We start from the raw sequence: 57671 nt of genomic DNA on the forward strand, positions 1-57671 counted from the left end.
CGGCGCGGCCAGCTTCACGCAAAACGACACCACGGCCGGCGCCGGACAAGACATTACCCTGAGCGGCAACAACGATTTCGGCAGCAGCGTCACCTTCGCCGCCGGCTCGGGTGCGCAAATCAACAATCTGTCGCTGACCAATACCGACGCCACCCCCGGCACGCTGACTTTGCCCAGCAGCATCACCGGCAACCTCACCCTCAATTACGTCAACGCCGCGCTGACGGTGCCGACGATCGGCATTGGCGGTGCATTGAATGCGACAGGTGGCAGCGGCATTTTCATCAACGGCAACGTCACCACCGGCGGCGGGCAGACCTATAACGATGCGGTGACCCTGAACGCCAATGCCACGCTGCAAAGCACGGGCAGCGGTGCGATCGATCTGGTTTCCACCATCGATGGCAGCTACGCGCTTGGCATCCAAACCGGTGGCACGGCGACGCTGGGCGGCACCGCCACGCTCACCGGCCTCACCAGTAACAGCAGCACCTTTACCGCCGGCACGCTGGACATCGGCAGCGGCGGCCTGTCGGTTACCACCACGGGCGGCGCGATCACGCAGACCGGCGCCTTTACCGTCACCGGCAGCAGCAGCTTCAACGCGGGCAGCAATGCCATCACATTGACCCATGGGGGCAACGACTTCAGCGGCGCGGTGGCGTTGACCGGCGGCACCACCCAGATCAGCCAGGGCAGTGCATTGGTGCTGGGCGCGCTGCATACCGGCGCGCTGACGGTCGATAGCACCGGTACGTTGAATCTGGGCAGTGGTTCGGTGGGCGGCAACTTGGTCGCCGACAGCCATGACGGTGCCATCAGCCAGAGTGGCGCGTTATCGGTAAGCGGCACCAGCAATATCGATGCGGGCACCAGCGCCATTACGCTGACGTCAAGTAACGCCTTCGGCGGCGCGGTGTCATTGACCGGCACCACGGCGCAGATCACCAACGGCACGGCGCTTACGCTGGGCTCGGTCGACACTGGCAGCCTCACCGCCATCAGTACCGGCAACCTCAACCTGGGCAGCGGTACCGTGGCGGGCAATCTCGCGGCGACCAGCAACGGCGGCACGGTCAGTCAAAGCGGTGCCTTGTCGGTCTCCGGTACCGGCAATCTCAACAGCGGCAGCGGTGCGATCGCGCTGACCAACGGCGGCAATGCGTTTACCGGCGCGATCACGGCGACCGGTACGGGTGTCGGCATCACCAACGCGGGCAACCTGAGCATCGCCTCGCTGACCGACAACAACAACGGCAGCGTTGCGCTGACCGCGGGCGGCACGCTGACGGTGCTCGGCATCAGCGCTGGCAGTGGCAGCGTCGCGCTGGCTTCGAACGGCGGCACACTCACCACGGGCGGCGCGATCAGCGGCGGCGATGTCTCGCTGACCGGCCTGGACGGCATCACCGCCAACAACAGCATCAGCGCGAGCGGCACGCTTTCGCTGGTGACCGCGCATGGCGCGATCAGCGAAGGCAGCGGCGGCAGCATGGCCGCGGGGACACTGACCGGTTCGTCGTCCGGCGCGACCACGCTCAACGGCGCCAACGCGATCGGCACGCTCGGCAGTTTCAGCGCAGACGGCTTCAGCTTGAACGATAGCCAGGCCTTGACCGTATCGGGCACGATCAACGGTCAGGGCAACGTCGCACTGACCACGGCCAATGGCAACCTCACCATCAATAGCAGCGTGCAAGGCACCAGCACGACGCTGAACGCCGCCGGCGCGATGAATGAAGGCAGTGCCGGCGGCATCGTCGCCAGCACGCTCACCGGCAGCGCGGGCGGTGCGGCCACTTTGAATGGTTCGGGCAACCAGATCGGCACGTTGGGCAACTTCAACGCCGGCAATTTCAGCCTGATCAACGGCCAGGCGCTGGTGGTGAACGGTACGGTCAATGGCGGCGCCAGCGCCGCCCTGACTACCAGCAGCGGCAATCTCACCCTTAATGGCGCGGTGATCGGCACATCGACCTCGCTCAATTCGGCCGGCACCATCAGCGAAGGATCGGGCAGCATCGCTGCCAGCACGCTCTCGGGCAATTCGGCCGGCGCCACTACGCTCAACGGCAGCAACCAGGTCGCCACATTGAGCAACTTCAGCGCGAACGGTTTCAGTTTCACCGACGGCCAGTCGCTGAATGTGTCGGGCACGGTCAACGGCAATGGCAATACGACGCTCCTCACCCATGCCGGCAACATCAACATCGCCGGTGCCGTCATCGGCACCACGGTAGCGTTGCAGTCGGCCGGTTCAATCAGTGAAGGTGCCGATGGCGTGACCGCCGGTACGCTGACGGGCAGTTCCAGCGGCGCGACCACGCTTACCGGCTTCAATCAGGTCGACACGCTGGGCAGCTTCAGCGCCAACGGTTTCAGCCTGAACGATGCGCAGGCCCTGACCGTCGCCGGCCCGGTGAAGGGCGGCAGCCTTCTCGCGCTGACCACCAGCAGTGGCGGCATCAGCATCAATGGCAGCACCAGCGGCACCGCTACCACGCTCAACGCGGCGGGCATGTTGAGCGAAGGCACGGGCGGCTCGCTCAATGCCTCGACGCTGACCGGCAGTGCCGGCGGGGGCACCACGCTGGATGGCACCAACCAGGTCGGCACGCTAGGCGATTTCCGCTCGACTGCCGGCTTCAGCTTCGCCGACAACCAAACGCTGACCTTGAGTTCGCTCAACGGCAGCAGCTACACGGTAAATGCCGGTACCTCGCCGGTCTCGTTCACGATCACCAATGGCAGCCTGCTGCAGTCGGACAAGACCTGGCTGTATGACGGCACGGGCACGTGGTCCTCCACCGGAGCGATCGGCACCGAGGCCAACCCCATCTACGTAACCGGCACCACCACGCAGTACGTGCCGTTGGTGGGCGATCCGCCGGCCTACTTCTACGCGGTAGATGCGTCGGGCAACATCCTGTCGATCGTGGGCGATAGCGTGAACGTACCGACCTCGGTGTTCTCCAGCCGCGCGCAGAACGCGAACAACCATCTGGATTCATACATCGATGCGAGCGTGATTTCGGCGAACTATCGTTCGTTCGGCATCGTGCCGTCCGGTATCCTGTTGCCGCCCGATCAGCAAAGCTGCCAGTCGGGGCAGGGCAACGATTGCCCGGACGATTGAGCGCGAAGGCTCCTTCCCCTCCCCTGCACGCAGGGGAGGGGCTGCATGAATGAACGGGACGGTTTCGATGCGTGGTGCCAAATACAGCAGGGGTGTGTTGTGCGGGTTGCTGGTCGCGGTGGCGGCGTATCACGCGCACGCGCAGATCGCGCCGCGGCTTACCGGCGATGCGGTCATGGCCAGGCTTGAAACGGCCAAGCAGGATCTGGCGGCGCGAGCCGCCAGCGTGCACGACGATCGTCTTGCCTCGGCGAGCGAGCGCTTGGGACAGATGGAGGCGGCGCTGCGCAAATCGCTCGGCAACAAGAGCAGCCAGCCGGTGGAAATCATCGACGACAGCTCGCGTGTAGCGGTCCTGCGCGCGGATGCGGCGATACAACGAACGCGTGCCTACCTCGACACCGTCAAGGGTTGTCCCGGCGACGATGCGAAAGCCATGGCGGCGGGACTGGCCGCCACCATCGACCGCCTCGCTGCCGCATTCGGTTCATCCAAGGCCACGCCGGTCGTCAGCGGCGTAGAAACCATCGATCATCGCCCGTTGTTTGCGCTGCATCCGGGCTCGGCGCCGGTGGCGCTGGCGCTGGTCGGCACGGATCTTTCGGATGCGCAATGCGCCGATCCACAGGTCACCGCCACGGATGCACAGGGCCACCCGATCGATCCCCAGCCGATCGTGACGGGCGTATTGCCCACGCGTATCGAACTGAAGCTGCCCGCTGGCACGGGGACTGCCAGCGGTGCGTACGTGCTGCACGTAGTGCCCAAGCACAAGGTTTTCTTGCGCGGGTGCACAGAGCAGCCGCAGGCGCAGGCGGTGGTGCAGGTGGCGCCACCGCTGCGCGTGTCGGTGAGCTATACCCTGATAGCGACGTGCAACGGCCAGAGCGTGCCGGCCGGCTCCGGCACCCTGCCGGACATCACGGCCTACGGCGGCACGGCGTCGCGCCAGGTGGAGGCGGGCGCCTGCGCCAATCCCTCCCGTTATGCGATCAGCGCCAAGGTCGCCTTCGGCGGCGGCAACAGCGTATCGGTGGGGCCGTTCGAGCAGAGTGCGGACGCGGACATCACGGTAGGGCTGCCGGCCGGCCTGGCAATGAGCTGGAGCCCATCCACGCGCACGGTGTTCGTGCGCTCCACGGCGAACATCTGCAAGGGCGTTTATTGACGCCGGTGCGTGGGGGGTCTTCGACCGATGCGGCTTATTCGTCGGTCGAGCCGGAAATGACCTGCAGCTCGCTCACGCCGCCCGGGGCGAGATCTTTCATCAGGTCGACAAAGCTCAAGCCGACCAGGCGCTGTGCGCGACGCAGCAACAGCGGAATCGGACTCGACGGTTCGCAGCGCGCGTAGTACTCGCAGATGTCGTCGATGCGGCGGATGACGTCCTGCGGTCCCTCGATGCGGCCGGTGTGATTGGCCTTGCCGCCGCTCGAGGAGGCTTCACCGGCTTCGCCGGCGCCTTCGGCATCGGTATCGCCACCTGCAGCCTGCGGCGAACGCCTGGCCAGTTGCGGCTCCAGAAATTTCTTCACTTCGAAGATATCGCTGAGCAGGGGCTTGAGGTCCGGGCCGGCCGTGCCGATGTGCTCGCTGAAAATCGCGTCGATGGCCTTGAGGTCGTCCAGCGCAGCGCCGATCGCGGCGACCGTATCGGTCAGTTGCTCTTCGGGGCAGTCCATGCAGCAGGCTTCGATCTGGCTCATGCTGGCCTGCTCGGGCACCTCTTCCTGTTCGCTGCCGGCGACCTTCAACGTGCCGTTGGCGATGCGCAGGTCGCGCAGGCTGAAGCGGCCGAGCCGAGGCGACTGCACGAATGGCGTGTTACGGAAAAAGCCCAGCATGCCTTGCAAGTCGGTGACCGCCGATATCGCATTTACGCGGGCGGTGGGATCGTTGTCGTCCTCGGCATCCAGTTGCGGGTGCACGCCGTCCCAGAAGTTTTCCAACAACCCCTTGAGCAGCCGCAAGCCGGCCGCGAAACCGGGCATGCCGGTAGTGCGCATCCAGGCCTTGATCAAATGGACGGCTATTCGCAAATCCTTGGAGCGGCCCAGCAGCGATTCGGCCTGGCTGGATACCCTGTCCCAATCGGGTTCTTCGGCGGCTTTCACGCTGTCGCCCATGGCGCGCTCGGACTTGGGTGAGGCCAAGCGCTCCAGCGCCAGGAACTCAGCGTCGTATTCGAGGTTTTGCCCGGTGGGCGATTCCCCATCGAGGGGGGACAACAACGACTCCAGTGCGTAGCTGGTCATAGCGTCTGCCGTAGTCCTGAGCTGACCGGGATCATAGCGCAGGGCGCCGGCCGTGCGTAACGTGGGCACTGGCGCAATCACGGCGCGGACCGCGCCGGAGGGCGCTCAGTGCGCGGCGATCAACCTTCGAAACGCGGCAGGGGCAGGGCCTCAAGCTCCGGCTTGCCGAACAGGTAGCCCTGTTGCAGATGGATGCCCAGGTCGCGCAAGGTCAGTGAATCGTCCGCCGTCTCGACCCCCTCGGCAATCACTTGGATGTTGAGCTCTTCGCACATGCGCACGGTGTGGCGGATGATCGCGCGGCGTGCCCGGTCCAGCGAAATGCCCTTGATCAGCGCCAAATCCAGCTTCAGCAGGTCCGGCTGAAAATCGGCCAGCAGGTTCAGGCCCGAATAGGCCGCACCGAAGTCGTCGATGGCGGTAAGAATGCCTTGCGCGCGATAGGCCCTGAGCGCGCTCACCAGCCGCTCGAAATCGGCGACGGCCTCCTGTTCGTTCACTTCGAAGATGATGCGCGCCAGGGGCATGCCGACGCGTTTGGCGGTGGCCACCGTCGCCATCAGGCCGTGATAGGCGTCGTAGATGGCGTTGGGCATGAAATTGATCGACAGCAGTGCAGGGGGTTTGAGCCGGCCCGCCCATTCGAGCGCGGTCGTCCGGCAGAGCTGGTCGAAGGCGAGTCGATGGTCCAGCTCGACACCGGAAAGCACGTCGCTGGCGGACGCGCCATCTTGGCCGCGCACCAGCGCTTCATGTGCGAAGGTGGTCTGGCAGCTCAAGTCCACGATCGGCTGGAAAGCCATGGTAATGGCTCGCTCGAAGGATTTTTCTTCGTCGCGCAGGTCACAGGTTTCCATGTTTCTCACCGACAAATAGCTGTTTGGCAACCAACCGGTACGTATTGCGTCCGGCTTCCTTGGCGAGGTACAGGGCCTCGTCGGCGAGCTTCATCAATACATCCTGCGACGCAGGTCCATGGAAGAACACCGCGCCCATGCTCATATGCACATCGATGCAATGGCGTCCCATCATCACCGCCATATGCAGGGCTTTCCACAATTCGTGCACAAAGGCTTCGGCCGCGGCATGGTCGTGCAGGTGATCGCACAACACCACGAATTCGTCGCCGCCAATACGCGCGACCACGGCTCCCTTGAGCACGATTTCTTGCAGGCAGCGTCCGACTTCGGCCAGCACCAGATCGCCGGCGGCGTGGCCGTGGGTGTCGTTGATGGACTTGAAGTTGTCCACGTCCAGCAACACCAGCAGCACCGGCGCACGGTTCTGGCAGGCATTGCGCAGCAGCGGCTGCGCCTGTTCATTGAAGTAGCGGCGATTGGCTAGGCCCGTCAGCGCATCCTGGTGCGCCAGGCGCAGCAGTTCGCGCTCCACGTTCTTGATGTGGGTGATTTCCGTGGTCAGCGCATACAGACCGCGAACCTTGCCCTTGGCGTCGGTATCGGGGACATAGTGCGTCTGAAAGTGCAGCAGTTTTCCGCGATAGGTCGCTTCATATTCGAACCATACCGACTCGCCTGCGTAGGCGCGGTCCAGATATTCCTTGAGCTGCTCGTAGAGCGCCGCGCCGCGAACTTCCTTCACCGTTTTGCCCAGCATGGTGGAGGGCAGTTCGCCCGATATCTGTTCGACGAAGCGGTTGATATAGGTATAGCGCTCGGACATGTCCACGCGCGCGATCACGGCCGGCACGTTGTCGGTGATCGTCTTCAGCTGGGCCTGGCTTTCGATCAGCGCCTGCTGGATCTGCACGCGCTGGGTGACGTCGCGGCCGGTGTAGATGATTTCGGTGCTGCCGTCGCCATCGGGGCTGTCGACGATGCGCGCGAACGCCTCGATCCAAAGATAGTGGCCCGCGCGATGCTGCAGCCGGTAAGTGGCCGTGGTGGCGCCGCCGACGCGGCGCAACGCGGTCACTACCTCGGCGATCCGCTCGCGGTCGTCGGGATGGATCAGGTCCGGGCGTGGCGTCATGAAATCCTCGACCTCCCAGCCCAGCAGCTCTTTCACCGAGGGCGACACGTAGCGGCGATCGCCGTTGGGCCGGATACGCATCACAAGATCGCCGCTGTTATCGGCCAGCATGCGATAGCGCAGTTCGCTCTCGCGCAGGCGCACCTGCAGGCGATCCTGTTCGACCAGCGCCAGCGCTACCGGCAGGGCGACCAGGCAGTAGCCGGCAATGAACACCTGCGCCATGGTGACCTTCAGTATCGGCGTCACGCCATGCACCAGATCGAACGGTCCCAGATCCAGCGCCGCGCTGCCGGTGGTGATCAGGGCGACGATGGCGATACCGAAAATCATGCCGGCAAAGCGATGGCGGAAAATCAGCAGCAGCAGCGGCGGATAGACCAAAAACAGCAGCGGGTAGCGACGCACCATGAATACCGCGGCACAGACCGCCGTAAGCAGCAGCAGATGCCACAGCAACGAGGCGCGCTTGCCATGGAACAGCGGCTCGCTGTCCTGCTTGATCGCCACCACGATCGACGCGCAGCCGGCGATGATCATGCCCAGCAGATGCGCCCTGAACACCATGCTCCAGTCGATCCATAAGCTCAGTTCCGGCCGGAGATGCCAGACCAGGGTGACGGCAAGCGAGGCGAGGGCGCAGGCCACGACGGCCGCGGCCAGCGCGGTGCGGGCCAGTTTCGGGAACGAGGTCTCGGCATGAATGACCGGAAACTGACGCCTAATGGCCAAAGTGACCATTAGCGTCTCCATCGCGTTGCCCAGGCCCCGCCCCACGATGGTGGGCAGCGGGTCGCCCAATAGCCCCTTGGCGGCCGCATAGCCGAGGAATCCGGCGATGAACAGGGGCCAGGTCTGCGCCAGCGGCCTGCGGATCAGCCAGCCGAGCAGGGCGCCGTTGGCAAGCCACAGGGACGGTGGCGAATGCGTCAGCCGGGCCAGCGCCGTTGAATACAGCGCAAGCGCGCCGCTCAAGGCGAACAGGCCCGCGAACTGCCAGGCCATGCTTGGCATACGCCTCAGTAGCATTGCTGATCCCGGGTCCCCGTTGGTGGCGGCCCGCCATGGGTCGCATCACACATCCGGAAGGCAAGCAAGACTTCTGCCATCTGTCGGGGCCGGCACGAGGCTTTGCCCGCGCGGCCTTAAGGGAGGTTTGCGCCGGTGCCGCCAGACCCTCGCCAAGCGTGCAAGCAGAGCGCACCGGGGACGTGCCGTTTTGTTCCGGATGACGACCTGGCGCGGACGGCACCGACCCCGTTTCAGGCACTTGGCCCCCCTGCGCACACCGGCCAGGCGGTGGCCGCAGGCACGCGATTCCTCATCAATTCATCGACATTTCACCTGTTATCGTCAATGTTCCGGTAGGCAGCTACCACCAATTAAAGGGGAAGCCCATGTCTTGTCTTCACGGAAGTTGGCGTCTGGCCGTGTTGGCCGGTTTGGTCGCTTTAGGCTTTGCGGGCGCAAGCGCGGCGCAAACCGCCGCGCCGGCGTCGGGGCTGGGCCAGTCCTGGCCGAACGCCGTCGATGTGAGCGCGAATCCGAACTGGCACGTCTATGTGTTCATGCTCAACGGCATCAAGTACGTGCAGGTCAACGATCTCAACGGCACCGTGCACGCGGCCATTGGCACGGCAGGCGGTACGACCATCGTGCTGCCGGTCGGCGTGGATGCGCAACACGTCAGCACGACGCCGAGTACCAATACCTCGGCATCCAGCAGCAGCACCGTGACGGTCTACAGCGATGCGACGACCACCGTGACGGCCACCCCGCAAAGCGATGGCACCACGCAGTTCACGGCGGTTCCCGCTTCGACGGCGTCGTCCGATACCTGCGATACCTACAACTGTGGAGGCGGCCGGGGCAGTTGAAATGCTTCGAGCCAGGCCTGTTCACACTAGAGCCTGTTTGCACCATTGGCGTGGCTCGCGCCGGGAGCTGTTTGCTCGCCAGCCAAGGAAGCGTGAAGGGCGTGTACGTCCGTACACGACTGAGCGATGACGCCGGATGGCGGGCAAACAGACCCGGCCCTGCGGGTTGCGGCCGACAGCGTGAACAAGCCTCGGTGGTGCGACGTGAACCAAGCCCCAGGAACGCGCGATGAACTCAGCGCACCCACAATTGCGCGGCGCGCGGTTGCATCTGCTTGCCTAGCGTGAGGTGTTGGGCGTCGTAGAGCATCACCGAAAGGGTCATGCCATGCTTGCCGCGCCTGGCATGCATCAGTCCGTCGAACAATTCGGCCTGCGCCGCAATTGAAGATGGGGTGCTGGTTCCTGCCCCTAGCCTGGCGGCCACATCGGCGCCTGATTGCCCGCGCGGCGACTGTCGCGCCGCTTGTCCGCCGCCCGTTCCGGTTACGCGGATTGCCGCCCAGCGGCGTCCCTGCGTTTCGCCGCCGCGCAGGGTTAGCGTGATACGGTCGCTTGCCGCTTGCGTGCAAACCTGCGCAACGCTTTCGCAGACGATGCGATAAATGGCCTGATGCACGGGCGGCGCAAGTTGCGACAGCCCGCGTCCCTGGATGATGCATTCGTAGGCGATGCCGCCTTCGTCGAGGATGCGGCCGATGCTTTCGCGCAGCGCCGCGGGCAGCCCGCGTTCGCGCCACGCCACCGGGTGCATCGATTCGGCCAGGCCGTAGATGCGATGTTTGGTGGTGCTTGCCTCCCTGTTCAACGCAGCCCTCTCATCCGGGCTCAGGAAGCGCTGCACTTTTTGCAAGACACGTCCTTGCGACAGCGACACATTGCCGCCCACCATTTCCAGTGCCGCCGAGGTTTGGCGCAGGCGCACTTCGCCCTGGTGCAAGACCTGTTGCACCACGCTGAGCGCCTTGTCCACGGTAAGGCGTTCCTGTTCCTGGGCGTGGATCTGCGAGGCAATGCGCGCGCCCATGAGAAACAGGAAAGTGACCGCGAAGGCGACGAAAAACTGCGCTTGGATAACGATCGGATCAGGCACCGAGAGGGTCAGCACGCAGACGCAGCCGACCGCGATCGGCCCCGTCACGGCGGCGCCGCGCCAACCGTATTTCAACGTCAGCCATGCGACAGGCAGGAACAGCGACATCTGCAGGATCGCGCCGCTTTCGGCGCCCATCCAGGCGCTGGCAACGGCGATGGCCAGCAGGGCGGGTAGTGCATATAGCAGCGCGTCCCAGGCAAGCGTGCTGTGCACCGCTTCGAGGGCCATCTCGCGCAGGCTTCGTCCGTTGCGCGCAATCCGAAAGAACAGCGGCCAGGTAACCATGGTAAGAATCGCCACATAGCTGCCGACGAACACGCCGGCAAGCATGATGGGACTGGCGTGCATGTGCGGATCGGTGGCGGTCACGAAGCCCGCATAAGTCACCACGGCCCATAGCAGGGAGCTGCCCAGCGCGCAGATCAGCAGCGCCTTCATGTCGATCACGCGCTGCGCGGGAAACAGGCCCAGACGCTGGCGGCAGAACCACACCACCGGCATGGCGACGGCGATCGGCGGGATCGACCAGATCGAGGCGGTTACCACGCCGTACAGTCCCACACACTTGAACACCGAGTAGGCAAGCGGCGCGGCTTCGCCCACGGCGAGGGCCAGCCAGAAGCGATAGGGAATCAGCAACAGGCATGCCAGCCGAAGGCCGGAGGTCAGCGACCAGTGCGCATCCGAGAACGGGCGTATGGCGCAGTAGGCCAGCGCATAGGCCAGTGCCACGACGACCTGCCACAGCCATTCGCGTCTACGAGCCCCCCAAGCTTTCCCCATGCTCCGTGCCCCTTTGGCGACCGAGATTTTCAAGCTTTTTCGTTCCCTACGCTGACCGTTTGTATATCGACTATTCCTACGATTTTTGAATGAAAGCCGTGAATTCGTTGTGTAGTGGCAGATGTATTGCCCACTGTCCTCGATTATACGACCCGGATTCTTTCGGCGGATCGTGGAGTACGGCGGGGGCTGCCCCTAAAATCATGCGTGCGTCACACCGCGCACGGCCGGCCGGCGCAGGGGGGCTTGCAGCGCGTGATGCCGTGACTTTCAGGCCTGGAGCAGGTTGCCGCTCTCGCTGTCGGCGATGACTCGGTTGCGGCCTGTGCGCTTGGCGCGGTAGAGCGCGGCGTCTGCTTCCTTGCACAGCAAGTGCAGGTTGTAGCCGCAGCGGTTGCTGGAAGCCAGGCCCACGCTGACGGAGAACGATACGGCGTAGCCATCGCCATCGACCGAAGCGGCTTCGATGGTCTCACGGATGCGATCGGCGATGCCGGCGCCCTGGTGGCTGGAGCAATCGAGCAACAGGATGCCGAACTCTTCGCCGCCCAGCCGGCCGAAGAGATCGGTGGGACGCAAGTGCTGCCGGCAGATCGCCACAGTGCGCCTTAGCACCGCATCGCCCACTGCATGGCCATGCGTATCGTTCACCTGCTTGAAGTAGTCCAGGTCCACATAGACCAGGCAGGCCGAACCCTGCTTTTTTTCCAGCCCGCGCAGAGTTCGATCCGCTTCGCTCATGAAGTTTTGATGGTTGAGGATGCCGGTAAGCCCGTCCAGGCTGGACAGCTGTTTAAAGCGCAGTTGCGAGCGCTTGATACGCAACAGCCAGTAGATGATCGATACCAGCGCAAGCAGCAGCAGCACGATATAAAGCCGGCTCGCTTCGACCGCCTTTTTGTCCAGCGCCTGCTGCAGGCGCAGGATGTTGTTTTGCTTGCTTAGCGTTTCAGTTTCGAGCTTTTCCTGCAGGACATCTTGCTTGGCCACTTCATAGGCCATGGTCCTGGCGCTGACGTCGTCAAGGTTATCCTTGTCCTGCGTGACGTACTGTTCGTAGTACGCCAGCGCGGCGGCGTGGTGACCTTCTTTTTTCTCGATGTCGTAAAGCACCCGATAGGCCACCATCAGCCATTCGCTGATCTGTCCCGGATGGCTCAGGGCAATGGCTGCCAGCGCCGCATTCTTGGCGGCGCTGTCGTTGCCGAGCTTGGCGTAGGCTTCCGCGCGTTCGGCCTGCGATGACAGCATGTGAAAGAAAAAATGACTGGCGCGGATGCTCGGGTCGATCCGATCGAGCAGGCTTATTGCCTTGGCAGGCTGGTTTTCATCCAGGTACAGGCTGCTCAAAACCAGCCATACGCTGTCCACGGCGACGAATTGATGAGAGGCTGTGCAGGCGTCGATGGCCTCCTGTATCTGGGGGTCCGACGAGACCAGCCGCTTGCCGTTGGAACGCGCGGCAACCTGCAGGTTGAGGGTCAGGCAGCGATTTTCTCCTCGCGGCATGGCACCCTCCATCATCTGCGCATACTTGACGGCGAGGTCGGTCTGGCCGGCGAAATCCAACATCTGCGACAGGTACGTCAGCGCCACATAGCGCGTCATCGGGTCCTTGATTTGCGGCAGTTGCGCGGTCAATCGATTGGCCAGCGCAAAGGCTTCCTCGTAGTGCCGGGTAAGCCAGAGATTCATCAACAGCAGCGACGATGCCCTGAATGCCAGCGTGGCGTCGCCGCTGTGGTCGACCACTTGGCGCAGTTGCACTTCGGATTTGGCGTAGTTGCCTTCGAACATGGTTTCCCATGCATCGAGATAACGTAAATGCCATTGGTCGGACGACGTCATGGCCGGCGCTGCCTGGTGGATTTGCGCCAGCATCTGGACGAAGCGGGGATGATCCTTTCTTTCCAGGCTCTCGGCCTGGTCGAGGAATGCCGTCGGGTTGGCGATGGCCGGGACGGGGTCGGTCGCTGCGCAATGTCCTGGCCGCCACGCCGCCATCATGACCATGCCGGTCAGCATGAGACACAAACAGCGGCGATTGAGTGACCAGGACATGCGTACTTGGTCCATCGGCCTGAGGATTACTTGTCCTTATGCGGCGCGGGAGGCGCTTCGTCGTCTTCGTCGTGCTCCGGCTCCTCCTCATGACCCGGGATCTGCGTGAACTGCGGCGGATCCATGTGCTTGTGTCCCAGTTCCTTGGATAGCTGCATGGTGTCGCCGGACGCTACCGCCGCGGTAAGGGCCTCCGATGCGTGAGCCTGGGCAAGTACCTTGGTCAGTTCCTCCGCCGATGCGTGTCGCAGCGAGGCATCGCGACCGATGGCTTCCAGCAACTCAATCGTATCTGTCATGTGTCTTCCCCTGGTTCTGTGGTCGTGGTCAAACAGTTGGGCTCTGCAAGGATGATGCCATGCGCAGGCCAGCTTCATGGAGGTCCGATGAGAGCCGTCATCGCCATTGCGGTGATGGTCGGCATGTCGCCACAGTCGCCTATGCCTCAGGCGTGCACCGCACGAAAGATGTTTCCCCTATATGACTGTCATTGCACCTTGCGCCTCATGCCGAGGCGTTTGCCTTATCCAGCGCCTCCAGCCGCTCGCGCATGGCGACATTCAGCTTCAAGGGTTCGGCAGGAGGCAGTACTACGGTTTCTTCGGGTGTCAGCGGAACATGAGGCAAGTCGCTCAGGGCCACGCGACGAATGCGCGGCCGCTCGATCGGAAGCGTTGCTGCGCGGTAGATTATCACCTCGTGATCTAGCCGATAGTGGCGGCTGAGCAAGTCCACGAGCAACTGCCGGTATGCCGGTGCCGTTCCCTGACGCGCCAAGGTGCGGTCGCCGACGACGCCGACTTGCCACAGCACCAGGTGTCCGGCGGGATCGATGCGCCGCTCGTAAAAAAGCAGCTGGCTGGCCTCGAAGTGCTGGCAGCCGAAACGTCCGGGGTCGATGCCGAGGTCGGCGTAAAGACAGTCCTCGGCCGAAACGCCCGGCTCCATATGCGCCTGGAAGCCTTCGGCGCGGGCCACTTCGATGACTTTGTGCGGCGACCAGGCAAAGATGCCCGGATGCCCGTAGAACACGCCGCAGACGCGCTTGCCGGCACGTACCTCGGTCATCATCAGCTCGACCCACTGCCGGTAGGTCTTCATGCGCGACTTGCCCTCTTTGTAGTAGGGCTGAAGGCTGCGCACGTCCGGGTGCATGCGTTCGAGCCACATTTCCACGAAACAGTCGGAGAGTCCTGCGAAGATCACGTCGGCCTGCTCGATATAGCTGCGCGCCAGGGGCGTGAGGTGGGAGCCCAGGGTCATGCCAATGCCCACGCAGGCGACGCTGCCACGGCGGATGTCGTTCGGTGATGCGGAATCGGGTGTATGCATGGCGCGATAGTAGGGCAATTTCCGTGTGCGGCGTACGTGCGCGAGGTTGATGCAGGCTGTTTGAAATGTTCAGCGCGCGAGCAGTGGAACATCCATCCGCGCGGATTGGTCGATTGGATCGATTGGCGCGAACCGATCTTCAGGATCGCCGCGCAACGAGATCGGCACGCCTCTGCTGACCAGGGCATCGCCTGCCCGAAAAGGCGGCTTTGACTCACCCCCAATCCCGTGCCGCGCCCCGGTGCAGGCGCGGCTCGGCGCGCTGCATCCGACCCCTCGGCCGATTAGCCCCCCACCCCCGGGTTCCGCGCTGATAAGCCTGTGCAGATCACATTGCAATCCATTGATTTACTGCAAGATCGGCGTGGGCAATGCCGCCCGATCTTGAAAATAGGTGAATCTTATGAAGCGCGTAACCGTCTACGTCGTGGCCGTCATCTTCTGCGCCCTGTTCGCTTCCGCTGCGTCCGCGCAGACGACCACAGCAGGTACCACCAGCAGCACCTCGGGCACGCAAAGCACCAGCCTACTTGAGCTGCTGACCAGCTCCGGCTGCACCAACGTCCTGCAGTGCTCGGGAGGACATTGATCCCCAGCGTGGGCTAGCTAGCCCATAGCCGCATCGGAGTGGGGGCGGGCACGTTCTGCTCCCACTCTTGTTCGGCCACATCTTGCAGCAAGAAGGTCAGCTGCAGGGTCTTGTCGCTCGGGCGAACATGGAATTGGCCGTTGAACAGGCGCACGTGGTCGCGCAGTTCGACCAGGTCCAGTCCGGTCACCCCAAGCTTGTGCGCAAGACGATCGCGCTGGCCTTGCCTGAAGAAGGTGCTGTCTTCCGTGGCGCCGTCCAGGTGCCCCGCGATGCGCAGCACCACCAGGCGGTTGCCATCGATATCGACGCCGCGCAGTGTCAGTTGGACGTCCGAACAGCGCACGTTGGCGCAGATGTACACCACCGATTCGCAGGCCAGGCGATAGATCATGGTGTGCAGGTTCGCCGCATGCGCGCCGAAGCCGCGTCCCTTGACCTGATAGTTGTAGGCGATGCCTGCTTCATCCAGGGCGCGTCCCAGGTTTTCGCGCAGCGCCGCGCGCAGGCCGCGCCGGCGCCAGGCGATCGGATGCATGGCATCGGCGATCTGGTACATTTTTTCCTGTGCGGTGGCCGCCTGCTTGGAATACATCTGGCTTTCGTTCGCCGGCAGCATCATGCGGAAGCGGTTGAGCAGCCGGTTTTGCGTGACTTGCATTTCACCGCACACGTATTCCAGCGTTTCCGACGCCTGGCGCAGGCGCATTTCGCCCACCTGCAGGCTTTGCCGGGCCAGCCGCATCGCCTGCTCGACGTCCACGCGTTCCTGCGCCTCGCGCTGATGCAGCGCGGAGATGCGCGCACCCATGGCGATCAGGCAGGTGATGGCGAAGGCAATCATCGACTGCACCTGCAGCACCATGGGGTCGGGCGTGTCGTAGTTCATCAGCACGTTGATGCAGGCCACCACGATCGTTCCGCCCATCACGGCGGCGCGCCAGCCGTGCTTGAGGGTCAGCCACGCCACCGGCAGGAACATGAACAAGCAATACACCTGCTTGTCTTCCTTGCCGTGCAGGGTCAGCCACGACAGGATCAATTGCGAGGGGATCAGGATGCCGGCCGCGTCGAGCGCCATCGAACTCTTGACGAACCCGCGCAGGCGCTTGAGCAGCATGCCGGAGCGATATTCCAACTTGGCGATGATGACCCAGGGGATGGTCGTCAGCAGCGCCACATAGGAACCGACGAACAGATACACCACCAGGATGGGCGTAATGGCCACGCCCGGGTTTTTCGCCAGCGACATGGCCGCGTAGTTGGCCAGCGCCCACACCATGGGAACGGCCAGCGTGCACAGCAGCAGGGTCTGAAAGTTCACCAGCTGCCTGGACGGAAACAGCGCGAGCTTTTCCCTGCAAAACCATACCACCGGCATGGCGAGGGCAATGAAGGGCACCGCGTTCGCCAGGCCCCAGCCAAGCCCGAACTGCGCCACGGAAAGGCTGCTCTGGTAGGCGCTGGTGATCGTGTCACCCACCGCCAGCGCTGCCCAATAGCGGTAGGGTATCAGCAACAGCAGGGCCAGCCGCAGGCCCGAGAGCAGCTCCCAATGGGCATCGGAGACAGGGCGGATCAAGGCGTAGACGGCTACATAGCCCAGCGCCACGGCGGCCTGGCGGAGCATGGATAAACCCGGTGCATTCCTCATTGCCCTATCCCCTGATTTGAGATTGCGCCGCAATTCAAGTGCTTATGACACATCCTTGATATGGCACCCGGGTTCGGCACAAGCCCCGATAACGAGCGTGCGGTGCCACCATACGATGCACCCATGCCCCTGCGAAGCTCCCTTGCCAATGATATCGGCCAGACCCCCGGTTTGTGTGAATTGGGCGAGCGTTGCATGGGCAAATGGACGTCCTGAAGTGACGCACAAGGCAAAGCACGAACCGTTCCAGCGTGCGCCAGTGGGGTCGGCGGCGCTTCACGGGCCTGCTTCTTAGGCATACTGTCCGCCGCGGTCCGCTCCGTTGGATGAAGGGACCTTTGTGCGGTAACCCAGGCGTGAGGGATCGATCGTGTCTTGCGTTGTTGCGCAGCCCGTTGTCGCCAAGCTCACCAAAGCCGCCATCTTCCTGGTGGCTACCTTGCAACCCGGGCCTCGGCACGATCAGACGGTAAGAGGGCTCTGCGCCGACCTGCCGTCGCTGCTGCGCGCGGTGGGTTTTCGCGACCCCGACGGCCGGCTGTCCTGCGTCATGGCGTTTGGCTCCGCGGCCTGGGACCGGCTGTTTGGACAGCCCCGGCCGGCCGAGCTGCATCCCTTTCGCGAAATTCGCGGCGTACACCATGCGGTCTCCACGCCCGGTGATCTGATGTTCCACATCCGCGCCGCGCGCATGGACCTGTGCTTTGAGCTGGCCAACGAGATCATGTCGCGGCTCGGCGAGGCCATCGCCACGGCCGACGAGGTCCACGGCTTCAAGTATTTCGACGAGCGCGACTTGCTCGGCTTCGTCGATGGTACCGAGAACCCGATCGATCAGGAGGCTATCGACGCGGCGATCATCGGGGACGAAGACCCCGCTTTTGCCGGCGGAAGCTACGTGATCACGCAGAAATACCTGCACGACCTCAAGGCGTGGAACATGCTGCCGGTGGAGCAGCAGGAGCGCATCGTGGGGCGCAAGAAGCTTTCGGACATTGAACTGGACGACGCGGAAAAACCCGCCTACGCGCACAACGCGCTGACCAACATCGAGGAGAACGGCGAACAACTGCAGATCGTGCGCGACAACATGCCGTTCGGCAACGTGAGCCGCGGCGAGTTTGGCACTTATTTCATCGGCTACGCGCGTTCGCCGCGGCGGATCGAGCAGATGCTGGACAACATGTTCATCGGCAATCCGCCGGGCAATTACGATCGCCTGCTGGACGTCAGCAAGGCGGCGACCGGCGCCTTGTTCTTCGTACCCTCCGCTACGTTCCTGGCTGATGTGACCGTGTCGGGCGCATCGGCCAAGGCCCAGGCAACAGACAGCGCCACGCCAGCCGCGCAGCAGGCCGTGGATGGTTCGCTCGGCGTCGGCTCGCTCAAAGGAGAACCCTCCCATGAATAATCTTCACCGCGAACTGGCGCCGGTATCCGAAAGCGCATGGACGCAGATCGAGCAAGAGGCCGCCAGGACGCTCAAGCGCCATCTGGCCGCGCGGCGGGTGGTGGATGTGATCGGGCCCAAAGGCCCTGCGTTTTCGGCACTGGGCACCGGCCACCAACACCCCATCAAGCCGCCGGCCGATGGCGTGCAGGCCGCGCTGCGCGAGGTGAAGGCGGTGGTGGAGCTGCGTGTTCCGTTCGAGCTGTCGCGCGAGGCGATCGATTCGGTCGAGCGCGGCGCCAACGATCCGGACCTGCAACCGCTCAAGGACGCCGCGCGCAAGATCGCCTTCGCCGAGGACGGCGCGATCTTCGAAGGTTATGAAGCGGCAGGCCTGACCGGCCTTCGCCGCGGCAGCAGCAACACCTCGATCGCGCTGCCGGCCACGATGAGCGACTATCCCGCCGCCGTCGCGCAGGGGCTCGGTCGTCTGCGCGACGCGGGCGTCAACGGTCCGTACGCACTACTGCTGGGTGAGCAGCCATACACCAACGTAAGCGGAGCGACGAACGAAGGCTATCCGATGGCCCGTGACATCGAGCATCTGCTGGAGGGTGGCATCATCTGGGCGCCGGCGCTTGAAGGTGGCGTGCTGATGAGCACGCGTGGCGGTGATTTCGAACTGCATCTGGGCCAGGACTTTTCCGTCGGGTACTTAAGCCACAACGATCGCGTCGTGCAACTGTACTTGCAGGAAAGCTTCACCTTCCTGCAGCTGACTGCCGAAGCCGCGGTCATGTTGACCGCCAGCGGCACGTAAGGTCGCACCGGATCACTGGCCTGCCATGGTGCGGGCTTCGTAAGTCATGCGACGTTGGAGCACCGCGCGCCGAAGTCGGGCAGGGCGAACGCTGCGGTAGAAACCAGCGTACTGAGCCTGCTCATCATGGCGAGAATCTGCGCGCCGGTCGCCCGGGGATGCACCAGCAGAAAGCGATTGCCGCAGGCACCAATGTGGCGGCATGCGGCTGCCGTGCATACGTTGCCGTCGCCTGAGGCCAGCGCGGGCGGGGCCTGATAGTGCGGATCCCATAGTTGCCTGCGCAACACGCCATGGTGGGGGCCACCGGCTATGAGACATTCGACGATCTGTTCCATTTTCTTATCCGTTCCGACTGCGAGGACGTTTGAACCATGTCGGCCAGCAAGCACGCGCCGAGCCACCGTCCGCGCTGGAATGTGCGCCGCATCACGGATTTGAAGGAAGCCCGATCATGGCAGCCGCAAGCACTTTCATGCCGGTGCAAGAGGGCGGCAAGCGCAACGGCGAAACCGCCTGTTTTGCGCCAAATCTTCGTCAGCGTGTGAAAGCGCCGCCCTGCGCATGTTGGCTATTTGACGCGCCAGCCGAACGCGGCGGAGATCGGTCGACGCAAGCGTGATGCGCAATACAGTCAGATCGCGCCGCGCAGGGGCAGCTTCGCTTTGGCAGCGGCACGTTGTGCGATTTTCGATGGCCGGGGCGGCGCCGTAGACAGTGGAAACTGGATACGGCGCCGCGCATGTGGCCTGTCAGGCCACGGCCTAAAGCCTGCCAAGAGCCTTCCATGCCATGCCCATCATGAAGCCATCGCGTGGCGTTTCAGCTTCATGATGGGTGTCGTTCAAGATGGCTTACTGCGCGGTGTAGCCGCCATCGACGACAATCGACTGGCCGGTGAGATAGCGGGCCTTGTCGCTGGCGAGAAACACGATGGTCTGCGCAATTTCGTCGGCCGTCGCGGCGCGCTTGGCTGGCATGGAATTGAGGAAATTGGCCTTCGCCTGCTCGTCGCGGCCGGAGAAGCGGTTCAACATCTCCGTTTCCACCGGGCCCGGGGCAACCGCATTGACGCGCACTCCCACGGCGGCGCCTTCCAGCGCCACGCTCTTGGTCAGACCTTCGACCGCATGCTTGCTGGCCACGTAGATCGATGCACCGGGAATGCCGACCTGGCCGGCGATGGACGACAGGTTGACGATCGAGCCCGAACCCTGCGCCAGCATCACGCGCATTTCGTGCTTGAGCGACAGCAAGGTGCCAAGCACGTTGGTGGAGAAGGTGTTTTCGTAGGCTTCGGGGCTTTGTTCGGCCACCGGCCCCAGATCGCCTTCGGTGCCGGCGTTGTTCACGGCGACATCGAGGCGGCCGAAGCGTTCGACCGTGCGATCGACGAGCTTGCGCACTTCTCCTTCGAAGCGCACATCGGCGCGGACAAATTCCACTAGCGCGCCCAGGCCGCGCAGTTCATCGGCGAGTGCATAGCCGGCTTCTTCGCGTCGGCCGCTTACCACCAGGCGGGCACCTTCTTTGGCGAACGCGATGGCGGTGGCGCGGCCGATGCCGGTCAGAGCGCCGGTGATCAAAACGACTTGCGTTTGGGTATTCATGGTGGGACTCCGTCATGGTGGGAAAGGTTTGACGGAACGCACTTTGGACGAGTCTGTGCGCGTTAAGTAGAAAGCTGCGGGGAATACGCATTATTCGCCGACGGAATAGGGCATCGGCGAGGGAGGGCATAGGCGCTTGCCATGGCGTGCCTGAACACCTGCCGCGCCGAGTGATGCATGGTGAAACTTTAAAGCATGTATAAAAGTACTTTTAGCATTAAAAGATTCAATTGAGCGACCTATAGTGACTCCACCTCAACGCAACAGGAGTCACCCATGTCTCGCATTTCTACTCCAGCCGTCGAATCGGCCACTGGTGCCACTGCGGAAATTTTCCAGCAGATTCGCAAAGCCGCAGGCGGCGTACCCAATACCTTTGCCGCGATCGGCTCGCTCCATCCCGCCGCGCTGAAAGCGGTGCTGGAGGCCGATGGCGTGCTCGCCGCCGGCTCGCTGAGCAAGCAGGACCAGGAAACGATCAAGTTGATCGTCAGCGTGGTCGCCGGTTGCGACTATTGCGTGGCCGCGCACTCGCTGCTTGGCAAGATGACGGGCATCAAGCCCGACGTGCTGGCCAAGATCCGTGCCGGCGAGTCGACCGGCGATGCCAGGCGCGACGCACTGGCCCGCTTCGTGCGCACCTTGACGACCACCTCCGGCACGATTTCCGAACAGGATTTCAACGCGATCAAGGCGGCCGGCTACACCGATGCGCAATTGGTAGACATCAGCCTGGCTATCACATTGACCGTCTTCACCAACGTGTTCAATCGCATCAACGATACCGCCATCGATTTTCCGGCGGTAAAGTAAGTGCGTCATCAAGGGAGCGCCAGGACGATGGCGCTCCCTCCCGTTCGTTCGGTTACCAATCTATACCTCGTCATCCTGCCGCTGCGAGGCACGGCGCCACTGCGCCGGCGTGATACCCATGTGCAACTTGAATGCACGCTGGAACGCCGCCTCGGACTGATATCCCACGCTTTCGGCTACCGCGCCGGTGGATGCGGACGACGTGCGCAGCGCGTTGGCGGCCAGCGTCATGCGGATATCGGTAAGCAGGTCGCTGGCCGAACAACCGAGCTTTTCCTGGAACAAGCGCACGAAGGTGGCGCGCGACATGCTGCATTTGCGTGCCAGCAGCGGTAGCGTCCAAGGCTGGCCCGGATCGTGGAACAGCGCTTCGAGCGCGGGAGCCAGCCTCGGATACCCCGCCAAGGCCAGCAGGCCCGCCGGCGCCTCGCGCGATTGGCTGGCAAAGCGCAAGGTCAGTGCGAACAACGCCGTGGACAGCGCATTGAGCATGGCGCGTCCGCCCAGGGAATCGACGCCGCTTTCCGTGCGCATCAGCGCCATCAGCGTCGCCAATTGCGTGCCCGTCTCGCGGGCTTCTTTCGCCGCCTCGGCGGTTCCGCGTGCCACCAGGTGTGTGGGCAGGTAGCGGCGCAACAGGCGCGCATGCGGGGCAGACAGCACGAAGCGGCCGCACAGCATGTCCAGGCGCGCGCCGTGGCCGCTGTTTTCGCTGAAGACCACGTTTGCGGCCGCGCGTTGCACCGGCCGCCTGGCGCGCTTGCCGCTACCGTCATGCAGTGTGTGCGCCTGGCCGTTGGCAAGCAGCAGGATGTCGCCGGCGCCTATCTGCACTGGCGGTCCCCCGTCTGGATCTTCCAGCAAAGCGGCGCCTTGGAGTACTACGTGATAAGCCATTTCGCCAGCGGCCGATGCGTCCTGGTCGATACGCCATGGCGCACCGTACTGGCAGCGCAGATCGAGCTGCCCGCGCACCGGCGTGATGTCCAGCAAACGGCTCAACCAATCCTGGGGCACCGACATGGCGAACCTCCTCTGACACGAACAAGCATATATGTGAATTAATATGACATTAACATGCTCAAATCGCTTCGCAAAATGCGTCTGCTTTCCAGCCGCTTCGCACGGGTGGCCGAGGCAAACATCGCGGAACGCTACACCGATTCCTTGCGGGAATGAGAGCTATGCGCATGCGGCGGGTTCTCCACGCCACGCTGCGTACCGACCATGGTGACACCTCAACGCAAGGAATTTACCGCCATGTCTCTGCAAGCCACATTAGACGCCTTCAAGGCCGACTTCCGCGCCGGCAAGCCGCCGTACAACGCACCGACCGACATTCACCCCATCATGGAACGCGCGACCGCCGACCTGATTGCCTCGGGCCAGGCCGGCCGTGCCGCCAAGGCCGGCGATGTCGCACCTTCGTTCGTTCTGCGCGACGCGCACGGACACGCGGTTTCGTCGCAGGAGCTGCTGTCCAGCGGCCCGTTGGTGGTGAGTTTTTATCGCGGCGTGTGGTGCCCGTACTGCAATTTCGAGCTGCAGGCACTGCAAAACACGCTGCCGCTGATTCGCGAAGCGGGTGCCAACCTGGTGGCGATCTCGCCGCAGCTGGCGGTCAACAGCCAGAAATCCGAGCGCGTCAATCAGCTGGATTTCCCCATTCTCAGCGACCCGAACAATCAGACCGCCGCCGACTTCGGCCTGCGTTACGCGCTGCCCGATTATCTGGTGGAACTGTATCAACGGTTGAAGAACAACCTGCCGGCTTTCAACGGCGACGATAGCTGGACGCTGCCCATTCCAGCACGCTATGTCATCGCGCCAGACCGCACCATCGTGTACGCGGAAGTGAATCCCGACTACACGCATCGCCCCGAGCCGGAAGACCTGCTGCCGCTGCTCAAGCAGTACGCCATGGCCTGACCTGCGCAGGTTGCCGCGCTTACGCCGTGGAGGCGATCTCCTTCAGGGTCGCCTCCACGAAGTCGGCAAACGCGCGCGCCTTGGCGCTCACCATGCGCCCGGTGGGAAACAGCGCCCACAGGTCGATGGGCGGCAACGTCCAGTCGCCGAGCACGATAGCAACATCGCCGTTGCGGATTTCCGCGGCGAACATCCACTCCGAGGCGATCGCGATACCCATGTCCGCCAGCACGGCCGCGCGCAAGCCTTCGGCGGCCGATACCTGGACACGGCCGGCGACCACCACGGACGCGGCCGTGTCGCCGCGCTGGAAATTCCACGCGGTATGGCCGCCGCTGGGGTTGTATCCCACGATCTGGTGCTGCGCCAGTTCCGCTGGCGTGACCGGAGTGCCGTGCGCCTGAAGATAGGCGGGTGTCGCCAGGGCGTAGCGTCGCGACTGGGCGAGATGCCGTGCGGTCATGTTCGAGTCGGGCAGGGAGCCCATGCGCAGGGCCACGTCGATGCCTTGCTCGACCAGATCGATGTTGCGGTCGTCGAGCCTGACGTCGATCTGCAAATCCGGATGCGCGCTAAGAAACGTATTCAAACTTGGAATGATGTGCAGTCTGGCGAAGGTGACCGCCGCGCTTACGCGCAGCTTGCCCGACAGCCCCTTGCCGGTGCCGCGCGCCAGCAGTTCGGCTTCGTTGGCTTCCTCGATCGAGCGCTTGGCGCGCTCGTAATACTGCTGGCCTGCATCGGTGGGCGTAAGGCCGCGGGTGGAACGCAGGATCAGCCGCACGCCAAGCCGGTCTTCCAACTGCGCGATGGACTTGGACACTGCCGGCTGGCCGACATTCAAACGCCTCGCCGCAGCGGAAAACGAGCCCGTTTCCACCACGCAGATAAACGTTTGCATGACAGTGAATCGGTCCATGGCTCTTGGTTCCGAAAACCTAAGGATAGCTGCGCGCGGCCATTGGTATGGGCAGCGTCACCGCGCATTTCGATGTCGGCCCGGAATGGCCCGATCAGGACCGATGCAAGCGCAGATCGGAGATAGGGGCGGGAGGATGCTACGCGCGGGGACGGTCCAGGTGACTGGCCAGGGCGCTGGAGCACCGGCGTAAAGACCGATCGGCGACGTCTTCCCTTGACCTTCGTGCAGTGACGCAACAGCAATTAAAATTAAAATAATCAAATAATTAAATAAGTAACCTTATATTTTAATTTAAGTTAAAAATACCCCGGACTGCACAACGACCCGTGCCGCAGCCGGAGCGACGCGCGGTCCCGGGCTGGCAACATGGGCAAGGCTCCGAATAGGCCGACTTCAGGCCGTCGTAAAACCGCCGATATCCAGTGGTATGAACCATGTCACCCGCACGGCCGTTCCCGCTCATTTCCTTGGTGCACTGGCCGCCGCGGTGGCGCATGCGCACGCGTTGGAGGCGCTGGCGCGGCCGCTGCTGGAACTGCTGCAAACGGCTACGGGCATGGAGTCGACCTACCTGACGCGTCTGGATGAGGCGAGCGGGATCCTGCAGGTGTTGTATGCGCGCAATACCCAGCACCTGACCGTGCCGGAAGGCTTGTCGGCACCGTGGGCGGACACTTTGAGCAAGCGCGCGCTGGACGAAGGGCGCTCGTATACGGACGATGTCGCGGGGCGCTGGGGTGATTGCACCGTGGCGCGGACGCTTGGGCTGGCCACCTATCTGGCCGCGCCGATCCGCACCAAGGGCGGCGGCCTGTTCGGCACCTTGTGCGCGGCCAGCGACGAACGCAAGCCGCTCACCGATACCGCCACGCACGTGCTGACGCTGTTTGCGCAATTGATCGGCCAGCAGGTTGAGCGGGAACGGCTGGCGATGGCCGTGCAGCAGGCCAACAGCACTCTGGCCAGGACGGCATTGATCGACAGCATGACCGAACTGCCCAACCGGCGCGCCCTGCTCGATGACATGCAGCGGCGCCTCGCTGCCCAGCAGGACGATCAGGCGCTGATCGTGGCGTTTATCGACCTGGACGACTTCAAGCCGATCAACGGCCGCTTCGGGCACGACATCGGCGACCAGTTCCTGCAGGCCGTGGCCAAGCGGCTGCGGCGCATGCTGCGTGACAGCGACCTGGCCGCGCGCGTGGGCGGCGATGAATTCGTGGTGCTGGCGGTCGAGGCGCGGACCAAGGCCGAAGAGGCCGGCGCGGCGCTGTCCCGGCGTTTGGAACATGCCACGCGCGGACGTTTTCGCTTCGACTCGGTATTCATCGACTATGACGGTGCCAGCGTCGGCGTCGCCGTGGCCGAACCGGGATGCCGCAACGCCGAGGACCTGTTGAACCGCGCCGACGCCGCCATGAGCACCATCAAGCGCCTGCGCAAGCACAATCTGGTCGCGCAGATGGCAGCGGCCAAGGTCATCGCGCGCTACGAGTGGCCGGTGATCGATTGAACAATTGCTTGCGCCTGCCGGCGCATTGCATCCGGCCATGGCCGGGCCGGACTTTGCAAGAAATGTACGTAGCGTCCCTTATAGTCGCCCTTCACCGGTTGCTGGGGCGGACAGGATGGGCGAACGCTACGATGCGGTAGTCATTGGCGCGGGGCAGGCGGGCCCTTCATTGGCCGCGCGCCTTGGCGAATCGGGTCGCAAGGTGGCCGTGATCGAGCGCAAGCTCGCGGGCGGCACCTGCGTCAACACCGGCTGCATTCCCACCAAAGCCATGGTGGCGAGCGCCTACGTCGCGCACATGGCCCGGCGCGCATCCGATTACGGCGTAACAGGCGGCGATATCAACGTCGACATGGATCGCGTCTGGCAACGCACGCGCGGTATTTCCGAGCGTTCGCGCACGGGTGTGGAGAAATGGCTCGAAGGCATGCGCAACGTCACGTTGATCCGCGGGCACGCCACGTTCGAATCGCCCAGGGCGTTGCGCGTGGGCGACATGCGTATCGAAGCGGAGCAGTTTTTCCTCGACGTCGGCGGCCGCGCCGCCATCCCCGACTTTCCGGGCATCGACAGCGTGCCATACCTTACCAACGTGGGCATGATGGATCTGCGCGAGATGCCGCGTCATCTGTTGATCGTCGGCGGCAGCTACATCGGCCTGGAATTTGGCCAGATGTTCCGCCGCTTCGGTGCGCAGGTGAGCATTGTCGAGCGCAGCGAGAGGCTGCTGCCGCGCGAGGATCCGGAAGTATCCGCCGCCGTGCTCGACCTGCTGCAGGCCGAGGGTATTGAGGTGCATCTTGCGGCCGAATGCATTGAACTGGGCGGCAGCGCCGGCGATGTGAGCGTAGTGGCGCGTTGCGCGCAACCGCGCCTGGAGGTGCGCGGCACGCATGTGCTGATGGCGACCGGTCGCCGCCCCAATACCGACATGCTGGGCCTGGACAAGGCCGGCGTTGCCACCGACGAGCGTGGCTACATCATGGTCGACGACCAATGCCGCACAAATGTTGAAGGCATCTGGGCCATGGGCGATTGCAACGGCAAGGGCGCCTTCACCCATACCTCGTATAACGATTACGAGATCGTCGCCGCCAATCTGCTGGACAACGAGCCGCGACGCATCAGCGACCGCATTGAGGCGTACGCACTGTTTACCGATCCACCCCTGGCACGCGTGGGCCTCACCGAACGCGGCGCGCTACAGAAAGGCCACAAGATCCGTGTCGGCGTGCGCCCGATGGCGCGCGTCGGGCGCGCAGTCGAGCGCGGTGAAACACGCGGCTTCATGAAAGTGGTGGTCGATGAGGACACTCAACGCCTGCTCGGCGCGACCATCCTTGGCATCAATGGCGACGAGGCCATTCACTGCCTGCTCGACGTGATGTACGCCAAGGCACCCTACAGCACCGTAACGCACGCGGTGCATATCCATCCGACCGTAGCCGAACTGCTGCCGACCGCCTTGCAGGATCTGAAAGCGCCTTAGCAACGCGCCAGTGGATGGCTCATTGCTCCCATAGCAACGGCGAGGGCAGGGTACGGTCCGGGTGCAGGCGATTGAGGCCGTACACCGCGCCTGGCCGTTCATCGGACCCGGCGTGAACGCGGCGCGCGCGACCGCTGACAATAGCCACGAAGAAAGAACTCCGGGAGCCGTTGCCCAATCCGTAAGGCATCGGCAAGCATCCCGAAGGCTAGCGAACGACATGTACGCGACGCGCTATACCTCGAAGGCACCGCAGCGGTACGATGAGTCCGACGTGTGCAGGTGACGTATATCCTTCGGCCGCCCCGCGGGATGTAACGATGGACCGATCCAGCTGGCGTAGCCTTTTGGGGGGCTAAACGGCCAGATGCCTTTGACAGCGGACGCATGTGGCCAGGGCCGGCCGGGCAGGGGATTCACATGGTTATCGCAAGGGGCCAAAGATATGAATCGTCCGGCCGAAGATGCCGCCAAGCGGATCGTTCTCGCTTGCGATGGGACGTGGAACACGCCCGATCAACGTGACAAGGGCGAACGTAAAAGCTTATGGGCCCGTCTTTTGCGACAGGCGTGCCCTGATTCATCGGAAGAAGCGCCCGAAGGCGACCGCCTTGGCAAACGCAAGCCGACCAATGTCGTCAAATTGATCCGTGCAGTACTGCCGCGCGATGCGACGGGAAAAGTGCAAGTGTCGTTTTACGACAAAGGCGTCGGTACCCACTGGGGCATCTCCAAGTGGGTCGAGGGCGCGACCGGTTATGGCATTTCCCGCAACATCATCCAGGCGTATCAGTTCCTGTGCCTCAACTACGAGCCCGGGGACGAGATCTTCATCTTCGGTTTCAGCCGCGGTGCGTTCACCGCGCGCAGCCTGGTCGGCTTGCTGACGAAAGTGGGCGTATTGCCGAAGGAGCATCTGTTTTTCAGCCCGGAAGCGTATGAGCTTTATCGCAAGCAGGCCGACGCGGCGGCATTTCGGGAAAAGCACGGTTGCCGGGACATCAGCATCCGCTTTCTGGGTGTCTTCGATACCGTCGGCGCGCTTGGCATTCCCGTCGGCATTCTCAACGTCCTCACCCGCCATCTGCATCGGTTCCATGATGTCAGCCTGTCGCCGATCGTCGAGCACGCTTTCCATGCATTGGCCCTGGACGAGCGACGCAAGCAGTTTGCGCCCACCTTGTGGCGCCCAGATCAATCGGTGTCGCGCGAACGCATGGAGCAGGTCTGGTACGCGGGCGTCCATTCCAACATCGGCGGCGGCTATCACCCCGATGGCCTTGCCAACATTGCGCTTCATTCGATGAAAAATCGCGCCAAGAAGCTGGGGCTCGCGTTTGACGAAGCATTTCTCGCCAAGTACCTGGCCAACCCCGAAGGAACCATGCGCGATTCCCGCAGCGGCATTTATCGGCTGACAAGGGCGCTGAAGCGCCAGGTATTCCAGACGCAGTTTGGCAATGAGCGTATCCATCGCACGGTCCATCAGCGCGAAGAGCGCATGGGCGCCGCGTACAAACCTGACAACCCGGGGGTTGCGTCATGAACACGAACCTCGCTGATGAGACCTCCGGCTACGCACGCGTGCGCGGCCTGTATTACGCGTTCGTCGAATCGACCGACGCGCTGGACGGCAAAAGGCTGGACGATCGCGCCGGGCTTCCGGAATATTGGCCCGGCATTTTGACGAGGCGCCGCGAAGCGTCCTTGTATGAGCCCACGCATCGCGTCTGGCTCGATTGCGTGCGCCGCGATTATTTTCTTGATCTGGACTGGCGCACGGAACCCTGCGAACGGAACAACATCGAGCATGCAAACAAGCGACGCAGACAACTGCTTGGCATGGACCCCCATCAATTGGCAACGGTATTGCTGCTCACGCACCGTGAGGACGAAGACGGAGCCATGGAGCCGTTGCAAGAGGGATCCTGGCATCGTATCGAATTGGGCTCATTCCACGGATTGCCCGTGGTCGTGGCACCGGATTTTGATTTGATCGCGGCGCAGGAGCATTACCTGCGATGGTACGGCGAGGTTACCCAGCTGGAGCGCGATTGGCTTGCGAACGTATTCAATGTGGATTTCGTGCCCGATGCGCAATGGGGCGACCGGGGAGGACCGACGCCGCCGCCTTACCCCCAGGCACCGTCGAAAGACGCCGGGTTCACGTACCCCATCCATCAGCCGCTCAGGAGTTGACACATGGCCACGAATACCGCGCCACCTTCCGATGTGGCAACCATCATTCCCACGACGGCAAACACCGCCACACTGAAACTGATCGACGCGAGCGTCACGGGTATCAACGGCGTGCGCGTGTTCGACGTCGGGCAGGGCGACTGCGTCGGCCTGCGCGATCAAAACGACGACGTTTTCTGTTACGTCGATTATGGCGGCAATGAATACCATCCGGACAACGGCACTCCCAGTCGCACGGCGACGCGGCTTCCCGTAAAACCGGGCGCAAGCTATCTGCCCATCATCCTCACGCATTGGGACAAGGATCATTATTGGTCGGCCAACAAGAAAAACCCTTCCGCGCAGCAATGCGAATGGCTGGTGCCGCGCCAGTGGGTTTCGCCGCAGGCGGCCCGCTTCGCGGCCAAGCTCCCCAACGCCAAATGCTGGCCGGAGTCGATCGGTGATCAGGCCAAGTCGTTCGCCGTCGGGGCCGATTTCGCCATCGACATTCGCAAGTGCGCAGCCTTTCCGGCACATACGAACCGGGAAGATCGAAATCATTCCGGCCTGGCGATCGTCTTGATCCGCCATCCATCGAGCGATGCAACCCACATGCTTTTACCCGGCGACTGCGCCTTCGACCGCATTCCCAACCTACCTGCGAATCTTTCGTTGTGTGCCATCACCGCCTACCACCATGGCGCATCCACGGACTGGCGCACCGCCACCGAGACCACGCTGACGAACGCCGTGGCTTCGACCCACATGGTGTATTCGTATGGAACGCATCCGCCGGGAACGACAAACCACTACGGGCACCCCAACCGTGCGAACTACCAGATACCAAAGCACAACTGGGACACCCAGGCGACAACCACCGACGAGGTCAGATCAGCTGGAAATCAGTCCACGGATGTGAATTGGTGACCGATGGGCGCATCGGCGTATCCTTGCCCACGCCATGAGCCAGATCGGAAAACCTCCCTGCGAAGACGGCGTCATTCTGTACGGGGCCATCGCCGCGCCTTGTGCGCGGTCGTCTCGGCGCTGGACGTTGTTGGCGGCCATTCTTGGCTCCAGCCTCGCTTTCATCGACGGCACCGTGGTCAATGTCGCGCTGCCTGCGATGCCTTTGCTAGCGGCGGCCGGCGACGCAGCGAGGTGGCCGCCGCGGATCTGCGCGACCTGCGGCGACTGGAGGAGCGCGTGTACGTTTACCACCTGTCGCACAGCAAAACGCAGCAGGCGGGCTCCAGCACCCAGTCGACGCCAGACAAGCCGATCGCGGGTGCGGCAGCCGATGCGCTGACCGCTTGGCTCGTCGCATCCGGACTGACCGAGGGGCCGATTTTTCGCCGCTTATGGAAGACACGCATCGGTGAAGGTCTCCCCCTGTGGCGGTCGGTGCGATCGTGCAACGGCGTGCGGCAAAAGCGAAGCTGGAGGGTGACTTCGCTGGGCAAAGCTTGCGTTCAGGCTTCATCACCGAAGGCGGTCGCCGCAGTGTGGCGCTGATGACGATGACCGAGCCCCACGTCGTAGCCGGCGTGATCGGCTATTTCCATGCCGGCGGGGTCACCGACAATCCCGCTGCGCGGTTACGGGACGACGGCGCCTGATGATGAATTCTATCGATGTCAAGAATGCTCTTGCTGGGTGACAAAAGGGCATCGGGCAATGGGTTGCCCGATCGGGCAACCCATTGCCCGGTCCGATTTCAATAAAATCAGCATCTTGAAAACAAACGGGCAATCCATTGCCCGATTTCCCCCGAAAAATGCGGCGTTTCTTGTAGCAAGTGCGCATGTCACTGCGACAACATGTCGCCCCATCCTGTTTTAATCCTTTTATATTCAATATCTTGGATGATGTTGTGCCGCGTTGGCACGGCAGTTGCCCATAGCCCCATGGTCATCCCCCCACGGATGGCACGGCCGGCCATCCGGTCCGCCGCGACAACAAAGGACCTCTGTTATGCCAACGCCCGCCTATATCAGCATCACCGGTAAGACCCAGGGCAATATCACCGAGGGGGCCTTCACCGCCGACTCCGTCGGCAACGTCTACGTGGAAGGTCACGAAGACCAGATCCTGGTGCAGGAAATCGAGCACCGCGTCACCACACCGACCGATCCGCAGAGCGGCCAGCCGTCGGGCCAGCGCGTGCACAAGCCGCCGATGTATCAGTCGCTCGCCTCCAGTGAAATGCTGCCGAAGGTGGAAGTGCAGTGGTTCCGCACCTCGGTCGATGGCAAGCAGGAGCACTTCTTCACCACCCAGCTCGAAGACGCCACCATCGTCGACATCACCACCGTATTGCCGCACGCGCAAGATGCGTCGAAGTCGGACTACACCCAGCCGATCAAGGTGGCGCTGGCCTACCGCAAGATCTCTTGGACGCACGCCATCGCTGGCACCGAGGCATCGGACGACTGGCGCAAGCCGATGGAAGCCTAAGCACGTGAAGGGACAGCGCGATCCGTCTGGCCACCGGCCGCGCTGTCGTTGGATTTCAGGACCATCGAATGCCGTATCACGGCTCGCCAGGAGGCTCCATGCCGCGTCAATCCGATCTGCGTTTCACCTTCGCCGCCACGTCCGGCGGCAGGACCAAGCTCCCTGCCTTTGATGTCGTGAGTTTTGAGTTGTGCGAGGCCCTGTCCGAACCGTTCGCGCTGACATTGGAATTATCCAGCACCGATTCCGCCATCGATTTCGGTGCGGTCCTCGACCAGCCCTACCTGTTCACCCTGTGGCTCGGCGAACAGGTCGTGCGTTATGTCCACGGTCTGGTATCGCGTTTTGAACAGGGGACCACCGGCCATCGTCGCACCCGCTACTGCGCCGTGATGGAGCCGCAGCTTGCGCGTGCCGGCCTACGCAGCGACTGGCGCATCTTCCAGCAACAGACCGTGCCGCAGATTCTGCAAACGGTGCTCAAGCGCTCCGGCATCACCGACACCGAGCAGCGCCTCTTCAAAGATCACCTGCCGCGCGAATATTGCGTGCAGCCAGGTGAGACCGATCTGGACTTCCTGGCGCGCCTCAGCGCCGAGGAAGGTCTGTACTTCGCATTCACCCATAGCGAGCATGGCCATCGCCTGATTCAGGGCGACATGCTGTATACGCACGGCGTCATCCCGGGCGGTCCGGTGACCTGCAACGCCACGCCCGGTGGCGATCAGGACGAACCGTGCCTGTGGTCCTTCCGTTACTCCGAGCAGGTGCGGACCGCCGCGCAAACCCAGAAGGACTACACCTTCAAACACCCCAGGTACGGTCAAAGCCATACCAGCAGTGGCGTCAACCTCGATCATCAAGGCCGCGACTACGAGCGCTACGACTACCCCGGCCGCTACAAACAGGACGAAGCCGGTAAGCCCTTCACGCAGACGCGTCTGTTGGCCCTGCGTCGTGATGCGCAACTCGCTCTCGTCGAAGGCGACGACGCACGCCTGCAACCCGGCCTGGCGTTTGACCTGCAAGGCCACCCGCGCGAGGACTGGAACAGCGGTTGGCGCACCGTGCGCATGGTGCACACCGGCACCCAGACCACCAGCCAGGAAGAGGATGCTGCCGACGCCACGGTCGGCACCCACTACCACTACGAAGCGCAGATCATTCCCGATCGCGTCGAGTGGAAGGCCCCGCTGCACCCGAAGCCGCGCATCGACGGCCCCCAAATGGCCACCGTCGTCGGTCCCAAGAACGAAGAAATTTTCACGGACGAATTCGGCCGCGTGAAAGTACAGTTCCCGTGGGATCGCGAAGGCAACAACGACGAGCACAGCAGCTGCTGGATACGCGTCAGCCAGAACTGGGCCGGTGCCGCCTGGGGCCATATGGCCATCCCGCGGATCGGCCAGGAAGTGATCGTCAGCTACGTGGACGGCGACTGCGATCAGCCGATCATTACCGGCCGTACCTACCCCGCAACGAATCCGCCGCCCTACGTCCTGCCACGCCACAAAACGCGCATGACCATCAAAAGCCAGACCCACAAGGGCAAGGGCTACAACGAACTGCGCTTCGAGGACGAAAAAGATCAGGAAGAAATCTTCGTCCACGCGCAGAAGGACCAGAACATCGTCGTCAACCACGACGAAACGACGCAGATCGGCCACGACCGCAAAGAAAACGTCGAGCACGACGAAACGATCACCATCGGCCACGACCGCACCGAGAGCGTGGGCAACGATGAGCAGGTGACCATTGGCAAAGACCGTCGCCACCAGATCGGGCAGGACGCGTTCCTCAGCATCGAGCGCAACCACGCGCTAAGCATTGGCAAGGATCGCGTCGAAACGGTAGGCAATCACCGCAAGGACCAGACCACGGCCAACCACCTCATCGAGGTGGGCGGCCATGTCGAACACACCGTGCAAGGCCACCACAAGCTAAGCGCGGGAAAAAGCATCGAGCGGCAGACGCAGCGGTATCAATTGCAAGCGGGCGAAGTCGCCGTCATCCGAGGGCCCGGCGGCACCATCAGGATCGACGATGGTGGCATCACGCTCGAAGGTGTGGCCATCCATTTTAAAGGCCCGGTCCAGATGCAGGGCGAGGGTACGGGCAACCTGTTCGGCATACGCGGCACCCCAAATGTCGGGGCCGATAGTGATTTCTGCCTGGAGTGTTTCCTCCATGCCGCCGCCATGGGTGGCGGGTTGGTGCCCGCATGAATCGTACCTACCTATTCGATGGGGCGATCCTGGCCGAGCACGCTGTCGATATCAGCGTATTGGACACATCCGCAGCGGTGTATCTGTACAGCGACTTAGACGGCGATGCCGCTCGCGTGGGGCCGATCCTTATCCCCGAAACCACCGAGACGCTGGCATTCGCTAACCGTCTGATCAATGCCGAAGACAGCCGCCGCTTCGCCACGAGCCTTCTGTTCCACCGAGGCACTCAGGAATCCTTGGTGGCGCATCTGTCCCAACTGCGCTATCTGGCAACATCGCATGAAGCGGCTCGGCGTTACTTTCTGCGCTTTGCCGATACCCGCGCGCTGTACGCCTTGAGCCACGTGGCAACACCCGCCCAATTGCACGGCTTGTTGGGCCCCGTGTCGCGATGGACGTGGGTAGCGCCCGATAAAACCTTTCTGGAACTCACGGTGCCCTTAGGCTGGGCCGGCGAATCGTCGGCGCCCCCCTTGCACTTCTCACCCGAACAACTCCGAGCCTTCCTGAGGCAGTGCCGCTACCACGAACTGCTGCAGGCCACGCTAACGGCAAATCCATCATTGTCCAACCTCGGCAGCCTGGCCGAGCGACACACCTGGACCCAACGGGCGCATCAGTGGCTTCACCAGCACGGCATCAATCACGGTGGCATCCACGTGGCCGTGAATGAAGCGGTGTGGCGCACGCGCGGGGGTGCGTTGGCCGCCGAGACGTTTCCGGAGGTCGTTCGCCGAGCAGCGAGTGAGGGGCAACCCCAGGTGATCCGGGAGTGGGCGACCGCAGCTGCCAGCAAACGGAGCGCCTGACGGATCGGGTCGCCACATGTGTCGCACCAAAACAACGGAAAGGAATGAGATGAACGTGAACTATCGCAACGGACGCTGCATGCTATGGCTTCTGGTGCTTTGTCTGGGCCTGGCCGCCTGTAACGGCAAACCGGCCAAGGAGCCCATGACCGGGGTGATGCTCACCGGTCTTGATCATTTGCCCGATCACCTCAGCGTGCAGCACTTTACGATCGATGGCACCGATGGGTTTCAAGCGGGAGATGGAGCGCGCGTTATTTGTTGCGCCCGTATCCCGATCGACTGGCACGAGGGCCTGACCGCCAAGGTGACGTGGAGCGTCAACAACTGGCGTGATTGCAAGGGCGAACATCACGAAGCGATCGTGCTGGTCACGCGTTACGACCATAACCCCGGCCACGTCTACGTGCATTTTCTGGCCGATGGCTCCGTGCGCGTGGTGCCCACCAGCAAGACGTATCTGGAACCTGATTACCCCGGTCCGCATGACGCGATACCAGAGAAATACCCGTGGGAGGTTTGGCCACCGATGCAGCACTGTCCGCAAGACTTCAGCGACCCTAACAAGATCTACATGTAAGGAAGCTCAACCATGGCTATGGAAGTTCGCATGCACCCGCTCGGCCCCACGCCGGGCATCATCCAAGCGTTGCCCACGCGCATCCCGCGCACCGAGCACTGCGAGTTTACGCTCCATATCGGTTTGTTTTTCGACGGCACCGGCAATAACAAGGACTGGGATAACGCCGACGATTGCACGAAGGGTAAGGGCACGCAGTACGAACGACGTTGCCACAGCAATGTGGCACGACTCTTCGGGGCGTACCCCGCGAATCGCCCAAAAGGCTATTACCCGATCTATATAGAAGGCCTCGGCACGCCATGCCCTGCCATTGGCGAAGACACGCCGACGACGTTGGGAGGCGCCATGGCCGAAGGCGGCGACGGGCGTATCAATCTCGGCCTGCTGCAACTGCTCAACACCATTCACATCGCTGCATCGCCGACCAACCAGCCGGCGTTGACGGATGACATCATCAAGGCGCTGTGCCGCCATGGTCGCGGCTCACTGGTCACGCCCAGCTCACCGGTGCTTTCGGCCCAAGTGGGTCCGTTTGCGTTGCCGCCGCTCAGTGACGATGCGGTGACACTGGCCAAGGTGAACCGCTCCACGGTGGGCGGGCTGTTGATGGGAGCCTTTGGCACGGACCGCGAGCATGCGCTGAGCTTCTATCGAGGGCAAATCTATGCCATCACCCAATTCCTCCAGAACTCGCCCCGGCCCAAGCCGATCGAGATCATGCTCGATGTATTCGGCTTTTCGCGCGGCGCCGCCGAGGCGCGCGTATTTTGCAGTTGGCTGAGCGAGTTGGCGCCCCAAGACACGTTGTGTGGCCTGCCTTTGACGACGCGTTTTCTCGGCCTTTTCGATACGGTAGCGTCCGTAGGCATTCCCAGTGCACCGGCCAGCACCTACAACCTCACCAACGGGCACTTTGCCTGGGCGCAGCCCCAATCGTTGCGCGTGCCCACCCAGGTGAAAAACTGCCTGCACTTGGTCGCCATGCACGAAAACCGCGCGTCGTTTCCGCTGGACTTGGTGCGCACCGAGGGCGGGTTGCCAAGTAACTGCCAGGAGTTTGCCTTTCCCGGCATGCATTCGGATGTGGGCGGCGGCTATGCGCCCAATGAGCAGGGGCGCGGCACCATCGGCGGCAGCCTGGATGCTCAGGACAGCGACAAGCTATCGCAGGTCTCGCTGTCGATCATGTTGAAGGCCGCACAGGCGGCGGGTGTGCCGTTGGATACGACACTCGCATACAACAAAGATGAGAAATACACCCCGTTCATCGTAGATAAGGCCGTCCAAACCGCCTACGAAAATTTCCATCGCCTACGCGGCAACGAGCAGCGGCAGATGGGCGATTGGCTGCTTTCCTATCTGGCGTGGCGCTATCAGGTGCGCGCCGGGTATTCGCAACTGCCGTGGCACGCCCGCGCCCACGCCAGCGATCGCGATGATCTGGACGGCGCCAATGGACTGCTGCGCGACGACATTGCATCCCTGGACAACACCGAAGGCGTTTGGAAGTCCACCTATTCGCAGGCATGGGACAAGTTGCTGGGTATCACCTTTGTGCGTAACGACGCCAAGGCCGTGCGCCATATGGCGCCGGAGGCGCGCGACATCCTCAAACGGCTGCGTGCCCAGCCCGCCTCGCGGGAAGCGGAGGCGTTGATTTTCAGTACCTATGCGCACGATTCGGTGGCAGGCTTCCGGCCTTTTGATCAAATCAAGATTTTGTGCCACGAGGTTCTGCCCATGCACTGGGACTTGGAGGGTTATCTGCGCTACCGCCGTTTCTGGACCGGCAACGACAAGGCGTTGACGCTGCTGATCGAGCCACCCAAGCCATCGCTTTACGAGGAGCAGGCGGCGCAAATGCAGCAGACCGTCAACATGAAGGGCTACGGCATCGGCGACGTGTTTCCGCCCGGTGGTTGGTGAGGGCACACGCGGATCGCCGTGAGGAGCGATCCCCCTGATGCGTCCGAAGCTCGCCGATGAGCTATTTGTCACAACCCAAAAGGCTTCCCTATGTCCGCCATCGTCCTGGTAGGTCATCGCCATTCATGCCCTATCCACGGTGACGGCACCGTTACCACCGGTACCCGTGGTGTCACCGTCAATGGGAGCGCGGTCGCATGCATCGGCGATCACACCAGCTGCGGCGCCGTAATCACCACCGGTTCATCATCCACCTTCGGCGGACAAGGCATCGCCTACGTGGGATGTCAGACCAGTCACGGTGGCACACTGGTGGAAGGCGATGACAGCTGGCAAGTCGGGTGATGGCGCAACCATCTAGGGGGCGGCGTGGCGTCCTCGACAGAATCCCATCGCCTGACCATCCTCACCCGCGAAGAGATCGACGAGCTTTACGGCTTGCCGCAGTTCACCGAAGACGACCGGCACACCTATTTTGACGCTAGTCCTATCGAACAGGTCGCCGTGGATGAGCGCCGCGGCATGACCTGCGTCTATCTGGTCTGGGGGCTGGGCTGTCTGAAGGCCAAGGGCCTTGATGCCGATCGCTACGAATTCCTGGTCTATCGCCAACTTTGCGAGGCTCTGGACGCGGGCAATGTCTATATTCAGGACAGCCACGCGTTCGGGCAAAGCGCGTCAACCCGCTTGCAGCTGCCGCCTCCGCTCGCCGCTTGTGCGGTCGCGCAACGCGGAAAACTCGCCGGCATTGCGATTCCAGACGGCTACGAGCAGGCAGCCACCGCGGCGCTAAGACATGCGATCAAAGTTTCCTTTGTCCGTGGATTCCGTTGGGTGATGCTGGTTGCCGCAGGGCTGGCGCTATTGAGCGCCGTCAGCGCAGCGCTGTGCATGCAAGGAAAGGCCGCGGTGCGCAGGCAGGAAGGTAGGCACGCGGATTGACGCCAGCGGTTGCAATGCTGGCGGCGTTAGGAATCAGGGATGGCTGGGGCAACCCTGGCCTGACTGGACGGCGACGACCGCCTGATCGCGGGTTTCCACTTGCCGTGCGTAGCAAGCGCCGGATGAGTCATTGAAACGGTAGGACTGCTGCCCACGTTGTCCGCGCGAGCCGGTGATGGAAGTGCCGGCAGCGTTGAAATCGGTGTTGCTGTGGCTGACCAGATGGTTGTCCAGCGTAGACCAGAAGACCACGTGGCCGTCCTGGGTGCGCTGCCGTTTGCTCAGGTACCCTTGATGCATGGTGATGTCGGCGGTGAAGTCGCCGTCCGCGTGAACCTGTTTATGGATCTGGATAAGCAACGGGTAGTCAAGGCGATGCGTGTACTGGATGGTACCCGCGCCGGTGGTAACGCGCAGGTCATCGACGACACGCGTGTGCATGGCAATATGCTGGTTATAGATGTCCTTCGACGGATGGTCGAAGCTCTGCAGGTTGGCGAAATTCGACTGTTGTTCGATACGGGTAACCACCTTGCCGTGCGAGGTCTGCAGTTCACCGGCTATGACGTACTGGCCGTTTTGCAGGGTATCGACGTCGCCGTGCAGGGTGCCGCCGGCGCCCTGGGTAAAGTGGCGCTGCACGTGCGGTTGCTGGCCATTCGGTTGGGCGGCAAGCGTATTTTGGATGAGCTTGCCGGTGACCACTTCGCTTCCATGGTCGCGCCATGCCAGCAGATTGGCAGCGAGACTGAAGAAGTCGTGCGCGCCTAGCACACGCACCGCTACAGTATGTGTCCTGCCATCGTCGAGCTGTGCGGCGAAAGGCGTCAAATCCATGCGATAGGGCGTGAAGTTGAGCGTCTGGATATCGGTCGTGGGCCGCCACAGATTGGGGTCCACGCCTCCGGTATAGGTCCATGGATAGACCGGCGCGCGACCGGCCGGCTGCCCGTCGATGCTCACCGCCACCTCGCGGAAGTTGCCACCGGGGCACTGTTCCAGCGGATCGCCGGCGTTGGGCGGCCCGAGTGAGAATTCGCGCGTGGGTTGCATGTCGGCATCGTCCACGCACATATACCATTGCTCGTCCACGGCCTGGCTTTGGGCGATCAGATCCAGGGCCAGGCGCTCGACGTTGCGCGGCAGGATAATGGAGCGTGAAAGGGCCTCCTCGGCATTGCGCACATCCACCGGATGCCCGTTGCTGTCGCCAACCAGACCGATGGTGAGATCGGCCGGCGGCGCACGCTTGCTTTGCGCCTTGGCCGGATAAAACACCAGGCGCGCGGTGCCAAGGATCACGCCCGAGCGCGTGGCATCGACCCAGTTGTTGAGAATCGTTTGGCCATGCCCGGCGTCGCGGAACAGGCTGGCATAGTCGGTCACGTCGCGCTCGACGTGCCAATGGGGACTGACCTTGGCCCCCGGCTCTTGCGTGGTGCCATAGAAGAGGTTTACGCCCTTAAGCCACAAGCTGGCCGTGCGGTCGTATTGCCGCCCGGCGGTCACCGAGAAATCCACCTCCAATACCACTTTGGACCATGGGCCCGCACATTGCGCGGGCGGCGTGTATACCCATTCGCGGGGCCTTGCCGCGCGCGAAGTGGCTTGGCCATGGTCATCGAAGGCGACATCGGTATAGAGCGTGGCGACGCAGGGCTTGCCGGCAGGTTGCGCCACCGGTGCATCGGCGATGGCAACGCCTCGGTCGCCTACGGCCGGTGACGTTTGCGCGGCCGCGAGCGTGCTCGACAGGCCCAGTGCAAGGGCCAGGCCCGAGCGAAAGAGAAGTTGCATGAAAGTCATTCCGCGATGGCTTGGAACGCTAAGCGCACCGGAGCCGTTACACAATCGGCACATTATTGACGTTGTTCTTAGGATCCATCCAGAACGCCTCGTTTGCAAAGCGTCCGAAGATGTCGCGCGGCAAGGTGGGTTGACGTTCGATCGAGGTCACCTTCGGCCGGACCGAGTGCAGGCCGGGCATGCCCACGCGCGCATCGAATTCGTCGGCGTTGTATTCAATGTGATCGAAATCGTGCTCGAACCAGGGTTCTTCCAGGAACTGGTAGACCGCACGCATGGCCGTGGCCGGATCGCGCACCAGGCTCTCATAGGTAAGCATCAGCAGGTGTTTTTCCGCGTACTGCCCATAGAAGGCTTCCTTGGTCGCCTGGTAGGCAAAGCCGACCATGCCGCGCGGATCGGTCAATGCTTCAACGCGCGAGTACACCGTGGTGTTGGTGTCAAAGCGGAACACCTTGCTGACGCTGACCGGTTGCCGCTGCACCAGGCGCTCCATGCTGTCCAGCACCCATGCCAGCTGGCGCACGCAGGCAATGACTTTCACCCCGGGAAACAGCGTATTGAGCAGCTGCATGCGGCTGCACCACAGCCGGCTGGTGTCGAACACCGCGCTGGCGTCGGCCTGGACCGAGTAGAAGTTTTCGACCAGCCCGCGTAGCAGTGCGACACGTTGCTGGTCGGAGACGTCGAAAGAAAAATCGTTCTTGCTGCTGGCTTCGGCCATCACCACGCCCATGATGTCGGCGAGCGGGCTGGTCATGCCGGCGCGAAAGCGCGGATTCTGATTGAGGATGGCGGCCAGCAGCGTGGTGCCAGCGCGCGGCAACCCGGAAATGAAATGGAAACTCCGTGCGGTGGTGCGGGCTTCTGGTGTGGCGGGCATGTAAGCAGTCTCCAGTCGAATCGGTGGCGCAGGGAGGAAGATCGCGCCGTTCAGGGCGCGTGCGCCGTCGACGCGCGCATGCGCATTTCGTAGCCTACCTCCACCATGCGGGCTTCTCCCTTGCCTAGCACGCGAAGCAGCAGTTCTTCGGTAGCACGCTTGCCCATTTCGCGTACAGGCTGGTGGACGGTGGTCAGCGGCGGCCAGACTTGCGTGGCGATGGTGGTGTCGTCGAAGCCGCAAATGGACATCTCGCCGGGCACCGCCACGCCGGCTTCCGCGGCCGCCCAGATGGCCCCGACGGCCATGTCGTCGTCGGCGGCGAAAATGGCGGTCGGCCGGCGCTTCAACGCGAGCAGCCGGCGTGCGGCGGCCACGCCCGATTCGAAGGAAAACTGCCCTTGCACCATGTAGGCGGGGTTTTCCTTCAAGCCCACGCGCTTGAGGCCATCGCGGTAGCCGGCGAGGCGCCAGATACCCGCGCCATGCTTGGGATCGCCAATGATGTGCGCGATGCGGCGATGCCCGAGCGTCGCCAGATGCTCCACCATCGCCGCGGCGGCCTCGCGTTCGCGCAGCATCACGCCGATGCAGCCCTTGGGCTGGCGCGGGGCGATCGAGGCAAAGGGAAGGTCGCTCTTGCGCAGGTGATCGAGCAGTTTGGGATGGTCGGTGATGGGTGGCGTAAGGATCAACCCGTCGGGCCGGTGCCGCCAGAGGATGCTCTCCACGCGTTCGACGAAGTCAGGCGCCGTGGAGACCAGCGGCCGCACCATCATGCTGTATTGCTGCGCCTCGCACGCTTCCAATACGCCGGCCTGCACTTCCATGATGTAGCTGGGCGACAGGTTGTCGTAGAGCAGGCCGATCATGAAGGACCGGTTCGTCGCCAGGCTGCGCGCGGAGGTGAGCGGCCGGTAATGGAGGTCCGCGACGGCCGCAAGCACGCGTTCGCGCACCGGGTCGCGTACGTTCGGCTCGTTGTTGAGCACGCGCGACACGGTTTTTTTCGAGGTGCCCGATGCGCGGGCAACATCGTTGATGGTCACACGAGACATGGAGGCCCTTGCGTCTTCAATGATCCGTCCCCTGCGTGGGTGCCGCCTGTACGCTGTGCGCCGGAACGTTCCAGCCACTCACTTCGACGACAGGTGCGGACGTTCCCTGCGATGCGTATCGCGCGGTCAGGGTGATCGACTCGCCGGGCCAAAGCGTGACGTCATTGTCATTCCACTGTATCGGCAGCGCAAGATCGCCGCGCGCGCCACGCCTGATCGACACATGCTCCAACAGCGCCACCGCCTTGGAGGATGCCGGCACCGACAGCGTAACGGTGGTGACGTCGTTATTTCCTTCGAGGTGTGTGCTTGCGCGTATCTGGCTTGCGGCGGCGGGCAAGGACTTCAGTGCGGTGAAATCCGCGTACTGTGTCACCGGCGTGAGGTACCAGTTCGAATTGGCCCAGTCCAGCGTGTCGGGGCGGGTGGACAGCCAATAGACGTTGCGGCTGACCGGCTTGCCGTCGGACGCGGCGAGTTCAAGCTCGACGAAATACACCGCCGACAAGCCGGCGATGGCCGGAAGCGTCGTCAATGGGCGGGCGTGGTTTCCTTCGATATCGATGCGTTTCAGTTGCTTATCATAGCGCACGCTACCGTCCAGGTTGCGCACACGGATACGAGCTTCAAGGCCATGCGCGTCGTCAAGCGCGTGGTTTACCAGCACGATATCCCTGGAGTCATACGAATATTGGATGTGCACCGGTTCGTTGGCTTTCTTGGCACCGAAATACGCACCGGCGGGATTCATGTAGTAATCGTAAAGATGCCAATGCAACGACGGCCAGGCGTTGTTGAGCATCCAGTAGATCACGCCGGTTGCCGGTTTTGCGGCATCCATATGCGCGTTGAACGCCTCGAATTGCGCGCGGACGTTGTCGTAGTTGTCCAACTGCGCCTTGGCCGCGTAATCGGCAAGACCGGTCGGCGCGCCATAGCGTTGGGCGAGCGCCTTATCGAACGGCGTCAGCACGGCGAACGTCGACCAGTCCGCGGAGGCATGGTATTGCCTCGCCCCAGGGTATTTCCATAGCGCTTCGCGTTCCTGCGGCGACAGCATGCGCACAAGATCTTCCAGTCGCGGAATGTCGGCGCCGGCGCTGACTTCGGAATCGAAGCCGAATGCGCCGCCCAGCTTGTCGGCGTACCAATAGGCCGGCGGTACCCAGTCGTATGGGCCGGCCATCTTCATGCCCGAAGGACCGGCTTCGGCGGTAGCCTGATCGGCGGCGGCCGAGATGATGGGTAAGCGCCAATCGGCGTCGCGCAGCGTATCGACATACATCTTCGCGATCCGCGGGGGCGGTGCATTGTCGCTGCCGATCAGGAAGCCGATGACGGATGGATGGTTGCGCAACAACCGCGCTTCGCTGGCCATCGATGCTTGCGCTACGTTCTCGTCGGCGGCGTTCCAGGGGGCACCGCCTGTTTTGGCGGCCGACTCCCATTTGTCGCAGCACTCCCAGCCCGCCAGTATCAGCACGCCGGTGCGGTCGGCGAGGTCGTAGAAGTACTGGTTTTCCAGCTTGCCCTCGCTGCGGATGGTATTGAGCCCTAAGTTGAGCACGTAGCCGAATTCGGCCTCCATGCGTGCGGGGTCGTCGCGCAGGAACATGTCCGGCGCCCAGCCCGCGCCGCGGATCAGCAGTGGCTTTCCGTTGATGAAAAATTGCCGATAACCTTGCTTGGTCAAGCTCGAATTGACGCTGCGTATGCCAAAGGTAGCCGTGGCACGGTCAGACCTCGCGCCATCGACCATCGCAGCCAGCTCAAGTTGATACAGCGGATGCCCGCCCATACCGGCCGGCCACCATATTTTCGGATGATCCAGCGCAAGGCCCGGCGTTGTGCCGGGCGAGAACGAAACGACCTGCGTTTGCCCAGGCGCAAGATGCACGGTCTGCTGCAAGCGAACCCCGGCAACCGTACCGGTAACCGTTGCGTCGTGCGCTATCGTGTCGAGGTTTTTGGCATCCACTTTCACGATCAGTGCGGCATGCGAAAGATCGGGCGGCGACAAGGTCGAAATGACGTAGGGAAAGCTGAGTTCCACCGGACCGGTCTGCACGATATCCACACCGCGCCAGGGGCCCATGTTGTTGTCGGGAGGCGTGGGATTCCAGTCCACCCAGCCGATCGACAGGCTCTTTCTTGGATCGGCCGGATGCACGCGCAGGGCGAGGACGTTGCTTCCCGCATGCACCCAGTGCGACACGTCGAAGCCGCGCACGGGATAGGCGCCGGCGACTTCGGTGCGGTCGGCGACCAGGTGCCCGTTCACCCATACGTCGGCGCTTGCGATCAGGCCATTTAAGCGCAGCAGCGTATGCGTGCCCGTTGAGTCTTTGCGCAGCGCGAATTGGGTGCGATACCACCAGGGCGTTACGAACAGCGTGCCGCTCGCATCGGGCACCTGCACCGCGCGCAGGTTGTCGCTATAGAAAAGGTCGTGCTTGAACACGCCGTTTTCTATCAATCCGGCCATGACGGTTGCCCGGCCGCTCACCGGATACCAGCCCTCGGTGGCGAAGCCCGCCGAAGAAATATCGGCGCCCGTCTGCTGCGCCTTCGCGCTGTCCTGCATTTGCCAATGATCAATGGCCGTGGTGGAACCGGTCTCGCCGCTTACCTGCGTGGGTGCATAAGCTGTTTGCGCGGACATGGCCAATGGGGCCCATATCGCCGTCGCGGCCATGATGCAGAGCGCATATCGGGCTGGAATTTGCATGGCGTTAGGGTTTCCCAAGATAGGTTTCGCGTATTTCGACGGGCGCGAACGGCCATGACCGGTTGAGCTTGGCCCAGGCCGCAAACACCACCAGGCCGGCGATCATCCACAGTCCGGACAGGATCAGCGACAACCTGGAGGCGGACACGTATACGTAGACCCAGCCCACCAGCGCAATCACGCAGGGCACCGGGTAAAGCCATTGCTTGTACGGACGCTCCAGCTTCGGCTGGCGTCTGCGCAGCACGATCAGCGCGACGATCTGCGCAATCGACTGCACGAGGATGGTCGCCGCAAGCAGCATGTTGATCACTTCGGTGAGATCAAAAAACGTACCGATAGCCGTCACCACACCCATCGTAAGCAGCGCCACGTGCGGAAAGCCGTGCTTGGCGTGCAGCTGCCCGAACACGGAAAGGAATACCTTGTCCCGCGCCGCCTCGAACGGCACGCGCGAGCCGCCCAGCAGTCCGGTGAACACCGAGGCGAAGGCGGTCACGATGATCAAGACCGTCATGACGGCGGCGGCCAAGTGCCCCCAACTATGTTCCACCACGAACGATGCCACGGATTTGGATTGGGCGATGTCCTGCCATGGCGCAACGCCGAGCACGCTGATGTTGAGCAGCAGGTAGACAAACATCATTGCAATCACCGAGACGATGATGGAGCCTGGCATCGTGCGGCCCGGATTGCGCAACTCGTCGCCAATGTAGGCGGTGGTGTTGTAGCCCAGATAGTCGTAGATGCCGATGATCAGTCCCGCGCCAAGCCCCACGAAAAAGTGGCTGCCCCATACGCCGGACGGGTAAGTGAAGGCGTAACCGGCATGGAAGTGCGAAAAGCCCGCTGCCGCCACGCCGATGACCGAGACCAGCATGATGACCCACAATGCAATGGTGATCGCACGAACCGATTCGATGCGGCGATAAAGCAGCCAGGTGACCAAGGCGGTGGCCGCCAGGCCGATCGCATGCACCGGCCACCAGCCGAGCCTGGGAAAGAAAAACTCCAGATACTCCACCATGCCGATAATGCCCGTGGACATCAGCAAGGGAATGGCCAGCAGCATCGTCCAGATGAAAAGAAACGGCATCAATTTACCGGTGCGGTACTGGAACGCCTCGCGCAAGTAGACATAGGTTCCGCCCGAGCCGGGCATGGCGGAGCCCAGTTCGGCCCAGACCAGGCCGTCGGCCATGGCCAGGATGGCGCCGGCGATCCAGCCGATGACCGCCTGCGGGCCGCCCATCGCGGCGACCATGATGGGGATGGTGATGAACGGCCCGATGCCGCACATCTGGGTCATGTTGATCGCAGTGCCCGAAAACAGCCCGATCGAGCGGTGAAAGGCGTTGTCGCGAACGGGCTGGGTTGTGCTGGAATCGTGCATGCTTGCCTTGCCGTGGTGGATGGCGGACGGACGTCCACGTGGGTGTCACGAATAACGATCGTATTGTTCCAGCTTTGGCCCGCGTCGCGTTGGCCCCATTCCCGCGCGATCGGAAATGGGGCTGCCGACGTGCCCGGGGCATGCGAGGGGAGGTGCCCCGATTACCACTGGCCGCGTACGCCCAGCATGAACATACGCTCGGAGAACGTCGAGTGCGCAGGCTGGTCGGACCACACCAGGTAGTAGCGCTGATACTCGTTGGTGAGGTTGGTGCCGTCCAGGAACACTTCGACGTATTTGTTGAACTTGTAGGATACCGACGCGTCGAGATACTTCTGCGGCGCCTCATACATCTCCAAGCCGGTAATGCCACCGACACTGTCCATCACCGCGCGCTGCGAACGGTAGTTGTACGCCAGGCGCGCCTGGAAGTGATCGTCCTGGTACCACAGGATGAAGTTACCCGATTCGGTGGAGTTGTCCTGGAAGGGAATTTCGCGGCCGGACAGATCCCGCTCGCCCGAATTGCTTGGAGCATACGTGGCGTTTACCTCCACGCCCGTCTTGGACAGAAAGCCGGGCAGGAAGGTGAAGCCCTGGCGGTAATCGAACTCCGCACCCTGGATGCTGTTGCCGGTGCCTTGCACGGGCTGGGTGATGACGATGCAATGATCGCGCACCACGCCGTCCTCGTCGGGAAGGCTGCAATTGGTGACGCTGCCGTTCTTGATGAAGCTTTCCACATTGATGCGGAACAGCGCCAGGCTAAGCATGCTGGTGGGGTTGATGTAGTACTCCAGCGATGCGCCATAGTTGGTGGAGCGCCACGGGTTAAGGTTCGGGTTGCCGGTCGAGGTGCCGTCGGAGACGCGGAAGATCGGGCCCTGCGGCGTTTCCATCAACGAGTAGTTCAACTGCAAGCCGCCGGCCCAGGTGCTGAGGTCCAACGGCATCATGTTCTTGGACGCGGCCAATCGAAACTTCAGGTTATCGGTCAGGTCGAGCCCGAAGTTGAGCGACGGCAGTACGTCCTGATAACTGCGCTTGGTGACGGCCGTGCCTGTTTCGACCGGTTCGTCACCATACGCGCCCGGCGCACCGCTCAGATATTGGGTGACATTGAGATTGGTATGGATCATGCGCACGCCGATGTTGCCGCTGTACGGCATGTCACCGATGTCGCCGTCGAAATCGCCCTGCACATAGCCGGTCAATTCCTTCAATTGCACGGCCCAGGTCGTGCCCGGCTCGGCCACTTCGGTGGTGTCGGGGTAGAGCGATTTCCAATATGAAATGGGATTGACCATCGCGTTGGGATCGATCGCCCAGAAATTGATGCCCGAGCCCAGCAGGTTGTAGTACTCCTTGAAATTACCCGACAGCGGCGCGACGGTATTGGGCATCGATATCGCCGACAGCGGCCCCGCGCGGAAATAGCCAATATCGTTGCCCGCGGTGCAGGAGCCGCTGTTCAAGACCACGTCGGCGCCGACGTAGCGCACCAGGCAACCGTTTGGGTCGCTGGCGCCCATGCCGGCATAAACCGGTGTTTCCAGGGTCCAGCCGTTGTTGTTGGCGTTGCGGATGCTATTGCGTATGCCAAATTCGAGCTTGATACCGTCCTGAAAATCGTATTTGCCGTCAAAGCGCAAGGCGTTCAATGCCACCTGGCGATCGTAATCGCCGGAGGACTCCAGCGTCTTCATGGTCCAGCCGGCGGGGTTGGCGAAATCGGCCGCCAGCGACGGCGGCAGGCTGACGGTAACGTAGCGGCCAAGGAAGTTGGCGATGATGGGCACGGTGTTCTGTGGAACGCCGTTCGCATTGAACACGCGGTTGCCGCCCAATTGCGACGGGTACACGAACGTGCCGGGCGGCACGGCGTCGTCGGGTACGCCGGGCATCAGTACGTTGGGCCATAGCGCGCCGTCGGAGTCGGAGATGTTGACGTCGGTTTCCTCGTTCGACTGGAACGCGGTGTCGTGAATGCCGCGCACGCTTCCGGTGAACGATCCACCGTCGTCGTAATCCAGCTGGAGGTTCAAGTTTTTCGCGTTGGAGCTTTTCTGGATGATTTGCGAATACGACTCCACGTCGCCCGGCCACTTCTCATACACCTGGGTGGTGTAGATCTGCGAGCCTTGCCAGCCTGGTTCGGGCGTGCCGTAAGCGCCAAGAGCCGGGCTTCCGGTATCGCGCGATTGCAGCGGTACGTAAGTTGCGCCCTGCCAGTTGGTGGAGTTGAACTGGATGCCGTAGTTGCGATCGAACTCGCGCTGCTGCGAGTAGAAGTAGTCGGTGGTCAGGCTCAGGCCGTTGCCTAGATCCACCTGGAAAGAAGCATTGGCAGACTTGCGCTTGCGCTGCGTGGTGATGTCGTTGATGCCGATATCCTGGCTGCCCATGAATACGCCGTTGGACTTGCCGTCGCCATTGACGTCCACGCTGCCATCGGGGTTCTGCACGATCTTCGACGGAATGGGCGCACCGTTCCACGGGGTCAGGAAGCCGTTGTAGCCGCCCGCGCTGGCGGCGTTTTCGCCGTTGAGCACGACGCCGTACTGGTCCAGGCCCTCGGTCGCGTTCATTCGCGTGGTATTGGAGAAGTCGGCAGAGACCAGAAAACCCCAATGGCCGCTGTCGTTGTACGAAATAAGGCCGTTGGCTTCGGGCCCCAGATGGTTGGTGGTGGTGCCGCGCTCGGCGTCGGCCGAATAGCTGTAGGTGAAGCCGCTGGGGAGATCCCACGGACGATAGGTGTGCAGGTCGATCGCGCCGCTGATGCCGCTGTCGGTTTCGTTGGCCGTTGACGATTTGACCACGTCGACGCCATGGAACAGCGTGGACGGCAGCATCGTGAAATCGGGCTGCTGCGAGTCGATCTGATCGGCGGTGATGAACACTTCGCCGTTCAGCATGGTGCCGACCTGAGGCAATCCGCGCACGTCCACCGACGTGCCCACGCCGGCGTCGCGGTTGATCTGCACGCCAGTGACGCGCTGCAGGGAGTCGGTAATGGTGGTGTCGGGCAGGGCGCCGATGTTTTCCGCCGTGATGCTGTCCTGGATGTCCGGTGCGTCGCGTTTCACGTCGATGGCGCGCATTTGCGACGCGCGTACGCCGGAAACGGACACGGTGGCCAGGGTCGCCGCATTCTTCGCCGCGTCATCCTCTTTCTTGGCATCGGTTTTTTTGGTGCTGCTCTTCTTGGCGCCAGGCGATGCCGGTGTCGGCGAGGATGCGGCCTGCGCCGTATTGGGCTGCGTGGACTGGCTGCTTGTTTGCGCATCGGCAGGTGTCGACGCCCAGACCGATGTCGTGACGACGGTAAATAGCGACACGGTGATCGCGACGGACAATGGATGCTTGCGAAATGCGCTGGACATGGGCTTTAACCTCGTTGACGTTGCCGGTCGAACCTCAGGTGCTGGTGATGTTTCAAAAAAAGCGTGTAGCCCGGCGCCGCCTGCTCAGGCGCACGCCGTCGTTATGCAACTTCTCGTTGTCCCCAACGTTGGCCACATGAGCCAAAGCCATGCATTGCGTGCTGCCGCGCGGGTGCTACTCCCGTGCGGCGCTCATTCTGAAAACGTCATGCGCGCCAGCGCCCATTGGCCATCACGTGGATCGCCGGTGGCGAAGACGCACACATCGCGGACGCCGGCCCCCACCGGCATGGCGATGTTTGCAAACAAACGGTGTTGCCCTTGCGCCTGCAGCGCGCGCTCCAGCGGCAAGCGCGCAAGCAGCGGCCCGGTGCAAGAATCGGCGTGAAGCTCGAACGCGCCGGCAGTGCCAGTCGCGTGACGTACCACCGCGTCCCTGGCCTCGTCGCCGAAACGCCAGGTCATGCGTTCGATGGTGATCGCAACGTGCTTGACGCCTTGCAACGGCGCCTGCGGCCACGACCAGCACATGTTTCCGATGTCCACCGAATAGAGCGGTGGCGTCCCATGCGCTGGCCTGCTGCCCTCCAACCGCGTGCCCGGTTGCCCGGAGCAGGTCTGCAGGGCACTGCTGTCGCGACTGCGCAAGGTCGCTTCATCAAGCATCTGCGCGCGTGGTGCAGCGAGTTCGAAACCATCGGGCGCGAACGTTGCGGCCCGCACAGTCGTGTGGATAGGCAACGTGAGCGGCTTCGCATACGGCGTAGATTGGCTGTTGGGTTCAGAGCCATCTGTCGTGTAGCGAATGGTCCCGAATCCGGCTTGATTGGATAGCGCGACATGGAACGTGGCATCTGCCGCTGCCGTTACGTCGAAGACCGGCGCGAACGCGCTGTCGGCGTAGACGATACCGAGCGCGCGGTAGCGCGCCAGTTCCGCCGGCATGCGTTGCAGGAAGTCGTTCCAATCGTGCGCGCTCGCGGGCGACCAGCCAAGCTCCGACAATGCGGCGATACGCGGGAACACCGCGTGCTGGTCGTGGGCAAAGGTAGGCATCTGCTCGGTCCACAGGCCGGCCTGCACGCCGATGATGTGCCGCGCTTCGTTCGCGTCTGCGCCCTGGGGAATGATGGCCGTGTCATAGGCTTGCCGCAACGTTGCCGCGGGCGGCGGCCCGGGCCATTCGTCGGGAAGGCCGGACTGGTAGTGGTCGAAGTAGAGCGATTCCTGCGGCGTCATGACCACGTCGTGACCTTGCCTGGCGGCCGTCAGCGCCACGCGTTCGTTGTCGTCGCCGTGCCAGGACATCACCACTTGCGATGCCGGCAGCGTTGCGCCGGCCACCAGCTCGTCGTCCCAGCCCACCGGCGTGCGCCCGTGCTCGATAAGGTGCGCGGCGACCTGGTTGGTAAACCAGCTCTGCAGCTGATCCATGTTCGCCAGGCCCAATGCGTGCATGCGAGCGCGTACTTCCTGGGAGGCGTTCCACTGCTGCTTGTCGGCCTCGTCGCCACCGATGGAGATGTCATGCGAGGGGAACAGCTGCATCACTTCGTCGAGTACGTCGTCGACGAAGTGCAGGGTCTTTTCATCGGGTTTGAGCAACCATGGACTGACGCCCCAATCGGTCCACACCGTCGGGCGCTTGCCGGTAACGCCGAGCCACGGATAGGCGGCGATGGCTGCCTGCGCGTGTCCCGGCAGATCGATTTCCGGCACGATGTCCACATAGCGCGAGGCGGCATAGCGCACGATGTCGCGCACTTGCGCCTGCGTATAGAAGCCGCAATAGGGCCGTTCGGCCGAACCGGTCAGTTCGCTGTCCAGGCCCACCGCCTTGCGACACGCACCGATGTCCGTGAGCAGGGGATACTTGCGGATTTCCAGACGCCAACCCTGATCTTCGGTCAGGTGCCAAAGCAATACGTTGAGCTTGTTGAGCGACATCCAGTCGATCAGGCGCTTGATGTCGGCCACGCTTTGGTAATGCCGTCCGGAGTCGAGCAGCAGGGCGCGCCACGCAAAGCGTGGATGATCGTCGATGGTGCCGTCAGCCACCTCGACCGGCTCACCGCGAATCCAGCCGGGCGGCGTCAGCAATTGCCATAGCGTGACGCTGCCATAAAACGCACCGCGCGGCGTGCGCGCGCGGACCACGATGCCGGCATCGCCTATGGTGATGCGATAGCCGGCGTCGTCCGCGACATCGGCATCGGGTTCCACATCGAACGTAATCGCCGCATGCGTGGTACCCGTCGTCACGCGCATGTGCAAGCCGTTGGTGTCGGCTACGCGTTGCGCCAATTGTTCTGCAATGGACTGCACCTGCTGGTGGTCCGCGCCACGTATCGAGATCTGTGCGCCATCGGCGATTTCCGTAGCCCCGGATGGGGCGGGGCTGGCCTTGACCGGCTGCGGCAGCAACGACCACGGATGAATGGCCGGCGCTGCGATGGCCGAACCTGTCATCGCCAGCCACGCGATGGCTACGCAGCGGAAAATGGACCATGTCGCGACGTGGCTCATACACTCGCGCCATGTGTTGCGGCATGCCGCGATGCCGCTGGCTTGAACGTGCCTTGCTTCAGATACCACCGCGCCGCACCGCGCACACCGTGAAGACCGTGCTCGGTGACCCACACCGGTACCTGCGATAGCAGTGCGCGCGCGCTGCGACCGTGCAGGAATCGTTCCTCGAAGGGGCTGCGCGCGAGCAGATCGAAGAGGGAAGACAAAAAGCCGCCTGCCAGGTACACACCACCCGTGGCCATGAAAACCATCGCAAGGTTGCCGGCAAAACTCCCCAACGCGGCGCAAAACATATCCACGGCCTCCGTGGCATGCGCATCGCCGCCGGCCAGGGCTGCGGCGGTGACGGCCTCGGGCGTGTTCAGTCTTGGCGCTTGCCCATCCAGTGCGCACAAGGTCAGGTAGATGGTCAGCAAGCCGGGGCCTGACACGATGCGTTCAAACGCCACGTAGCCGCCTTGGGGCGCCAACTGCGCCAGAACCTCGCGGTCGCGCACGGAATTGGGCGCGAAATCCATCTGGCCAGCCTCGGTCGGCAGCACCAAACCGCCATCAGGCCCCGCGATGTGCGCGGCGGCACCGAGGCCGGTCCCCGGTCCGATCACCAGGGTTGGGCCGTTGGAACACGCCTGCGGTCCGCACAGGTGGCGGCCGCCGTCCGTGAGCGGACCTTCGAGTGCGAAAGCCAGCGCCTCGAAGTCGTTGAGCACCGCAACCTCGTCCAGCGCCAATGCTTCGCGCAACGGGGTCAGGTGGATAGGCCAGGCGAGGTTGTCGTTCACCACCTCGTCGCCCATGATCTGCCCCGCGCATGCGAGCACGCAGTGCTTCACCGGCTCTTGCACGTTGGCAGCGAGAAAGGTCTGCAATAGGTCTGACAGCCTTGAAAACGCCGCGCAGACAAAGACGCGGCAAGCGAGCATCTCGATATCGCCCGTGTCGCCGTGCGTGCCGCGCATCAGCGCAACACGTGCGTGCGTGCCGCCAATATCGGCCACCAGAAACGGCGTCGCCGCCATCCGGACTTGTCGATCCGACTGATCAATCCCCACGTCCGCCGCACCCCCGGCATTGGAACTGTTATCAGCCTGTAACGTAATTGACACCGGTGTCAAGTGGGGGCGCACCATCCGGGCTCAGGCCAGGGTTGCAAGCGGGGGCGGGCCGCCGCGGATGATGCAACGTCAATGCCGATCGCCGCGTTGGCAGGCAACAGGCGAGTACCCGTTGAGGTAGGGCGGCACGAAAATCGCAATATACGGTCAGCGTGATCAAACCACCCCGCCAAGACCGTGCAGCAGTCGCAGGTCAATCCGGCGCTGCACAAACAATCTGCGCGGATAGAAATGACGGAACTATGTTTTCCGGCCGGGCAGGGGAGATTTTTCCGCACGGCGTGTCGAAATCCACCGTTGCCGTTCGTCACTACAGTGGAGGCCGGTTCACCCGCCTGGCCGATGAGTCCATCAGGAGACCAAAATGCCGCAATATCTCATCTCAAGTTACCTCCCCGATGACTTTGATCCGTCGTCGGTAACCGAGGCAACCATCGAAGCCATCCACGCCTTGAACAGGGAAATGATCGCTGCGGGCGTCAGGAAGTTCGCGTGTGGCTTGAGCCCGAAGACAACGACACTGCGGTCGCAGGCCAACGGCGAAGTGATCGTCACCGACGGACCGTACCTGGAAACGAAAGAGCACGTAGGTGGCCTGTGGATACTGGAAACGGAGAGCCTTGACCAAGCGCTGGCGTGGGTGCGCAAAGGCGCCCAGGTACTGCAAGGTGTGGTCGAAGTGCGGGAAATTTTCTTCAATCCCGCCCCCGAACCGGGCTAGGCGGTACGGCAAACACGAACGGACACTGCGCAAAACATCGCGCACGCAACCTCATTGACGGCGAGGAAGGGATCATGCGCAAAAACAAGATCGGCGCTTTATTGATGAACGGCTCCATCCTGCTTGCCGGGCTTGGGATAGCACACATGTCGATGGCACAGAACGCCGCGACGCCCTATCCGAAAATGGCCCCGATCGACCAATACCTGATGGCCGATCCAAGCGCGGAAATTGCGCTGGCGCGCAGCGCGGCACCCGCATCCATTTCCCGTGACGCAACGGTCCTGGTGCTGGGGCGCAAGGGCTATGAAACAGCAGCCCAGGGCAAGAACGGTTTTGTATGCCTGGTGGCTAGAGGTTGGTCGGGCCCCTTCGACTGGCCCGAATTCTGGAGCCCGAAAATAAGGGCTGCCGATTGCCTCAATCCCCAAGCCGCACGTTCGATCGTGCCCATCCTGGTTCTGCGCGCGAAGATGGCCATGGCCGGTCGCTCCAAGGCGGAAATGCTATCGGCACTCAACGCCGCCTACGAACATAAACAGCTGCCGCCCATCGAGGACGGTGCGATGGATTACATGATGTCCAAGTCCTCGTATCTCACCGACGAAGGTGGGCACAATATGCCTCATCTCATGTTCGACACCCTGGTCAAGGACCCCAAAGACTGGGGTTCCGGTGCGGCGGGCTCGCCGGTCATGTCCTGCCCCTATTGGTTCATCGCCGAGAACCAACCGCCCCACATGAAAGCGCTGCCGCCCATTCTGGTGTTTCTGATTCCCGCGCCTACCTGGTCCGATGGAACGCCCGCCGACATGCACGCGCACTGATGCAGGCACTGTTTGAACACGTGTAAAGCGGCTCGCGAGATCGCGATGTCAAGCGCCAACCAGCCTGCTACCGAGGCCGCAAATGCGGCCAAGGGCATCAGACCGCAAATCGGTAAGCCACGCCGTCGCGAAAAATGCGCCCGGCGGTAGGGGCGGCAAAGTGGGTGCCGATGACGAGAACCGGCTGGTCCGCCCATTCGGCGAAGAGCCGTTCGCGGGTGAGCATGGCGGCCTTCGGATCGCTGTCGCCAAACATCCAGTCCGGGTGCGCCAGTTGACTGGGATGATGCATCATGTCGCCGGTGATCACAGCACGCTCACCTTCGGACTCAATCATCACACTGACGTGGCCCGGTGTGTGGCCGATCGAAGGCGTGAGCCGAATTTCCGGCGAGATCACGTGATCGATCTCCACCAGCTCGACAAGGCCGGCGTCGAAGATCGGCTTGATGCTATCGCCAAGCATCGCCTGTTGCTCCTCGTCGTCGTACGTGCTCCAGAAGTCGTACTCGCGCCGACCGATAAGATAGCGTGCCTTCGGGAAGGTGGGCGTCCATCTGCCGTTCTCGAGCATCGTATTCCAGCCGACGTGATCGACGTGCAGATGCGTGCATACCACCACATCGACTCCGTCGCGCGACCAGCCGGCCTCGCCAAGATGCTGCAGGAACGGCGTCGACAACGGCTCGCCGCCGGTGATCTCGCGCGGCCGGTCGTTGCCGACGCAGGTATCCACCACCAGTTTCATCCCCGGCGCCTCGACCAGCAACGCGTGGACACTCAGATTGAGGGTGGCATCGTCATCGCTGACGAAATACGGATAAAGCCATGCCGACTTGCGCAGTTCCGACGCCGTAGCCTGCGGTATAAGCGCGGCCGGCACCGGCAAATCCATCTCGACAATGCGAGTAATTTTTACCTGACCCACCTGCCAGCTCAGCATCGCGCTCACGCCCCCTGCATGCAGGATTGCACCCGACAATAACGCTGAAAACGACGCAAGGATACCATCGCAAGGGTAAATAACTGTGCAGTTATTACAGCGCCAGTATAGCGATTGGAGCGCGTTATCAGGGGTAGGGCGCCCATCTTCGGTAAAGTGCCTAAACGGGTCAAGATAAGGGTTGATTTCTAAAAGCACGTTGCATGGATGGAATCAGCTTGGCATAGGCTGGCAATGCCTTAATCTTTGAGCAGTCCATTTCGCAGAAGCCCCAAATAGGCAACACGCCCCGGGATACAAAGCCTGATGCAGGTTCCTTGGCCCGATTGCGACTCGATAGAAACCCTCGCCGACATTTGCTTAGCGCGCTCACGCATGCCGATCAGGCCCCAGTGACCTGGTTTCTCACCCGCCGCCAGGATAATCGGATCAATTCCCTGGCCGTCGTCTTGTACTTTTAGCAGAAGCGATTCGCTGCGGTAATCCAAACTGATGGTTAGAACGCGTCCGTCCGAGTGCTTGGACGCGTTGAGAATCGCTTCTTGCATGATAAATAATGCTTCCTCAAAAATCTCTTGCTTGAGCTTTTGCTCCTCTCCCTTGACCGATATGTCCACGGTCATACCAGAATGCGCGGCCTGTTCCGTGGCGAAGTTCGTTAACGCCTCTACAAGATCTCCGCAGCTTTGCGAGCGCAGCTGATATACCTGATCCCTGCCTTCCTCGACAATCTTGCGAGCGAGGTCGATCGTTTGATTCAAGGCGTTGCGCCCGTGCGTTTCCGCTGGAAGTTGGTTCACGCCATCTTGCAGTTTTAACAGAAGCGCAGGGAAACTCTGTAACAGGGTGTCGTGCAAATTGCGTGCGATGCGTTCCCGTTCCGCATGACGCGTCTCCAAGCGGATGCGCAGCTGGTGATTGACCTGCCGAACGCGAAATGAAAATGCCTGCCAAATGGCGAGGATGGTTATGAGTGCACAAAGTGCTTTGAACCATAAGGTTTGATAAAACGCTGGGGTTATGCGGAACTTAAGATGAGCCCCTGCATCGTTCCAGACGCCGTCATTATTTGCCGCCGCGACATCAAAGCGGTAGCTTCCAGGCGCCAGGTTGGTATAGCTGGCTACACGTTGCTGCCCAACATCGCGCCAATCGCTGTCCTGACCGCGCAATCGAATCTTTGCCTGAACGCGCTCAGGCATGGTCAAGCTTGGGACAGAGAAGGTGATGTGAACGTTCTTGGTATTTGCGGGTAAAACGAGGCCGTTTTGAGGCGTATAGGATTTTCCGTCCGCGTCAATCGCATCGATGACAACGGGCGGCGGAACAAGGTTGGAGACAAGCTGGCGAGGGTCGAGCCATACCACGCCATTTTCGGTCGCAAACCAGAGCCTCCCGTCGGTTCCTTTTACAACGGACTGCAGCGGTATTTGCAGCGCCGGTGTGCCGGGCAGTCCGTCCAGCGTATCGAATTTTCTAAAATGCATCGCGTGTGACGCATTCGATTCGGCTTCATGTACTTCAGGCGCGGGGAGTTGAAAAACACCGTAGAGGGTATTGACCCACATGTCGCCCTGGTCTGAGAACGCGATTCCGGTGACGTTTTTTAATGAACCCCCATCAGACAACCCAACCATCTTCCAGCGCCAGCCGTCCATGTAGCCCAGCCCGTTGCTGCCGCCGATCCACAAAAACTGGCCATGCTGCATGAAGGTCTTCGCGTCGCCGATGGTCAGGCCCTGGGCGGCGGTCAATAGGGTGACTTGGTTTCCGTCGAACACCGCAAGTCGATTGTCCAGATAGCCTGCCCAGATTCGCCCGCTGGAATCGGAATAGAGGGCGTGAGCCAGCCCTTCGACCGGTGATTTTTCCCACTGGCCGTTGATCCAGGTATA

General features: G+C 62.5%; 43 protein-coding genes and 2 pseudogenes (1 of these 45 running past the window's edge). 23 read left to right on the forward strand and 22 right to left on the reverse strand.

Features of this window, described 5'->3' with window-relative positions; translation table 11 throughout:
* Together VME63_RS17130 and VME63_RS17135 are read left to right on the forward strand one after the other, a co-directional pair.
* Positions 1-3136, forward strand: a pseudogene (locus VME63_RS17130) (S-layer family protein); the annotation flags it as partial.
* A gap of 49 nt (positions 3137-3185) precedes the next feature.
* A complete protein-coding gene (locus VME63_RS17135) occupies positions 3186-4304 on the forward strand; it encodes a hypothetical protein (RefSeq protein WP_325434583.1) in 1119 nt (372 codons plus the stop codon).
* Between the two features lie 34 nt (positions 4305-4338).
* On the opposite strand, the gene tssA is transcribed toward VME63_RS17135, so the two are convergent.
* The 3 genes from tssA to VME63_RS17150 all read right to left on the reverse strand — a co-directional run bounded on the left by tssA (position 4339) and on the right by VME63_RS17150 (position 8388).
* Entirely contained in the window at positions 4339-5391 is a 1053-nt protein-coding gene (gene tssA, locus VME63_RS17140) for a type VI secretion system protein TssA (RefSeq protein ID WP_325434585.1), read from the reverse strand.
* 119 nt (positions 5392-5510) lie between these two features.
* Positions 5511-6257 carry an EAL domain-containing protein gene (locus tag VME63_RS17145; RefSeq protein WP_414648286.1) on the reverse strand — a complete coding sequence of 249 codons (747 nt, stop codon included), beginning with the start codon at positions 6255-6257 and terminating at the stop codon, positions 5511-5513.
* Positions 6235-8388, reverse strand: coding sequence for a diguanylate cyclase domain-containing protein (locus VME63_RS17150; protein WP_325434588.1), 2154 nt, complete (start codon positions 8386-8388; stop codon positions 6235-6237). Before VME63_RS17150 ends, VME63_RS17145 begins: the two co-directional genes overlap by 23 nt.
* Before the next feature lie 392 nt (positions 8389-8780).
* Between VME63_RS17150 and VME63_RS17155 the strand changes: the two genes are divergently transcribed.
* Positions 8781-9260 carry a hypothetical protein gene (locus tag VME63_RS17155; RefSeq protein WP_325434590.1) on the forward strand — a complete coding sequence of 160 codons (480 nt, stop codon included), beginning with the start codon at positions 8781-8783 and terminating at the stop codon, positions 9258-9260.
* A 235-nt stretch (positions 9261-9495) separates the two neighbouring features.
* Here VME63_RS17155 and VME63_RS17160 read toward each other — a convergent pair whose 3' ends face one another.
* The 4 genes from VME63_RS17160 to VME63_RS17175 form a co-directional block, all read right to left on the reverse strand.
* Positions 9496-11088 carry a hypothetical protein gene (locus tag VME63_RS17160; protein WP_325434591.1) on the reverse strand — a complete coding sequence of 531 codons (1593 nt, stop codon included), beginning with the start codon at positions 11086-11088 and terminating at the stop codon, positions 9496-9498.
* 321 nt (positions 11089-11409) lie between these two features.
* Entirely contained in the window at positions 11410-13200 is a 1791-nt protein-coding gene (locus VME63_RS17165; RefSeq protein WP_325434592.1) for a GGDEF domain-containing protein, read from the reverse strand.
* A 26-nt stretch (positions 13201-13226) separates the two neighbouring features.
* Positions 13227-13499, reverse strand: coding sequence for a hypothetical protein (locus VME63_RS17170; protein ID WP_325434594.1), 273 nt, complete (start codon positions 13497-13499; stop codon positions 13227-13229).
* Between the two features lie 205 nt (positions 13500-13704).
* The gene (locus VME63_RS17175; RefSeq protein WP_325434596.1) at positions 13705-14532 is read right to left on the reverse strand and encodes an SAM-dependent methyltransferase; all 828 of its coding nucleotides are present in this window, start codon (positions 14530-14532) and stop codon (positions 13705-13707) included.
* A 403-nt stretch (positions 14533-14935) separates the two neighbouring features.
* Between VME63_RS17175 and VME63_RS17180 the strand changes: the two genes are divergently transcribed.
* Positions 14936-15121 (forward strand): hypothetical protein, encoded by a 186-nt coding sequence (locus VME63_RS17180; RefSeq protein WP_325434598.1) that lies wholly within the window; start codon positions 14936-14938, stop codon positions 15119-15121.
* Positions 15122-15134: 13 nt separating this feature from the next.
* On the opposite strand, the gene VME63_RS17185 is transcribed toward VME63_RS17180, so the two are convergent.
* The gene (locus tag VME63_RS17185; RefSeq protein ID WP_325434600.1) at positions 15135-16751 is read right to left on the reverse strand and encodes an MASE1 domain-containing protein; all 1617 of its coding nucleotides are present in this window, start codon (positions 16749-16751) and stop codon (positions 15135-15137) included.
* A 394-nt stretch (positions 16752-17145) separates the two neighbouring features.
* Between VME63_RS17185 and VME63_RS17190 the strand changes: the two genes are divergently transcribed.
* On the forward strand, positions 17146-18186 hold the full coding sequence (locus VME63_RS17190; RefSeq protein WP_325434602.1) for a Dyp-type peroxidase: 1041 nt from the start codon (positions 17146-17148) through the stop codon (positions 18184-18186).
* A complete protein-coding gene (locus VME63_RS17195; RefSeq protein WP_325434604.1) occupies positions 18179-18985 on the forward strand; it encodes a family 1 encapsulin nanocompartment shell protein in 807 nt (268 codons plus the stop codon). Before VME63_RS17190 ends, VME63_RS17195 begins: the two co-directional genes overlap by 8 nt.
* Before the next feature lie 44 nt (positions 18986-19029).
* On the opposite strand, the gene VME63_RS17200 is transcribed toward VME63_RS17195, so the two are convergent.
* Together VME63_RS17200 and VME63_RS17205 are read right to left on the reverse strand one after the other, a co-directional pair.
* Entirely contained in the window at positions 19030-19323 is a 294-nt protein-coding gene (locus VME63_RS17200; RefSeq protein WP_325434605.1) for a hypothetical protein, read from the reverse strand.
* Positions 19324-19839: 516 nt separating this feature from the next.
* Entirely contained in the window at positions 19840-20595 is a 756-nt protein-coding gene (locus VME63_RS17205) for a glucose 1-dehydrogenase (RefSeq protein WP_325434606.1), read from the reverse strand.
* Positions 20596-20871: 276 nt separating this feature from the next.
* Here VME63_RS17205 and VME63_RS17210 point away from each other — a divergent pair, with 276 nt between their 5' ends.
* The gene (locus VME63_RS17210) at positions 20872-21408 is read left to right on the forward strand and encodes a carboxymuconolactone decarboxylase family protein (RefSeq protein WP_325434607.1); all 537 of its coding nucleotides are present in this window, start codon (positions 20872-20874) and stop codon (positions 21406-21408) included.
* A gap of 60 nt (positions 21409-21468) precedes the next feature.
* Here the strand turns inward: VME63_RS17210 and VME63_RS17215 are convergent, their stop codons facing one another.
* Positions 21469-22431 (reverse strand): AraC family transcriptional regulator, encoded by a 963-nt coding sequence (locus VME63_RS17215; RefSeq protein WP_325434609.1) that lies wholly within the window; start codon positions 22429-22431, stop codon positions 21469-21471.
* A 237-nt stretch (positions 22432-22668) separates the two neighbouring features.
* On the opposite strand from VME63_RS17215, the gene VME63_RS17220 reads away from it, so the two are divergent.
* Positions 22669-23337, forward strand: a complete 669-nt coding sequence (locus VME63_RS17220; RefSeq protein ID WP_325434611.1) for a peroxiredoxin-like family protein — start codon at positions 22669-22671, stop codon at positions 23335-23337.
* A gap of 19 nt (positions 23338-23356) precedes the next feature.
* Here the strand turns inward: VME63_RS17220 and VME63_RS17225 are convergent, their stop codons facing one another.
* On the reverse strand, positions 23357-24238 hold the full coding sequence (locus VME63_RS17225; RefSeq protein WP_325434613.1) for a LysR family transcriptional regulator: 882 nt from the start codon (positions 24236-24238) through the stop codon (positions 23357-23359).
* Between the two features lie 448 nt (positions 24239-24686).
* On the opposite strand from VME63_RS17225, the gene VME63_RS17230 reads away from it, so the two are divergent.
* The 13 genes and pseudogenes from VME63_RS17230 (at position 24687) to VME63_RS18475 (ending at position 38387) form a co-directional block, all read left to right on the forward strand.
* On the forward strand, positions 24687-25772 hold the full coding sequence (locus tag VME63_RS17230) for a sensor domain-containing diguanylate cyclase (RefSeq protein WP_325434615.1): 1086 nt from the start codon (positions 24687-24689) through the stop codon (positions 25770-25772).
* 115 nt (positions 25773-25887) lie between these two features.
* Entirely contained in the window at positions 25888-27261 is a 1374-nt protein-coding gene (locus VME63_RS17235; RefSeq protein ID WP_325434617.1) for an FAD-containing oxidoreductase, read from the forward strand.
* A 445-nt stretch (positions 27262-27706) separates the two neighbouring features.
* A complete protein-coding gene (locus VME63_RS17240; RefSeq protein ID WP_325434619.1) occupies positions 27707-28807 on the forward strand; it encodes a DUF2235 domain-containing protein in 1101 nt (366 codons plus the stop codon).
* Positions 28808-28845: 38 nt separating this feature from the next.
* Positions 28846-29460, forward strand: coding sequence for a hypothetical protein (locus tag VME63_RS17245; RefSeq protein WP_325434620.1), 615 nt, complete (start codon positions 28846-28848; stop codon positions 29458-29460).
* 3 nt (positions 29461-29463) lie between these two features.
* On the forward strand, positions 29464-30369 hold the full coding sequence (locus VME63_RS17250) for a hypothetical protein (RefSeq protein ID WP_325434622.1): 906 nt from the start codon (positions 29464-29466) through the stop codon (positions 30367-30369).
* 195 nt (positions 30370-30564) lie between these two features.
* Positions 30565-31061: pseudogene (locus VME63_RS17255) on the forward strand (integrase); the annotation flags it as partial.
* A gap of 355 nt (positions 31062-31416) precedes the next feature.
* Positions 31417-31899 carry an Hcp family type VI secretion system effector gene (locus tag VME63_RS17260; protein WP_325434624.1) on the forward strand — a complete coding sequence of 161 codons (483 nt, stop codon included), beginning with the start codon at positions 31417-31419 and terminating at the stop codon, positions 31897-31899.
* Between the two features lie 98 nt (positions 31900-31997).
* On the forward strand, positions 31998-34124 hold the full coding sequence (locus VME63_RS17265; RefSeq protein ID WP_325434626.1) for a type VI secretion system Vgr family protein: 2127 nt from the start codon (positions 31998-32000) through the stop codon (positions 34122-34124).
* Complete coding sequence (locus VME63_RS17270) at positions 34121-34936, forward strand: DUF4123 domain-containing protein (RefSeq protein WP_325434628.1); 816 nt, start codon at positions 34121-34123, stop codon at positions 34934-34936. Before VME63_RS17265 ends, VME63_RS17270 begins: the two co-directional genes overlap by 4 nt.
* Positions 34937-34985: 49 nt before the next feature.
* Positions 34986-35516 (forward strand): DUF3304 domain-containing protein, encoded by a 531-nt coding sequence (locus tag VME63_RS17275; protein ID WP_325434630.1) that lies wholly within the window; start codon positions 34986-34988, stop codon positions 35514-35516.
* 12 nt (positions 35517-35528) lie between these two features.
* On the forward strand, positions 35529-37445 hold the full coding sequence (locus VME63_RS17280) for a DUF2235 domain-containing protein (RefSeq protein WP_325434632.1): 1917 nt from the start codon (positions 35529-35531) through the stop codon (positions 37443-37445).
* A 90-nt stretch (positions 37446-37535) separates the two neighbouring features.
* Positions 37536-37790, forward strand: a complete 255-nt coding sequence (locus VME63_RS17285; protein ID WP_325434634.1) for a PAAR domain-containing protein — start codon at positions 37536-37538, stop codon at positions 37788-37790.
* Positions 37791-37883: 93 nt separating this feature from the next.
* Positions 37884-38387, forward strand: coding sequence for a hypothetical protein (locus VME63_RS18475; protein ID WP_325434635.1), 504 nt, complete (start codon positions 37884-37886; stop codon positions 38385-38387).
* 33 nt (positions 38388-38420) lie between these two features.
* Here VME63_RS18475 and VME63_RS17295 read toward each other — a convergent pair whose 3' ends face one another.
* From VME63_RS17295 to VME63_RS17330, 8 genes are all read right to left on the reverse strand, one after another.
* On the reverse strand, positions 38421-40184 hold the full coding sequence (locus tag VME63_RS17295; protein ID WP_325434637.1) for a peptide-N4-asparagine amidase: 1764 nt from the start codon (positions 40182-40184) through the stop codon (positions 38421-38423).
* Between the two features lie 46 nt (positions 40185-40230).
* Positions 40231-41076 (reverse strand): sulfotransferase, encoded by an 846-nt coding sequence (locus tag VME63_RS17300; RefSeq protein ID WP_325434639.1) that lies wholly within the window; start codon positions 41074-41076, stop codon positions 40231-40233.
* 50 nt (positions 41077-41126) lie between these two features.
* Entirely contained in the window at positions 41127-42134 is a 1008-nt protein-coding gene (locus VME63_RS17305; RefSeq protein WP_325434640.1) for a LacI family DNA-binding transcriptional regulator, read from the reverse strand.
* Positions 42135-42150: 16 nt separating this feature from the next.
* Complete coding sequence (locus VME63_RS17310; protein ID WP_325434641.1) at positions 42151-44796, reverse strand: glycoside hydrolase family 2 protein; 2646 nt, start codon at positions 44794-44796, stop codon at positions 42151-42153.
* Positions 44797-44866: 70 nt separating this feature from the next.
* Positions 44867-46255 carry an APC family permease gene (locus VME63_RS17315; RefSeq protein ID WP_325434643.1) on the reverse strand — a complete coding sequence of 463 codons (1389 nt, stop codon included), beginning with the start codon at positions 46253-46255 and terminating at the stop codon, positions 44867-44869.
* A gap of 161 nt (positions 46256-46416) precedes the next feature.
* Positions 46417-49641, reverse strand: coding sequence for a TonB-dependent receptor (locus tag VME63_RS17320; protein ID WP_325434644.1), 3225 nt, complete (start codon positions 49639-49641; stop codon positions 46417-46419).
* Between the two features lie 192 nt (positions 49642-49833).
* Positions 49834-52167, reverse strand: a complete 2334-nt coding sequence (locus VME63_RS17325; protein ID WP_325434645.1) for a beta-N-acetylhexosaminidase — start codon at positions 52165-52167, stop codon at positions 49834-49836.
* Complete coding sequence (locus VME63_RS17330; RefSeq protein WP_325434646.1) at positions 52164-53300, reverse strand: glucokinase; 1137 nt, start codon at positions 53298-53300, stop codon at positions 52164-52166. Before VME63_RS17330 ends, VME63_RS17325 begins: the two co-directional genes overlap by 4 nt.
* A gap of 349 nt (positions 53301-53649) precedes the next feature.
* Between VME63_RS17330 and VME63_RS17335 the strand changes: the two genes are divergently transcribed.
* Positions 53650-54006: a YciI family protein gene (locus VME63_RS17335; protein WP_325434647.1), complete on the forward strand. Its 357-nt coding sequence runs from the start codon at positions 53650-53652 to the stop codon at positions 54004-54006.
* A gap of 74 nt (positions 54007-54080) precedes the next feature.
* Complete coding sequence (locus VME63_RS17340) at positions 54081-54833, forward strand: hypothetical protein (RefSeq protein WP_325434649.1); 753 nt, start codon at positions 54081-54083, stop codon at positions 54831-54833.
* Positions 54834-54930: 97 nt separating this feature from the next.
* Here VME63_RS17340 and VME63_RS17345 read toward each other — a convergent pair whose 3' ends face one another.
* Positions 54931-55776, reverse strand: a complete 846-nt coding sequence (locus VME63_RS17345) for an MBL fold metallo-hydrolase (protein ID WP_325434684.1) — start codon at positions 55774-55776, stop codon at positions 54931-54933.
* A 239-nt stretch (positions 55777-56015) separates the two neighbouring features.
* Positions 56016-57671: the 3' portion of a sensor histidine kinase gene (locus VME63_RS17350; RefSeq protein ID WP_325434651.1), read on the reverse strand. 1392 nt of this gene lie beyond the right edge of the window; the window shows 1656 of its 3048 coding nt (coding positions 1393-3048); the start codon falls outside the window, past its right edge; the stop codon is at positions 56016-56018.

The organism is Dyella sp., assembly GCF_035503745.1.
Taxonomy (GTDB): Bacteria; Pseudomonadota; Gammaproteobacteria; order Xanthomonadales; family Rhodanobacteraceae; genus Dyella_B.

Coding starts and splice junctions, on each gene's coding strand:
- VME63_RS17330 (WP_325434646.1), bottom strand. CDS start 53,300: ATGGTGCGCCCCCACTTGACACCGGTGTCAATTACGTTACAGGCTGAT.
- VME63_RS17135 (WP_325434583.1), top strand. CDS start 3,186: ATGAACGGGACGGTTTCGATGCGTGGTGCCAAATACAGCAGGGGTGTG.
- VME63_RS17300 (WP_325434639.1), bottom strand. CDS start 41,076: ATGCCCGCCACACCAGAAGCCCGCACCACCGCACGGAGTTTCCATTTC.
- VME63_RS17230 (WP_325434615.1), top strand. CDS start 24,687: ATGAACCATGTCACCCGCACGGCCGTTCCCGCTCATTTCCTTGGTGCA.
- VME63_RS17175 (WP_325434596.1), bottom strand. CDS start 14,532: ATGCATACACCCGATTCCGCATCACCGAACGACATCCGCCGTGGCAGC.
- VME63_RS17305 (WP_325434640.1), bottom strand. CDS start 42,134: ATGTCTCGTGTGACCATCAACGATGTTGCCCGCGCATCGGGCACCTCG.
- VME63_RS17250 (WP_325434622.1), top strand. CDS start 29,464: ATGGCCACGAATACCGCGCCACCTTCCGATGTGGCAACCATCATTCCC.
- VME63_RS17325 (WP_325434645.1), bottom strand. CDS start 52,167: ATGAGCCACGTCGCGACATGGTCCATTTTCCGCTGCGTAGCCATCGCG.
- VME63_RS17260 (WP_325434624.1), top strand. CDS start 31,417: ATGCCAACGCCCGCCTATATCAGCATCACCGGTAAGACCCAGGGCAAT.
- VME63_RS17320 (WP_325434644.1), bottom strand. CDS start 49,641: ATGTCCAGCGCATTTCGCAAGCATCCATTGTCCGTCGCGATCACCGTG.
- VME63_RS17240 (WP_325434619.1), top strand. CDS start 27,707: ATGAATCGTCCGGCCGAAGATGCCGCCAAGCGGATCGTTCTCGCTTGC.
- VME63_RS17180 (WP_325434598.1), top strand. CDS start 14,936: ATGAAGCGCGTAACCGTCTACGTCGTGGCCGTCATCTTCTGCGCCCTG.
- VME63_RS17170 (WP_325434594.1), bottom strand. CDS start 13,499: ATGACAGATACGATTGAGTTGCTGGAAGCCATCGGTCGCGATGCCTCG.
- VME63_RS17335 (WP_325434647.1), top strand. CDS start 53,650: ATGCCGCAATATCTCATCTCAAGTTACCTCCCCGATGACTTTGATCCG.
- VME63_RS17150 (WP_325434588.1), bottom strand. CDS start 8,388: ATGGCCTGGCAGTTCGCGGGCCTGTTCGCCTTGAGCGGCGCGCTTGCG.
- VME63_RS17315 (WP_325434643.1), bottom strand. CDS start 46,255: ATGCACGATTCCAGCACAACCCAGCCCGTTCGCGACAACGCCTTTCAC.
- VME63_RS17285 (WP_325434634.1), top strand. CDS start 37,536: ATGTCCGCCATCGTCCTGGTAGGTCATCGCCATTCATGCCCTATCCAC.
- VME63_RS17265 (WP_325434626.1), top strand. CDS start 31,998: ATGCCGCGTCAATCCGATCTGCGTTTCACCTTCGCCGCCACGTCCGGC.
- VME63_RS17215 (WP_325434609.1), bottom strand. CDS start 22,431: ATGTCGGTGCCCCAGGATTGGTTGAGCCGTTTGCTGGACATCACGCCG.
- VME63_RS17165 (WP_325434592.1), bottom strand. CDS start 13,200: ATGTCCTGGTCACTCAATCGCCGCTGTTTGTGTCTCATGCTGACCGGC.
- VME63_RS17195 (WP_325434604.1), top strand. CDS start 18,179: ATGAATAATCTTCACCGCGAACTGGCGCCGGTATCCGAAAGCGCATGG.
- VME63_RS17280 (WP_325434632.1), top strand. CDS start 35,529: ATGGCTATGGAAGTTCGCATGCACCCGCTCGGCCCCACGCCGGGCATC.
- VME63_RS17270 (WP_325434628.1), top strand. CDS start 34,121: ATGAATCGTACCTACCTATTCGATGGGGCGATCCTGGCCGAGCACGCT.
- VME63_RS17200 (WP_325434605.1), bottom strand. CDS start 19,323: ATGGAACAGATCGTCGAATGTCTCATAGCCGGTGGCCCCCACCATGGC.
- tssA (WP_325434585.1), bottom strand. CDS start 5,391: ATGACCAGCTACGCACTGGAGTCGTTGTTGTCCCCCCTCGATGGGGAA.
- VME63_RS17345 (WP_325434684.1), bottom strand. CDS start 55,776: ATGCTGAGCTGGCAGGTGGGTCAGGTAAAAATTACTCGCATTGTCGAG.
- VME63_RS17310 (WP_325434641.1), bottom strand. CDS start 44,796: ATGTCCGCGCAAACAGCTTATGCACCCACGCAGGTAAGCGGCGAGACC.
- VME63_RS17210 (WP_325434607.1), top strand. CDS start 20,872: ATGTCTCGCATTTCTACTCCAGCCGTCGAATCGGCCACTGGTGCCACT.
- VME63_RS17225 (WP_325434613.1), bottom strand. CDS start 24,238: ATGCAAACGTTTATCTGCGTGGTGGAAACGGGCTCGTTTTCCGCTGCG.
- VME63_RS17220 (WP_325434611.1), top strand. CDS start 22,669: ATGTCTCTGCAAGCCACATTAGACGCCTTCAAGGCCGACTTCCGCGCC.
- VME63_RS17185 (WP_325434600.1), bottom strand. CDS start 16,751: ATGCTCCGCCAGGCCGCCGTGGCGCTGGGCTATGTAGCCGTCTACGCC.
- VME63_RS17275 (WP_325434630.1), top strand. CDS start 34,986: ATGAACGTGAACTATCGCAACGGACGCTGCATGCTATGGCTTCTGGTG.
- VME63_RS17235 (WP_325434617.1), top strand. CDS start 25,888: ATGGGCGAACGCTACGATGCGGTAGTCATTGGCGCGGGGCAGGCGGGC.
- VME63_RS17340 (WP_325434649.1), top strand. CDS start 54,081: ATGCGCAAAAACAAGATCGGCGCTTTATTGATGAACGGCTCCATCCTG.
- VME63_RS17205 (WP_325434606.1), bottom strand. CDS start 20,595: ATGAATACCCAAACGCAAGTCGTTTTGATCACCGGCGCTCTGACCGGC.
- VME63_RS17155 (WP_325434590.1), top strand. CDS start 8,781: ATGTCTTGTCTTCACGGAAGTTGGCGTCTGGCCGTGTTGGCCGGTTTG.
- VME63_RS17295 (WP_325434637.1), bottom strand. CDS start 40,184: ATGCAACTTCTCTTTCGCTCGGGCCTGGCCCTTGCACTGGGCCTGTCG.